This window comes from Rhizobium sp. Root483D2, from assembly GCF_001426685.1.
Taxonomy (GTDB): Bacteria; Pseudomonadota; Alphaproteobacteria; order Rhizobiales; family Rhizobiaceae; genus Pararhizobium; species Pararhizobium qamdonense.
Genome location: NZ_LMFB01000016.1, coordinates 97117 through 154787 on the forward strand (window position 1 = coordinate 97117; position 57671 = coordinate 154787).

Annotated in this window: 49 protein-coding genes and 1 riboswitch (2 of these 50 only partly in view); of the genes, 22 read left to right on the plus strand and 27 right to left on the minus strand. The window is 61.2% G+C overall.

Features of this window, described 5'->3' with window-relative positions; genetic code table 11:
• Positions 1-47 carry the end of a PAAR domain-containing protein gene (locus ASD32_RS14520; RefSeq protein ID WP_060638749.1) on the plus strand. It extends 295 nt beyond the left edge of the window, so only the last 47 of its 342 coding nucleotides appear in the window; its start codon lies off the left edge, out of view; the stop codon is at positions 45-47.
• A gap of 60 nt (positions 48-107) precedes the next feature.
• Here the strand turns inward: ASD32_RS14520 and ASD32_RS14525 are convergent, their stop codons facing one another.
• The 9 genes from ASD32_RS14525 to ASD32_RS14565 form a co-directional block, all read right to left on the minus strand.
• Complete coding sequence (locus tag ASD32_RS14525) at positions 108-1757, minus strand: ABC transporter ATP-binding protein (RefSeq protein WP_060638750.1); 1650 nt, start codon at positions 1755-1757, stop codon at positions 108-110.
• Complete coding sequence (locus tag ASD32_RS14530; protein WP_060638751.1) at positions 1750-2577, minus strand: ABC transporter permease; 828 nt, start codon at positions 2575-2577, stop codon at positions 1750-1752. The genes ASD32_RS14525 and ASD32_RS14530 overlap by 8 nt, the downstream gene beginning before the upstream one ends.
• Positions 2574-3587, minus strand: a complete 1014-nt coding sequence (locus ASD32_RS14535; RefSeq protein WP_244490175.1) for an ABC transporter permease — start codon at positions 3585-3587, stop codon at positions 2574-2576. Before ASD32_RS14535 ends, ASD32_RS14530 begins: the two co-directional genes overlap by 4 nt.
• 92 nt (positions 3588-3679) lie before the next feature.
• Positions 3680-5269: an ABC transporter substrate-binding protein gene (locus tag ASD32_RS14540; protein ID WP_060638753.1), complete on the minus strand. Its 1590-nt coding sequence runs from the start codon at positions 5267-5269 to the stop codon at positions 3680-3682.
• A 312-nt stretch (positions 5270-5581) separates the two neighbouring features.
• Complete coding sequence (locus ASD32_RS14545) at positions 5582-6364, minus strand: carnitinyl-CoA dehydratase (RefSeq protein WP_060638754.1); 783 nt, start codon at positions 6362-6364, stop codon at positions 5582-5584.
• A 5-nt stretch (positions 6365-6369) separates the two neighbouring features.
• Positions 6370-8424 carry an acetate--CoA ligase family protein gene (locus ASD32_RS14550; RefSeq protein ID WP_060638755.1) on the minus strand — a complete coding sequence of 685 codons (2055 nt, stop codon included), beginning with the start codon at positions 8422-8424 and terminating at the stop codon, positions 6370-6372.
• Positions 8425-8665: 241 nt separating this feature from the next.
• On the minus strand, positions 8666-9826 hold the full coding sequence (locus tag ASD32_RS14555) for an acyl-CoA dehydrogenase family protein (protein WP_060638756.1): 1161 nt from the start codon (positions 9824-9826) through the stop codon (positions 8666-8668).
• A 170-nt stretch (positions 9827-9996) separates the two neighbouring features.
• The gene (locus ASD32_RS14560; RefSeq protein ID WP_060638757.1) at positions 9997-11487 is read right to left on the minus strand and encodes a carnitine 3-dehydrogenase; all 1491 of its coding nucleotides are present in this window, start codon (positions 11485-11487) and stop codon (positions 9997-9999) included.
• A gap of 282 nt (positions 11488-11769) precedes the next feature.
• Entirely contained in the window at positions 11770-12672 is a 903-nt protein-coding gene (locus tag ASD32_RS14565; protein WP_060638758.1) for a 3-keto-5-aminohexanoate cleavage protein, read from the minus strand.
• A 111-nt stretch (positions 12673-12783) separates the two neighbouring features.
• Here ASD32_RS14565 and ASD32_RS14570 point away from each other — a divergent pair, with 111 nt between their 5' ends.
• Complete coding sequence (locus ASD32_RS14570) at positions 12784-13755, plus strand: GlxA family transcriptional regulator (RefSeq protein WP_060638759.1); 972 nt, start codon at positions 12784-12786, stop codon at positions 13753-13755.
• A gap of 84 nt (positions 13756-13839) precedes the next feature.
• Here the strand turns inward: ASD32_RS14570 and ASD32_RS14575 are convergent, their stop codons facing one another.
• Positions 13840-15210, minus strand: a complete 1371-nt coding sequence (locus ASD32_RS14575) for a LysR family transcriptional regulator (protein ID WP_060638760.1) — start codon at positions 15208-15210, stop codon at positions 13840-13842.
• 138 nt (positions 15211-15348) lie between these two features.
• Between ASD32_RS14575 and ASD32_RS14580 the strand changes: the two genes are divergently transcribed.
• The 6 genes from ASD32_RS14580 (at position 15349) to ASD32_RS14605 (ending at position 23016) form a co-directional block, all read left to right on the plus strand.
• Positions 15349-16887: an aromatic amino acid lyase gene (locus ASD32_RS14580; protein WP_060638761.1), complete on the plus strand. Its 1539-nt coding sequence runs from the start codon at positions 15349-15351 to the stop codon at positions 16885-16887.
• Between the two features lie 10 nt (positions 16888-16897).
• Positions 16898-18277 carry a dihydroorotase family protein gene (locus tag ASD32_RS14585; RefSeq protein ID WP_060638762.1) on the plus strand — a complete coding sequence of 460 codons (1380 nt, stop codon included), beginning with the start codon at positions 16898-16900 and terminating at the stop codon, positions 18275-18277.
• Complete coding sequence (locus tag ASD32_RS14590) at positions 18277-19545, plus strand: Zn-dependent hydrolase (protein WP_060638763.1); 1269 nt, start codon at positions 18277-18279, stop codon at positions 19543-19545. The genes ASD32_RS14585 and ASD32_RS14590 overlap by 1 nt, the downstream gene beginning before the upstream one ends.
• Positions 19545-20642 (plus strand): DUF917 domain-containing protein, encoded by a 1098-nt coding sequence (locus ASD32_RS14595; RefSeq protein ID WP_060638764.1) that lies wholly within the window; start codon positions 19545-19547, stop codon positions 20640-20642. Before ASD32_RS14590 ends, ASD32_RS14595 begins: the two co-directional genes overlap by 1 nt.
• Positions 20643-20841: 199 nt before the next feature.
• The gene (locus tag ASD32_RS14600) at positions 20842-22503 is read left to right on the plus strand and encodes a urocanate hydratase (RefSeq protein WP_060638765.1); all 1662 of its coding nucleotides are present in this window, start codon (positions 20842-20844) and stop codon (positions 22501-22503) included.
• 135 nt (positions 22504-22638) lie between these two features.
• Positions 22639-23016 (plus strand): hypothetical protein, encoded by a 378-nt coding sequence (locus tag ASD32_RS14605; RefSeq protein ID WP_156383184.1) that lies wholly within the window; start codon positions 22639-22641, stop codon positions 23014-23016.
• A 46-nt stretch (positions 23017-23062) separates the two neighbouring features.
• On the opposite strand, the gene ASD32_RS14610 is transcribed toward ASD32_RS14605, so the two are convergent.
• The 6 genes from ASD32_RS14610 to ASD32_RS14635 form a co-directional block, all read right to left on the minus strand.
• The gene (locus ASD32_RS14610) at positions 23063-23536 is read right to left on the minus strand and encodes a 6,7-dimethyl-8-ribityllumazine synthase (RefSeq protein WP_060638893.1); all 474 of its coding nucleotides are present in this window, start codon (positions 23534-23536) and stop codon (positions 23063-23065) included.
• Between the two features lie 95 nt (positions 23537-23631).
• Positions 23632-23796: riboswitch (FMN riboswitch) on the minus strand.
• A 122-nt stretch (positions 23797-23918) separates the two neighbouring features.
• Positions 23919-24983, minus strand: coding sequence for an ABC transporter ATP-binding protein (locus ASD32_RS14615; RefSeq protein WP_060638767.1), 1065 nt, complete (start codon positions 24981-24983; stop codon positions 23919-23921).
• A 14-nt stretch (positions 24984-24997) separates the two neighbouring features.
• The gene (locus ASD32_RS14620) at positions 24998-25783 is read right to left on the minus strand and encodes an ABC transporter permease (RefSeq protein ID WP_060638768.1); all 786 of its coding nucleotides are present in this window, start codon (positions 25781-25783) and stop codon (positions 24998-25000) included.
• Complete coding sequence (locus ASD32_RS14625) at positions 25780-26652, minus strand: ABC transporter permease subunit (protein WP_060638769.1); 873 nt, start codon at positions 26650-26652, stop codon at positions 25780-25782. The genes ASD32_RS14620 and ASD32_RS14625 overlap by 4 nt, the downstream gene beginning before the upstream one ends.
• Before the next feature lie 75 nt (positions 26653-26727).
• Positions 26728-27834 carry an ABC transporter substrate-binding protein gene (locus ASD32_RS14630; RefSeq protein WP_060638770.1) on the minus strand — a complete coding sequence of 369 codons (1107 nt, stop codon included), beginning with the start codon at positions 27832-27834 and terminating at the stop codon, positions 26728-26730.
• A gap of 240 nt (positions 27835-28074) precedes the next feature.
• Positions 28075-28932, minus strand: a complete 858-nt coding sequence (locus tag ASD32_RS14635; RefSeq protein ID WP_060638771.1) for a MurR/RpiR family transcriptional regulator — start codon at positions 28930-28932, stop codon at positions 28075-28077.
• Between the two features lie 291 nt (positions 28933-29223).
• Here ASD32_RS14635 and ASD32_RS14640 point away from each other — a divergent pair, with 291 nt between their 5' ends.
• From ASD32_RS14640 to ASD32_RS14670, 7 genes are all read left to right on the plus strand, one after another.
• On the plus strand, positions 29224-29991 hold the full coding sequence (locus tag ASD32_RS14640) for an N-formylglutamate amidohydrolase (RefSeq protein ID WP_156383185.1): 768 nt from the start codon (positions 29224-29226) through the stop codon (positions 29989-29991).
• A gap of 113 nt (positions 29992-30104) precedes the next feature.
• Positions 30105-31652, plus strand: a complete 1548-nt coding sequence (locus ASD32_RS14645) for an amino acid permease (RefSeq protein WP_060638773.1) — start codon at positions 30105-30107, stop codon at positions 31650-31652.
• Between the two features lie 102 nt (positions 31653-31754).
• Positions 31755-33125 (plus strand): glutamine synthetase family protein, encoded by a 1371-nt coding sequence (locus ASD32_RS14650; protein ID WP_060638774.1) that lies wholly within the window; start codon positions 31755-31757, stop codon positions 33123-33125.
• A 77-nt stretch (positions 33126-33202) separates the two neighbouring features.
• Positions 33203-33670: a helix-turn-helix transcriptional regulator gene (locus ASD32_RS14655; protein ID WP_060638775.1), complete on the plus strand. Its 468-nt coding sequence runs from the start codon at positions 33203-33205 to the stop codon at positions 33668-33670.
• A complete protein-coding gene (locus ASD32_RS14660) occupies positions 33657-34079 on the plus strand; it encodes a type II toxin-antitoxin system VapC family toxin (protein WP_060638776.1) in 423 nt (140 codons plus the stop codon). Before ASD32_RS14655 ends, ASD32_RS14660 begins: the two co-directional genes overlap by 14 nt.
• Positions 34080-34099: 20 nt before the next feature.
• Positions 34100-35479, plus strand: coding sequence for an aldehyde dehydrogenase family protein (locus ASD32_RS14665; protein ID WP_060638777.1), 1380 nt, complete (start codon positions 34100-34102; stop codon positions 35477-35479).
• 4 nt (positions 35480-35483) lie between these two features.
• Positions 35484-36629 carry an iron-containing alcohol dehydrogenase gene (locus ASD32_RS14670; RefSeq protein ID WP_060638778.1) on the plus strand — a complete coding sequence of 382 codons (1146 nt, stop codon included), beginning with the start codon at positions 35484-35486 and terminating at the stop codon, positions 36627-36629.
• Positions 36630-36894: 265 nt separating this feature from the next.
• Here ASD32_RS14670 and ASD32_RS14675 read toward each other — a convergent pair whose 3' ends face one another.
• Positions 36895-38184 (minus strand): FAD-binding oxidoreductase, encoded by a 1290-nt coding sequence (locus tag ASD32_RS14675; protein ID WP_060638779.1) that lies wholly within the window; start codon positions 38182-38184, stop codon positions 36895-36897.
• 390 nt (positions 38185-38574) lie between these two features.
• The gene (locus ASD32_RS14680; RefSeq protein WP_060638780.1) at positions 38575-39951 is read right to left on the minus strand and encodes a L,D-transpeptidase; all 1377 of its coding nucleotides are present in this window, start codon (positions 39949-39951) and stop codon (positions 38575-38577) included.
• A 209-nt stretch (positions 39952-40160) separates the two neighbouring features.
• Here ASD32_RS14680 and ASD32_RS14685 point away from each other — a divergent pair, with 209 nt between their 5' ends.
• Together ASD32_RS14685 and ASD32_RS14690 are read left to right on the plus strand one after the other, a co-directional pair.
• Positions 40161-41009 (plus strand): DUF4432 family protein, encoded by an 849-nt coding sequence (locus ASD32_RS14685; RefSeq protein ID WP_156383186.1) that lies wholly within the window; start codon positions 40161-40163, stop codon positions 41007-41009.
• A 73-nt stretch (positions 41010-41082) separates the two neighbouring features.
• Positions 41083-41421, plus strand: coding sequence for a TIGR01244 family sulfur transferase (locus tag ASD32_RS14690; protein ID WP_060638781.1), 339 nt, complete (start codon positions 41083-41085; stop codon positions 41419-41421).
• A gap of 54 nt (positions 41422-41475) precedes the next feature.
• On the opposite strand, the gene ASD32_RS14695 is transcribed toward ASD32_RS14690, so the two are convergent.
• From ASD32_RS14695 to ASD32_RS14725, 7 genes are all read right to left on the minus strand, one after another.
• Positions 41476-42522: a sn-glycerol-3-phosphate import ATP-binding protein UgpC gene (locus ASD32_RS14695; RefSeq protein WP_060638782.1), complete on the minus strand. Its 1047-nt coding sequence runs from the start codon at positions 42520-42522 to the stop codon at positions 41476-41478.
• Positions 42522-43370 (minus strand): sn-glycerol-3-phosphate ABC transporter permease UgpE, encoded by an 849-nt coding sequence (ugpE, locus tag ASD32_RS14700; protein WP_060638783.1) that lies wholly within the window; start codon positions 43368-43370, stop codon positions 42522-42524. Before ugpE ends, ASD32_RS14695 begins: the two co-directional genes overlap by 1 nt.
• A gap of 9 nt (positions 43371-43379) precedes the next feature.
• Positions 43380-44261 (minus strand): sn-glycerol-3-phosphate ABC transporter permease UgpA, encoded by an 882-nt coding sequence (gene ugpA, locus ASD32_RS14705; protein ID WP_060638784.1) that lies wholly within the window; start codon positions 44259-44261, stop codon positions 43380-43382.
• Positions 44262-44346: 85 nt separating this feature from the next.
• Positions 44347-45651, minus strand: a complete 1305-nt coding sequence (gene ugpB, locus ASD32_RS14710) for a sn-glycerol-3-phosphate ABC transporter substrate-binding protein UgpB (protein WP_060638785.1) — start codon at positions 45649-45651, stop codon at positions 44347-44349.
• A 227-nt stretch (positions 45652-45878) separates the two neighbouring features.
• Positions 45879-47528: a thiamine pyrophosphate-binding protein gene (locus ASD32_RS14715; RefSeq protein ID WP_060638786.1), complete on the minus strand. Its 1650-nt coding sequence runs from the start codon at positions 47526-47528 to the stop codon at positions 45879-45881.
• A 35-nt stretch (positions 47529-47563) separates the two neighbouring features.
• Positions 47564-48514: a DMT family transporter gene (locus ASD32_RS14720; RefSeq protein WP_060638787.1), complete on the minus strand. Its 951-nt coding sequence runs from the start codon at positions 48512-48514 to the stop codon at positions 47564-47566.
• Between the two features lie 13 nt (positions 48515-48527).
• On the minus strand, positions 48528-49463 hold the full coding sequence (locus ASD32_RS14725; protein ID WP_060638788.1) for an alpha/beta hydrolase: 936 nt from the start codon (positions 49461-49463) through the stop codon (positions 48528-48530).
• A 194-nt stretch (positions 49464-49657) separates the two neighbouring features.
• Between ASD32_RS14725 and ASD32_RS14730 the strand changes: the two genes are divergently transcribed.
• The 4 genes from ASD32_RS14730 to metF all read left to right on the plus strand — a co-directional run bounded on the left by ASD32_RS14730 (position 49658) and on the right by metF (position 54315).
• A complete protein-coding gene (locus tag ASD32_RS14730) occupies positions 49658-50425 on the plus strand; it encodes a ribonuclease (RefSeq protein ID WP_156383187.1) in 768 nt (255 codons plus the stop codon).
• 93 nt (positions 50426-50518) lie between these two features.
• A complete protein-coding gene (gene ettA, locus ASD32_RS14735) occupies positions 50519-52168 on the plus strand; it encodes an energy-dependent translational throttle protein EttA (RefSeq protein WP_060638789.1) in 1650 nt (549 codons plus the stop codon).
• Positions 52169-52358: 190 nt separating this feature from the next.
• Complete coding sequence (locus ASD32_RS14740; protein ID WP_060638896.1) at positions 52359-53387, plus strand: metalloregulator ArsR/SmtB family transcription factor; 1029 nt, start codon at positions 52359-52361, stop codon at positions 53385-53387.
• 1 nt (position 53388) lies between these two features.
• Positions 53389-54315 carry a methylenetetrahydrofolate reductase [NAD(P)H] gene (gene metF, locus ASD32_RS14745; RefSeq protein WP_060638790.1) on the plus strand — a complete coding sequence of 309 codons (927 nt, stop codon included), beginning with the start codon at positions 53389-53391 and terminating at the stop codon, positions 54313-54315.
• Between the two features lie 527 nt (positions 54316-54842).
• On the opposite strand, the gene ASD32_RS14750 is transcribed toward metF, so the two are convergent.
• Positions 54843-55778, minus strand: coding sequence for a DMT family transporter (locus ASD32_RS14750; protein WP_060638791.1), 936 nt, complete (start codon positions 55776-55778; stop codon positions 54843-54845).
• A gap of 97 nt (positions 55779-55875) precedes the next feature.
• On the opposite strand from ASD32_RS14750, the gene ASD32_RS14755 reads away from it, so the two are divergent.
• Entirely contained in the window at positions 55876-57297 is a 1422-nt protein-coding gene (locus ASD32_RS14755; RefSeq protein WP_348270739.1) for a cation:proton antiporter, read from the plus strand.
• On the opposite strand, the gene ASD32_RS14760 is transcribed toward ASD32_RS14755, so the two are convergent.
• Positions 57284-57671: the 3' end of a lytic murein transglycosylase gene (locus ASD32_RS14760; RefSeq protein ID WP_060638792.1), read on the minus strand. The gene runs 830 nt beyond the window's last position; 388 of the gene's 1218 nt are visible here — the last part of the coding sequence; the start codon falls outside the window, past its right edge; its stop codon occupies positions 57284-57286. The two genes, ASD32_RS14755 and ASD32_RS14760, sit on opposite strands and share 14 nt — an antisense overlap.

Genomic DNA, 57671 nt, shown 5'->3' on the forward strand with positions numbered 1-57671 from the left:
GCCAGCCGATGCAGCGGCTCGGCGATGTCAGTTGCACCACGAAATGACCGGCTGATCGCCGTTTCTTCCCTTCGCGGATGCGCGAAGGGAAGGGGGTTTTCGTTTCGTCAGTTGCCGGCGCTTGCCATCCGGCGGGTGGTCAGGACTTTTTCCAGCCAGCCGATTTCCATCTCCGGAACCGATTTCAACAACAGGTCGGTATAGTCGTCGAACGGTGGCGAGAGCACTTTCGACTTCGGCCCGAAGCGCACGAGTTTGCCGCGATGCATGACGGCGACGGAGTCTGCAATCGCCCGGACGATGGCGATGTCATGGGTGATAAAGACATAGGAAACAGCGGTTTCCTCCTGCAGCCTCAGAAGAAGATTCAAGATGCCTTCAGCCACCAGCGGGTCGAGCGCCGAGGTCGGCTCGTCGCAGAGGATCAGTTCCGGTTTTGCCGCCAGCGCCCTTGCGATCGCCACGCGCTGCTTCTGGCCACCCGAAAGTTCGGCCGGATAGCGGTCGAGGAAACGGTCGCCCATTTCGATCTGGTCGAGCAGCTGTTTCACCCGCTCCGTCTTCTTCGCCCCATGTAGGCCATAGTAGAAGGAGATCGGACGGCCGATGATGTCGCGCACCGTCTGGCGCGGGTTCATCGCGGTGTCGGCCATCTGGTAGATCATCTGCACCCGGCGAAGCTCTTCCTTGGTGCGGCTTCTCAGCGCCTTTGGAAGCTCCTTGCCATCGAAGGTGATCGTGCCCTCTGAAGGCGGCAGGAGGCCGGTGATGACGCGCGCCAGCGTCGACTTGCCGGAGCCGCTTTCCCCGACGATCGCCAGCGTCTGGCCCTTGGGCAGATGCATGGAGACGTCGTGCAGCACCTTGAAGCCATTGGCGTAACCGGCGCTTATATGCTCGATCTTCAAAAGCGTGTTGGTCTGGTCACGGGCCTCCTCGCGCTTGGTCTGGCGGACACTGACGAGCGCGCGGGTATAGTCCTCGTTGGGGGCCTCGATGATCTGCTTGGTCGTGCCGTATTCGATGGTCTTGCCGTGGCGCAGCACCATGATGTCGTCGGAAATCTGGGCGACGACGGCAAGGTCATGGGTGATGTAAAGAGCCGCCGTATGCGTCTCCTCGATCGCGTGCTTGATGGCGGCCAGCACATCGATCTGTGTGGTGACGTCAAGTGCCGTGGTCGGCTCGTCGAAGACAATCAGTTCCGGGTTGGGGCAGAGCGCCATGGCGGTCATGGCGCGTTGCAGCTGGCCGCCGGAGACCTGATGCGGATAGCGGTCGCCGAAGGTTTCGGGATTGGGCAGGCCGAGCACCTGGAACAGATAAAGCGCCCGCTTTTCCGCTTCCGGCCGGGTCATGATCTTGTGGCGCAGGGCCGCCTCGATCACCTGTTCGCCAAGCTTGTGGGCCGGATTGAAGGCGGCTGCCGCCGATTGCGCGACATAGCAGACCTTGCAGCCGCGGATGGTGCGCACGCCGTCGCGGCCAAGCGTCAGGATGTCCTTGCCGTTGAGCAGCACCTGACCGCCGGTAATGGCGGCACCGCCGCGGCCATAGGCGAGCGCAGACAGGCCGATGGTGGACTTGCCGGCACCGCTTTCGCCGATCAGTCCGAGCACCTTGCCCTTCTCGACATCGAAGGAGACGTTTTCGACCAGGGTCACGGTTTTGGGCGGCTCGCCCGGCGGATAGCTGGTTGCTTCTATCTTGAGATTCTTGACAGACAGCAGACCATGATTGGGCAAAGATTCAGGCATCGCCGCGCCCTCCCTTGAGGCTCGAGGTACGCTTCATCAGCCAGTCGACGACAAGATTGACGCAGATGGCAAGACCGGCGATGGCGCCGCCCGGCACAAGGGCTGCCGAGATGCCGAAGATGATGCCGTCCTTGTTGTCCTTGACCATGCCGCCCCAGTCGGCGGCCGGCGGCTGGATGCCGAGGCCGAGGAAGGAGAGGGTGGAGAGAAACAGGATGGAAAAGGCAAAGCGCAGGCCGAATTCCGCCAGAAGCGGTGAGAGCGTGTTGGGCAGGATTTCCCGGAAGATGATCCAGCGCGTGCCTTCGCCGCGAAGCCGCGCCGCCTCGACGAATTCCATGACCGCCACATCCAGCGCCACGGCCCGGCCGATGCGGAAGACGCGGGTACTGTCGAGGATGGCCATGACGAGGATCAGGATCCACAGCTGCTGCGGCAGCACGGCGAGCACGACCAGCGCAAAGATCAGCGTCGGGATTGCCATCATCAGATCGTTGAAGCGCGAGAATATCTGATCGACGAGGCCGCCGGTGACGGCTGCCGTGAACGACAGGAGCATGCCGAGCGAAAACGAGATGACGGTGGCCGCAAGGGCGACAAAGATCGTGGTTCGCGCGCCAAAAATCAGGCGGGACAAAAGGTCCCGGCCGAGATTGTCGGTGCCGAGCAGGAAGTCGCCGCCCATTGGAAGCCAGATATCGCCGACGACATCGCGTTCGCCGAACGGCGCGATCCAGGGCGCGAAGATGGCGCAGAACAGGGCCACGGCAATGCCGATCAGCCCGACCCAGGCGCTGAGGGGAATGGAGCTCAATCTCATCGTGGATGCCTCAATCTCGGATTGGCGAGGATGGCGAGAATATCCGCAGCCATGTTGAGGAAAATGTAGAAGGCGGCAAAGATCAGGCCGCAGGCCTGCACCACCGGCATATCGCGCACCGTGACCGCATCGACCATGTACTGGCCCATGCCCGGATAGACGAACACCACTTCCACCACGACGACACCGACCACGAGATAGGCGAGGTTGAGTGCAATGACATTGATGACGGGGGCGACGGCGTTGGGCGCGGCGTGCCTGGCAATGATGCGGAAGGCGCTGAGCCCCTTCAGTTCCGCCGTCTCGACATAGGCGGATGCCATGACGTTGAGGATGGCGGCGCGGGTCATGCGCATCATATGGGCGAGAACGACCAGCACCAGCGTTGCCACCGGCAGGGCGATGGCCGAGAGCCGCTCTCCGAAGGTCATGCCGTCATAGACGGTGGCAGGGAAGGTTGCGACCCCCATCTGCACCGCAAAGAACAGAATGAGCAGATAGCCGACAAAGAATTCTGGCAACGAGATCGCCGCGAGCGAGATCACGTTGATGATCTTGTCAGGCAGCCGGTTTCGATATTGCACGGCGAGCATGCCAAGCCCGACCGCCAGCGGAACCGAGATGATCGCGGCGAAGAAGGCGAGAAACAGCGAGTTGCCAAGCCGGTTGCCGATCTGCTCGCTGACGGAATTGCGGCTTGCCCAGGATTTCCCGAAATCGCCCTGCAATGCGTTGCCAAGCCAACTGACATAGCGTTCCGTCACCGGACGGTCGAGGCCGAGATCCTTGCGGATGTTTTCCACGGCCTGCGGCGTTGCCGACTGACCGAGATAGGTCGTGGCAAAGTCACCGGGCAGCGCTTCGACGCCGCCGAAGATCATCAGCGACACGGCAAAAAGGAGACCAACGCTGAGACCCAGCCGCTGGAGGATGAGCGCCGCCAAAGGGCGGCGAAAGGTGAAACGGCGCCAGAACGTGCCGGTGACGGCCCCGGTTGGGGGCGTCACCATGGTTCCGGAAACGGATGCCTGCTGCGAGAGGCCTTCGCCTCCCGCAGCAGTTCCCGTTGTGTGCGCCGGACCCGTGACCGGTCCGCCCGCCATCAGGCGTCGAGCCAGACGCGAGTTGCAACGTAGCCGTTCGACATGTCGTTGCCGATATCGTGGACGTAGCCCTTCACCTTCTTGGAGGAGGCATTCACGAAATCGTTGAACATCGGCAGGATCAGGCCGCCTTCGTCGCGAACCATCATGGCCATGGAGCGGTACATTTCCTTGCGCTTGGCCTCATCCAGTTCCGAGCGGGCTTCGAGCAGAACCTTGTCGAAGTCGGGACGCAGGAAGCGTGTGTCGTTCCAGTCGGCGCTTGAAAGGTAAGCCGTCGAGTACATCTGGTCCTGGGTCGGGCGGCCGCCCCAATAAGAGGTCGAGAACGGCTGGACATTCCAGACATTCGACCAATAGCCGTCGCCGGGTTCACGCTTCACCTCGATGCCGATACCGGCCTTCTTGGCGCTTTCCTGATACAGCACTGCCGCATCGACGGCGCCCGGGAAGGCGACATCCGACGTGCGCAGCAGGACCTGACCGCTATGGCCGGACTTCTTGTAATGGAAGGCGGCCTTGTCGGGGTCATAGGCGCGCTGCTCGATGCCTTCGGGGAAGAGCGCATAGGTCGAGTTGATCGGGAAGTCGTTGCCGACCTTGCCGAAGCCGCCCAGCACCTTTTCCAGCATCGCTTCGCGGTCCATCGCATATTTCAAGGCGAGCCGCAGGTCGTTATTGTCGAACGGTGCGGTGTTGCAATGCATGATGAAGACGTAGTGACCGCGTCCCGACGTCGAGAGAATATCGACGGTCGGCGCCCGCTTCAGGAGATCGACCGTCTTCGGGCTGACGCGGTTGATATAATGCACCTGGCCGGAGGAGAGGGCGGCGATACGCGCTGTCGCGTCGTTCATCGCAATCATCTCGACGGAATCGACGTAGCCACGATCCTGGCGCCAGTCGTCCTTGTTGCGCTCGAAGGTGGCGCGCACGCCGGCCTCGAAGCTCGCGACCTTGAAGGGGCCGGTGCCGATCATTGCGTTTGGATCGTCGAGGCCGCCATTCGGCTGGATGACGAGATGGTAATCGGTGAGGAGCAGCGGCAGGTCGGCATTGCCTTCCGTCAGCACCAGCACCAGCTTGTCGCCGTCAGCCTTGATTTCCTTGATCGATTTCATGACGCCGAGAGCGCCCGATTCCGATTTCTCGTCGGTATGACGCTGCAGGGTCTTGATGACGTCCTCGACGGTCAGTTCCTTGCCGTCGTGGAATTTCACGCCCTTGCGGATCGTGAACGTCCAGGTGGACGCATCTGCCGACGGCTCCCAGGATTCGGCGAGTGCTGCAACGGGCTGGCCGGTCAGCGGATCGGATTCGACGAGCATGTCGCCCCAGTTGCGGCCGACGACGAACATGAACTGCGAGAGCGCCTTGGCCGGATCCTTCGAATCGGTGGCGGCTGCGCCTTCGAGACCAAGCTTGAGATGGCCGCCGCGCTTGGGCTCCTGCGCCGCAGCGCTTGAGGCAAACAAGGTGCTGGCGCTGGAGAGCGCGACACCGGCGGCCACAGTGCGGCCGATGAATTCACGCCGGTTCATCTTGCCCATCATGACCTGATTGGCGAGGTAGTTCTTGTAATCACTCATTCCCCTGTTCCTTTTTGTTGAATGGCTTTGCGCCGTTTTCTTTATTGTTTTCAATCGTTGCCGATCGTGTGTTCCTAGAATGCATGCCCGAAGGCAGGTAGGCCATCACTTATGCGGCGTGGTTTGCCGCGATCGCGCCTTTCGTAAAATGGGTGTTTCTGATGCCGAAAACCCTGTTAAAATTAATGGTATCTCGTGAGAGAGGGTCTGTATTCATCTAAAAAATGCTCAGTTTTCATAAGTCTGGCTTATGATGGGAGCCGAATGACGTTGTCTCCCGGCTTTCCCTTGCCTTTGCGTGGTGCCCAGCCGTTATTTCCCCTTCCAGACCGGGTCGCGCTTTTCCGAAAAGGCCCTTGCGCCCTCCAGCTGGTCGTCGCTCGAATAGAGGATGTCGACCGTCTTGAACTGGCGCTTGGTGATCTTGTTCATCGTCGTCTGGAAATCCTCGCCCTCGGCCGCGCGCACCACTTCCTTGATGGCAGCATAGACCAGCGGCGGGCCGCTTTCGAGCAGGCGGGCGAGCTCCCAGGCGCGCTCCATCAATGTATCAGCGGCGATGATCTCGTTGACGAAGCCCCAGCGATGGGCTTCCGCCGCATCCAGCCAGCGGCCGGTAAAGAGCATGTCCATGGCGATATGATAGGGGATACGCTTGGGCAATTTGATCGAGGCGGCATCGGCGACGGTGCCAGAGCGGATTTCCGGCAGCGCAAAACTCGCGTGTTCTGCAGCCAGGATCATGTCGGCCGATAGCGCGATTTCCAGCCCGCCGCCGCAGCAGATGCCGTTGATCGCCGCAATCACCGGCTTGTTGAGATCGCGCAGTTCCTGCAGGCCACCAAAGCCGCCAATGCCATAGTCGCCATCGACAGCGTCGCCGCCGGCCGCAGCCTTCAGATCCCATCCCGGACAGAAGAATTTTTCACCCGCGCCGGTAATGATGGCGACGCGCAACGTGTCGTCGTCGCGAAAACCGGCAAAGATTTCGCCCATGATGCGGCTGGTCACAAGATCGATCGCGTTGGCCTTCGGCCGGTCGATGGTGACTTCGAGAATGCCGCCTTCGCGGCGCGTTCTGATAGGTCCGGTCATAGGCGTCATTTCCTCCGACGGATCAGGGCATCGGCCGCAACGGTTCCAGACCCTTGCGGCAAGACCATGATAGGATTGATATCGAGTTCTTCGAGTATTGTAGCGTTTGCTGCGACATAGGATGCGACGGCAGCGACAGAGGCCGTCAACGCGTCAATGTCGCCCTTCGGGCCGCCGCGATAGCCATCAAGCAGTTTCTTGATTTTCAGGCCGGAAATCGCCCCGGTAATGGCTTCCGGCGTCGTCGGAAGGGTCAAAATCGCCGAATCCTCGAGCAATTCCACCAGAATACCGCCAGCGCCGATGGTCAGCACCAGACCGGCTACGGGATCGCGCAGTGCCCCGACGATGATTTCCGCAACGGGTTTTGCAATCATTTTTTCGACGAGATAGCCCGATGCGACGTCTTTCATGGCGTCTGCCGCATCGAGAACCGCCTGCCGGTCGCCCAGATTGAGCCTGACGGCACCGGCCTCGGTCTTGTGAGCGACGCCGAGGCCCTTGAGAACCACCGGAAAACCGAGCGTCTCGGCGGCATCGGCGGCGTCCTGCGCAGTCTGCGCTGTCTTGCCCATGGGCACCACGAGGCCGAATTTCGCCAATTCGGCCTTCGCCTCATTCTCCGTGATGGTCAGGATTTCGCCGTCTTTCACCTGTGCGGACAACAAAGGCGCCGGAATGGGTTTTGCCCAGATGGCGCCGATGCCGGCCGAAATCTCGGCCGCCGCCAGCGCCTCGTCGATGCCGGAAAAGGCAACGACACCGGCTGACATCAGCGACAGTGCCGTTTCCTCCGGCATGTTTTCACCGAGGCTTGCGACGATGCCGGCAACGGCGCCGGTCGCGTTGGCGGATGCGATAACGGCCTCGCAGGTGCTGTTCCAGTCAGTGGCATCGCACCGGTCCTGGCGGGGGAAGTCGAGAACGATGAGGTTGAGCGCATAATCGCCCTTCATCATCGCGGTAAAGGCCGTCGTCTGCTTTTCCAGATTGCCCCAGACGAAGGTGTGGTAGTCGAGCGGATTGGCGATGGTGACCATGTCGCCGAGGCTTTCGCGCAAGGGCTGGCGCTGTTCGTCCTTCAGCGCCCGGAACACCGTCTTCCGCTTCACCCCGGCATCGGCCATCAACGAGGCCTCGCCGCCGGAGCAGCTCATCGAGGAGATGTCATAGTTTTTCAGCGGCGGATGCAGGTGGAGTAGTTTCAGGGTTTCCAAGAGTTCCGGCAGCGTATCGACCCGGCCGATGCCGAGGCGCTCGAGCAGGGCACCGGACACGGCGTCGTTACCGGCCAGCGATGCCGTATGCGACACGGTCGCCAGCTGAGCGGCTTCGGATTTGCCGACCTTGAGGGTGACAACCGGTTTTTTCAGTTCGCGTGCCCGCATTGCCAGGCGTTGCAGGGCTTCGATACTGTCGAAGCCTTCGATATGCAGGCCGACGGCGGTGACGCGCGGGTCTTCGAGCGCGGCGATGGCCAGTTCGGACAGGCCCGTCTGCGCCTGATTTCCCGCCGTCATGATATAGGCGAGCGGCAGGCCGCGCATCTGCATGGAGATATTGCAGGCAATGTTGGAGGACTGGGTGAGAACGGCGACGCCGCGTTCGACACGCTGCATGCCATGCTGGTCGGGCCAGAGCAGGGCGCCGTCGAGCGCGTTGATGAAGCCGTAGCAATTGGGGCCGACGATCGGCATGTCACCGGCGGCTGCGACCAGCGCATCCTGCAGGTCGTTGCCATCGGCCAGTTCGCTGACGGCCTCGCGGAACCCGGAGGCATAGCAGATGGCGCCGCCTGCACCTCGGGCGGACAGATCGCGGATGATCTCGACGGTGAGCTGGCGGTTGACGCCGACGAAGGACGCATCGGGTGCTTGCGGCAGTTCGGCCACCGAGCGGTAGCAGCGGCGGCCGAGGATGTCGTCTTGCTTGGGATGCACCGGCCAGATATCACCGGTGAAGCCCATCTTGTCGCATTGTTCGATCACCCGGCGCGCTTCCTTGCCGCCGAAGACGGCGATGGATTGGGGCCGGATCAGGCGGTCAAGGCTGCGGGTCATGATCTTGCTCCGAACATGCCGTTCCTCTTCTCCCCAGCGGGGAGAAGGTGGCCCGAGAGGGCCGGATGAGGGGGGCGCATAGCGCAGAAATCGGGGGATTGAGCCTTGGAGTTATAATTCCCGGCCAAGGGCGATGGCTTCGCCCCCCTCATCCGGCGCGTTGCGCCACCTTCTCCCCGCTGGGGAGAAGAGGGAGGTTGCCGCGTGGTCTGAAACGGAGACATGGAAAATATGATCATCCTCATGCCCCCAGCGGCCGCAGGAGGTCGCGGCTGATGATGTGCCGCTGGATTTCCGAGGTGCCGTCCCAGATGCGCTCGACACGGGCATCGCGCCAGAAGCGGGCCAGCGGCAGGTCGTCCATCAATCCCATGCCGCCATAGATCTGGATTGCCTGGTCGGTGACACGGGCGAGCATTTCGGAGGCGTAGAGCTTGGCGGAGGCAATCTCGCGGTTGGCCGGAAGCTTCTGGTCGAGCCGCCAGGCGGCTGCGAGCGTCAGATAATCGGCGGCGTCGATCTCGGTGATCATGTCGGCGAGCTTGAAGGAAACGCCCTGGTTGGCGCCGATCGGCTTGCCGAACTGTTTGCGCTCGGCGGCATAGGGCAGGGCATAGTCGAACACCCGGCGGGCGCGGCCGACACAGGTTGCAGCAACGGTGATGCGGGTGGCGTAGAGCCAGTCATTGGCGATGTCGAACCCCTTGTGTACCTCGCCGAGAATGGCGGACGAGGGCAGGCGGCAATCGTCGAACGAGAGGATGCAGTTCTTGTAGCCGCGATGGGAGACCGAATCGTAGCCGTTGCGGATTTCAAAGCCCGGCGTGCCGCGATCGACGAGGAAGCAGGTGATCTTCTTCTTCGGGCCGCGCGGCGTTTCCTCCTCGCCGGTGGCGATGAAGACGATGACGAAATCGGCGATATTGGCATGCGAAATGAAATGCTTGGTGCCGTTGACGATCCAGTCGTCGCCATCGGGCTTGGCAAAACATTTCATGCCGCGCACGTCGGAACCGGCATCCGGCTCGGTCATGGCAAGCGCATCAAACTTCTCGCCCTTGACCGCCGGGATCAGGTATTTCTCGCGCTGCTCGTCGTTGCAGGCCATGAGAATGCCGGAGGGACGGCCGAAAAACACGGTCAGGCCCATCGAGCCACGCCCAAGCTCGCGCTCGACCAGCGTAAAGGTCTGATGATCGAGCCCGGCGCCACCCACTTCTTCCGGCATGTTGCAGGCGAAGAAGCCGAGATCCTTGCACTTTTGCGCAATCTCCTGGCCGAGTTCCTGCGGCACGATGCCGGTGCGCTCCACCTCGTTCTCATGCGGATAGATCTCGGTCTCGACGAAGCCGCGAACGGTATCGACGATCATTTGCTGTTCTTCGGTCAGTGCGAAATTCATGATGTGTTCCCTCTTATTCTTGTTCTGGGGTATCCGCCTCTTCTCCCCAGCGGGGAGAAGGTGGCCCGGAGGGCCGGATGAGGGGGAGCCACGCCCTGAGAGTTTGTGGCACCACCCCCTCATCGCCTCGCTTTGCTCGGCACTTCTCCCCGCTGGGGAGAAGAGTAAGGTTACCGCTTCTGCCCCACGGCGCGCCCGGTACCGTCCGGCTTCGCCAGTCCCGCATGCGCCTGTGCAATCGCCTTCACCCGGTCGAGCACGGCAGCCGGGGCGGGCACGGCCTTGCTCTCCTTGGAGGAGACATGCAGCATCATCTGTTCGGCTGTCGCCACTGCCTCGTTGGTGGCGGCGTTGTAGATGGTCGAGAAGATGTGCAGGCGCTTCTCGTCATAGGAGAGGATCTGGCAGGTCGAGTACAAGGCATCGCCCAGCTTGGCTTCGCCGAGATTGCGGATGTGGGTCTCGACCGTGTAGTAGCTGTGGCCGTTCTTGACATAGTCCAGATCGACGCCGATCAGGCGCAGGATGCCGTCGGACGTGTCGCCGAACACCTGCAGGTAGCGGTGCTCGGTCATGTGGCCGTTGTAATCGACCCAGGCTGCATTGACCTTGGTATCGAGGATGCGGATCGGATTGGCTTCGCCCAGGTCGGTCTGCGGCTTTTCGGCGTTGGCCCAGAGGCTGTCTTCGAAATCGGCAAGCAGCTTGCCCGCACCCCAGCCCTTGCCGCCATCGCCGCTTTTCAGCGCATGCATGATGCCGACGAGGTTTTCGTCGCGGATGCGTTCGAGATCGCGGATGCCGCGGGCGCCGGATTGCGCGTCCGACTGGCCGGCGATCTTGTTGACCAGTTCGTCGTCGAGATCGACAACGTCCATCAGTTTGGTCCAGGGCCAGGAGAGGCAGGGGCCGAACTGGGCGAGGAAATGGCGCATACCGGCTTCGCCACCGGCAATGCGGTAGGTTTCGAACATGCCCATCTGCGCCCAGCGCATTCCGAAGGAATAACGGATGACGTCGTCGAGCGTTTCAGTATCGCAGATATCGTCCTTGATCAGCCACAGGCCTTCGCGCCAGACGGCTTCGAGAAGACGGTCGCCGACGAAGGCCTCGATCTCCTTGTTGATGATGACGCCCTTCATGCCGATCGGCGCAAGCTTGGCTTTTGCGTCCTGCAGCGTCGCCTTGCTGGTCTTTTCGCCGCCAACCAGTTCGGCGAGCGGCAACAGGTAGACCGGGTTATAGGGATGGGCGACGAACATGCGCTCGGGATGCTTCATGTCGCGCTGCAGGTCCGTCGGCATGATGCCCGACGTGGACGAGCCGATCAGGGCTGTTGGCGAGGCAGCGGCATCGATCTGGGTGATGACGTTGCGCTTCAGATCGACCCGCTCGGGCACGCTTTCCTGAATCCAGTCAGCACCTTCCACCGCTTCCTCAACGCTCTTGACGAAGGTGAGTTTTCCCTTTGCAGGCAGCGGCGCCATGGTCAGCATGGCATAGGCGCGCTCGGCATTGGCGAGCACCTCACCGACGATGCGTTCGGCTTCCGGGTGCGGATCGAACATGTTGACGTCGATACCGGCCAGAAGAAAGCGCGCCGCCCAGGCCCCGCCGATAACGCCGCCGCCGATGCACGCTGCCTTGATGATTTTGGTCATTGGTGTTCTACCCTCTTTCAAAATTCGGTCTGTCATCGGGCGGTCCGGTTACCCCTCACCAAGCGCGCCCAGGCACTCAGCTTCGCTTCGAGCGGGCTTGCTATCCTCTCCCGCAAGGGGAGAGGTCAGACCCGCAGCAACATCCGGCCCCATGGTTGAGTGCGGTACATGCGGCACGTTTCCTCTCCCCTTGCGGGAGAGGATAGTTCGTCCCCGAGAGGCATAGCCGATCGGTTGGACGAACTTGGTGAGGGGTAAAACCCCACCCCCAAAACGCAATTCCTACCGCTTCGTCAGCTTCAGCTTCTCGCGCACTTCGGCCGGGCCGATGATCTTTGCGCCCATGCCTTCGATGACGCCGACGGCTTTTTCGACGAGCTGGGCGTTGGTGGCGAGCTGGCCCTTGCCGACGTAGAGATTGTCTTCCAGGCCGACGCGGACATTGCCGCCGGCGAGAACGGCTGCGGCGGGATAGGCGAGGGCGTTGCGGCCGATCGAGAAGGCCGAGAAGGTCCAGTTTGACGGCACATTGTTGACCATCGCCATGAAGGTGTTGAGGTCATCGGGCGCGCCCCACGGAATGCCCATGCAGAGCTGGATCAGGACCGGATCCTCGATCAGGCCCTCTTCGACAAGCTGCTTGGCAAACCACAGATGGCCGGTATCGAAGGCTTCGATTTCCGGGCGCACGCCAAGATCGGTCATCATCTTGGCCATGGCGCGCAGCATCGAGGGCGTGTTGGTCATGACGTAGTCGCCGAGCGAGAAGTTCATCGTGCCGCAATCGAGCGTGCAGATTTCCGGCAGGCATTCGGCGACGTGGGAAACGCGCTCCGTCGCGCCCGCCATGTCGGTGCCATTGGGGTTCAGCGGCAGCGGGCTTTCCACATTGCCGAAAATCATGTCGCCGCCCATGCCGGCCGTGAGGTTCAGCACCACATCGACATCGGCGGAGCGGATGAGGTCGGTCACTTCCTTGTAGAGATCGTTGCGGCGGCTTGGTGCGCCGGTCTCGGGATCGCGCACGTGACAATGCACGATGGCGGCACCGGCCTTGGCCGCATCGATGGCCGAGGCCGCGATCTGTTTTGGCGATCTTGGCACATGCGGCGACTTGCCGGCGGTATCGCCGGAGCCGGTGACTGCACAGGTGATGAAAACGTCGCGGTTCATGCTCAGTGGCATAAAAGCCTCCCCTTGTTATTGGTGGCCATTACGAGCCAAGAAAGACGGCTCTGCTTTTCTTTTGCGGATGTTTATTATACATTTTCGGAACATTAGGCCGGAGATCAACGAATGCTCGCGCCAAGCGAAGGGACCCAGCATATTGATCTGCTGGTGTTGCCGGAGACCAATCTGATCCTCGTCGCATCGGTGATCGAGCCGCTTCGCGCCGCAAACCGCATTGCCGGAAAAGCGCTCTACGACTGGGCGATCTTCAGCCCGGACGGCCAGGCGATCGAGACCAAGAGCGGCATCCCGATCCCGGTTTCCGGGCCGTTCCGGCCGCAAAACGAGACGGCGCCGCTGTTTGTGCTGTCGAGCTATAACTGGCGGGCTTACGCGACGACGCAGCTGAAAATGCTTTTGTCTCGAACCGCCCGGCATCGCGAGGTCATGGCGGGCATCGAGGCCGGCAGCTGGTTTCTGGCGGAAACCAGCCTGCTCGACAATTTTTCAGCCACCAATCACTGGGAGGATTTCGAGGATTTTGCCGCCGCCTATCCGCAGATCAACATGGTGCGCGAGCGTTTCGTCATCGATGGCAAGCGGATGACCACCGGCGGTTCGCTGCCGACGCTCGACCTGATGCTGGAGCTGATCCGCCGCCAGCACAGCTATTCGCTGGCGCTCGAAGTGTCCCGCCTGTTCATTTACGAGCAGGAGCGCACGCGCGGCGACCTTTTGCAGATGCCGGCCATCGGCAATATGCGGATCGTCGATGCCCGTGTCGGGGCGGCGGTGAAGCTGATGGAGGAGACCGTCGATGCGCCCCTGACGCTCAGCCGTCTTGCGCGCCGGGCGGGGGTCAGCGCCCGCCATCTGCAAGACCTGTTTCAGGAGACGATGGGCGTGGCGCCGCATGCCCATTACCTGGCGCTCAGGCTGAATGCGGCGCGGCGCAACGTGATCGAGACCCGGGCCGATTTTGCCGATATTGCTGCGGCCACCGGCTTCAATTCGTCTTCCGCCTTTTCGCGCAGCTATCGCGCCCATTACCGCGAAAGCCCAAGCGAGACACGCAGGCGGGTCAAGCTGAAAGGGTGAGGCGGAAAGTTGATGTGCCGATTCAACGGGTGGTGGATTTGCGAGTCCGGTCAAGGGTTTGGCGTTCGCCGTGCACAAAGTGATTCAATCGCGCGGATCGGTGCTGCCGGATATCTCATCTGCAAGCATCATGCCGAGCATCGCCTCCGCCACCTGCCGGGAAAGCGCGTTCTTCTGCCATGCCAGCGACAGGCTCTGCATATATCCGTCCCCCAGCCGGCGCATGGCAGGGGGATTTCGCACGCGGGCGGCGGAGCTTTCCGGCAGGACCGAAAGATAACCGTGGTCCATCACCAGATTGAGGATGACGGGGATCGAATCGACTTCCGTCAATGTCAGCCGGTTGCGCTCCTGTTCTGTGAGAGTCGCCTCGATGAAATGCGCTGCCTGCTGGCGCAGGCCGCTTTTCAGGCTGGGCACGGCAATCGGATGCGATTGCAGCAATGCGGCGATGTCGTTGCCGTGTTTGGCAAAGAGTGCGGGATGACCGGCCAGCGCCAGCGGCGTGCGCGAGATCAGGCTGCCTTCGAACTCCGACGGGAAGGTTTCAAGATCGAGCAGCACCACGTCGAAGCGGCGGTTCTTCAGCCCGGCGATCAGTTCGTCGGCGGTGGTGCTGGACACGAACAGCGGCTGGCGCGGGCGGGCGCGATGCCACTTGGCGGTCAGCGCCGCCAGCATGCGGGCGATCTCGCTTTCGGGCCCGAGCGGCATGACCGAGCCGAACCGCCAGGTGGCGGCTGCGCGGCGGAACCGGTCGCCGGAGGCGCGCGACAGCCTGCGCCAGATCTCCAGCAGGTTTTCGACTGTGGGGATCGCCGCCAGTCCTTCGGCCGTGCAGGTGATGCCGGATGGCGAACGGGAAAGCAGCGTGTAGCCGAGGTCGCGTTCCAGGTCGTTCATCTGCCGCGTCAGTTGGGGTTGGCCGGTCGCCGATGCCTTGGCGGCGGCGCGAATGCTGCCGCTGCGGGCAACGGTGATGAAGCGTTCGAGCGCGATGAGGCTGATCGAGGGACAGGGAGTGTGAGCGTTGGCGATGGTTTCCGTCTTCTCCGAGTCAGGGAGAAGTGCAGAGCGAATGCGCGGCGATGAGGGGGGTGTTCCGGCGCGTTCGGAATTTGCGGTCTCCCTCATCCGGCGCTGCGGGCCACCTTCTCCCCGCTGGGGAGAAGAGGGAGCCTGCGGATGGGCCTCGGGCGACAATGGGGTTCTGGGCTGTAAGAGGGATTGGATCGCCTCGGTCGCCGCCGCAAGGTCGGCCATCCGGCTTTGCGCTTCCAGCGTCGGCACGAGATTGCCGCGTTCGCGCCGCACGAGCGGGACGGCGATGGCGGCTTCGAAGCGTTTCAGTGCCGCGCTGACGCTGGCGGGCGGCCTGCCGCTTGCCTTTGCGGCGCGCCGGATTCCGCGCGCTGCAAGGATCGCGTGGACAAGGGCAAGGGTGGCAATGTCCATGGGCGGTTTTGATCCCTGCAGGGGAAATGACGGCTTAGGCCGCAGTGTACGGCTACCGGCATCTCGTGTTTCATTTTTGGGATATAACACAAAGCTCGATATTGGGCATAGCATGGCGCCAACAAGGTGAGTCAAAGCATGCATGCATCGGTGAAAGCCATCGTCCTCAACGGCAATCCGCTGGATTTCTCCACATTGGAGAGAATCGGCTCCGGACTGTTCGTGCCCGCCGTTGCCGAGCAGTCGTTCGAACGGGTGGAGGTGGCGCATAAGGTGATTGCCGATCGCATCGCCATGGGCCTGCCGGTCTACGGCGCCAATACCGGCGTCGGCTCGATGAAGGACCGGCTGTGGACGGTGGATGATCTCGCAGAATTCAACACGGCGCTGGTCAAGGCCCATCATTTCGGCACCGGCCCGCTGTTTTCCAAGTCCATCGTGCGCAAGGCCATCGCCATCCGCATCAATACGGCGCTCGGCGGCCATACCGGCTGCAGCGTCGATCTTATCAAGGCGTTCCTGGCGCTTTTGGAGCGCGGCGTCGTGCCCGCCGTGCATCGGCATGGCTCGATCGGCTGCGCCGATATCGGGTTGATGGGGCAGGTTGCCTCGGTTTTGACCGGCACCGGCGAAGCCTTTTTCGAGGGCGAGCTGCTGAATGCCGGCGAAGCGTTGCAACGCGCCAGGCTTCAGCCCTTCGTCATGCTGCCGCGCGACGCGCTGGCGGCGCTGAGCGTCAACGCCACGGCCTTTGCGGCGGCTGCCGACGTGCTGCGCGAAGCAGCCTCGGCCGTGCGCGTGCTGATGACCACCGGGCTGATGTCGTCGCTGGCGCTCGGGGCCTCGGCCGATCCGTGGCGGGTGGCGGCGACTTTAGGGACGCGCGGCGAGGCGCTGGTCGGGTCCTGGCTTTACGGCCAGTCCGATTGCGTCGACTGGCCGCTGCCAACGGCGATCCATGATCCGCTCAGCCTGCGCATGACCGCGCAGGTCTTCGGCGCCGCCGTCGATACGCTGCTGGTGGCCGCCGAACGGCTGGTCGATGCGACCTATCTGTCGGATGACAATCCGGTGGTGCTCGGCGGACAGGTGCATGCGTCCGGCGCCTCGCTGCCCTTGACCACGACGCTCTATATCGAGACGGCGCAGATCGCCTTTTCGCATGTGGCGCGCAATGTCTTGAATCGCTGCATCCTGCTTTCCAATGGCGTGCGGCGAAACCTGCCGGTCAATCTGGTCGCGCCGGGCGAGATTGCCAGCGGGCTTGGGCCGCTGATGAAGCTGGTGGTGGAACTCTACATGCGGGTGCAGTCGCTGGCGGTGCCGCTTTCGGCGCAGTCGATCGTGGTTGCTGGCGGGCTGGAGGAGGAGGCGACCTTCCTGCCGCTGATCGTCGAGCGCATGGAAACGCAGGTGCGCGATCTCCGGCAGATGGCGGCGATCGAGGCGATGCTGTCGGCCCAGGCCGTCGATCTCTTGGGCGATACGCCGCAGGGCGTCACGCAGATTGCCTATGAGCGGGTGCGGGCCGTCAGCCCGATCTACCTGAAGGACCGGCCGCTTTCCAAGGAGATCGAGCATCTCCATCATGAATTTGCCTGCGGCCGCCTGCTGGAGGCGATCGTGGCGGCAGCACCCATGCCCGAATTCGACGATTTCTTCGCGCTCGCAAAGTAAGGAGACACGGATGTCCGACTTTGATCTGGTTTTGAAAGGCACGGTGGTTTTGGCCGACCGCATCGTCGAAGGCGGATTTGTTGCCGTGCGCGATGGCAAGGTGGCGTTCGTCGGGCAGGGCGCAATGCCTGAGGCACGCGAGCGCCATGATCTCGCCAGCGCTCTGATCCTGCCGGGCGCTATCGATGCGCAGGTGCATTCGCTGTCGCAAAAGGACCAGGAGGATTTCATCTGGTCGACGCGTTCGGCTGCTGCAGGCGGTATCACCACCATCGTCGATATGCCCTATGATGAAGGCGATCTGGTTTGCTCGGCCGATGCCGTCCGTCGCAAAATCGACCATGCCGGGAAACAGGCGCGCGTCGATTTCGCGCTCTACGGCACGATCGACCCGGAAGAAGGCCCGTCGCGGATCGGCGAAATGGTCGAGGCCGGCGTTGCCGCCTTCAAGTTTTCCACATTCGGAACGGACCCGAAACGGTTTCCGCGTATTCCGGCCGGCCTGTTGGAGGATTGTTTTGCAGCGATTGCGCCGACCGGGCTGGCGGCCGGTGTGCACAATGAGGATGACGAGGCGGTACGGGCTGCGATCGGCAAGGTGAAGGCTGCGGGTATCACCGACTACCGCGCCCATGGCCTGTCGCGTCCGCCGCTGACGGAGCTGCTGGCCACCAACCAGATCTATGAGACGGGGGCGGCGACCGGATGCCCGGCCCATGTCGTGCATTGCTCGGTCGGGCGCGGCTACGATATCGCCAGCGCCTACCGAGCCCAGGGTTTTCGCGCCACCATCGAATGCTGCATCCACTATCTCGTTCTCGACGAGGAAAACGACGTGAAGCGGCTGGGTGGCAAGGCCAAGATCAATCCGCCGATCCGGCCGCGCGCCGAGGTGGAAAAACTCTGGCGCCATGTGGCCGATGGCAAGGTGACCATGGTTTCCACCGATCACGTCAGCTGGTCGGAAAACCGCAAGACCAATCCCGATATGCTCGCCAATGCGTCCGGTGTTCCGGGGCTGGAGGTGATGATCCCGCTGTTCGTGAAGGGGCTCCTCGAGCGCGGCATTTCCTTGACGCGTGCCGCCGAACTGATGTCGCTCAATCCCGCCCGCCATTTCCGCCTTGATCACCGAAAGGGCGCGCTGGAGGAAGGCAAGGATGCGGATATCACCGTGCTGACGGCCGAACCCTATGACTACAACGCAGCTGATAGTGGCAACAATGTCGTCGGCTGGTCGCCCTATAACGGCATCCGTCTGCCCTTCCGGGTGGCGGCGACCTATAACCGGGGCGTGCAGGTTTTCGACGGCAGGACGGTTCTTGCCGCGCCGGGCACCGGTCAATTCATCCGGCCGCTTGCCAGCCTGCCGCTGCGCGAGGCCGTATGATGGCTGTTGCCGATACCAATCTTCCGGTCGATCCCGTGCGCATCGCCGATATCGTCAAGGGCCTTGCCCGCATCACCGAGCCGGACAAGCCCTATACGCGGCGGGCGTTTACGCCGCTGTTTCTGAACGGCCGCGCGTTTCTGGAGCAGCGCTTCAGGGCCGCAGGGCTGGAAACCCGGATTGATGCTTCGGGAAACCTCATCGGCCGCCGCAAGGGGCGCAAGTCGGCGCTCGGGACGATCATGCTGGGGTCGCATTCCGATACGGTGCCGGAAGGCGGCCGTTTCGACGGCATTGCCGGCGTTGCTGCAGCGCTTGAAGTTGCCCAGGCTTTGAACGATGCCGGTATCCGGCTCGATCACGATCTGGAGATTGTCGATTTCCTGGCCGAGGAAGTGTCGATTTTCGGCGTCTCCTGCGTCGGCAGCCGTGGCCTTGCGGGATTGCTCCCGGATGGGTGGCTGAGCCGGACGCAAGGGGAGCTGACGCTGCGGCAAGGGATTATCGATGCCGGTGGCGACCCGTCGCGGCTGGCGCTGCAAAAACGCTCGGATATCCGGGCGTTTCTGGAGCTGCATATCGAACAGGGGCCGGTCCTTGAAACGGAGCGCTGCGATATCGGCATCGTCACGGCGATTGCCGGGATTACCCGCATCGAAATCCTCTTCGACGGCCAGGCCGATCATGCCGGAACCACGCCGATGGGCCACAGGCGCGATGCGCTGGTGGCGGCAGCGCGTTTGGTTGGCGAAGTCGAGCGGCTCGCCATGGACTATGCGAAGGGCGAGGGGCATTTTACGGCGACGGTCGGGGAATTTTCCATCGAGCCGAATGCCGCCAATGTCGTGCCGTCACGCGCCCGCATTCTGATCGATGCGCGTGCCGAGCTGCGGCCGGACATGGAACGGTTCATCGCCGGGATCGATCAGCTCGCCGTCGATATCCAGCGCGAGACCGGTGTGTCGATCGCATCGCCGAAACTGATTTCGGATAATTTTCCAACGCCCGCCGATCCGCTGGTCATGGCCAATCTGGAACAGGCATCTGACCGCGTTGGAGCCAAGCGCCGCCGCATGGCGTCGGGTGCCGGGCATGATACCGCCTGGATGGCGCGGATTTCCAAGGCCGCGATGATCTTCATCGCCTGCCGCGACGGGCGCTCGCACACGCCGGACGAATGGGCCGAAAATGACGACATCGCGCTCGGTGCTGCGGTTCTGTTCGAGGCTGTGCGCCAACTCGATAGTGATCTACAGGGAGAGCAGTGATGGGCCGGATACTCACGGAAAAGGACGTCGAAGCGGCCGTCAAGGGCGGCTCGGTCTATGCGGCCGGCGGCGGCGGCTGGGCCGATCATGGCCGCATGCTGGGTTATGCTGCGGTCTCGATAGGCAAGCCGGAATTGGTCTCGATCGATGAGCTTTCCGATAACGACTGGGTGGCGACGGCGGCCGCCATCGGTGCGCCGGCCTCGACGACGCCCTGGGAAATGCGCGGGGTCGATTATGTCAAGGCGGTGCAATTGCTGCAGGAGGCCTTGGGCGAAAAGGTTTCCGCGCTGATGGTTGGGCAGAACGGCAAGTCCTCGACGCTGAACGGCTGGCTGCCTTCGGCGATCCTCGGCACCAAGGTTCTCGATGCCGTCGGTGACATGCGGGCGCATCCGACCGGCGACATGGGATCGATCGGCATGGCGGGGTCGCCCGAGCAGATGATCCAGACGGCGGCTGGCGGCAATCGCGACGAGAACCGCTATATCGAGCTGGTGGTGCGCGGCGCAACCGCCAAGGTGTCGCCGATCCTGCGCACCGCGTCCGATATGTCCGGTGGCTTCATCGCGTCGTGCCGCAATCCGCTGCGCGCGTCCTATGTCCGCAAGAATGCAGCGCTGGGCGGCATTTCGCTGGCGCTTTCTCTCGGCGAGGCGATCATCGCTGCGGAAGGCAAGGGCGGCAGCGCCATCATCGACACGATCGCCAAAACCACCAACGGCACGATCCTTTCTGAAGGCGTCATCACTGACAAATCCGTCGTCTACACCAGGGAAGCCTTCGACATCGGTACGGTGACGCTCGGCACGGGTTATGACGCCACGGTCCTTCACGTCATGAACGAGTACATGGCTGTCGAGGATGCCGCAGGCACACGGCTTGCGACCTTCCCGGATGTCATCACGACGCTGTCTGAAGACGGCGAGCCGCTGAGCGTGGGGCAGTTGCAGGTGGGGATGCGGATCTTCGTTCTGCATGTGCCGAAGTCGGTCATTCCACTGGCATCGAGCGTGCTTGATCCGAGCGTCTATCCTTCGGTGGAGAAGGCGATGGGGATTGAATTGGCGCGGTATGCGCTTTCACCCTCCCCTTGAGGGGGAGGGTCGGCGCGCGCGCCGGGGTGGGGTGATTTCATTTCCTTGGCTGCCCCTCATCCGGCCTGTCGGCCACCTTCTCCCCGTGAACGGGGAGAAGGGAGATGCGGCAAACTCCGTCGTCCCTCTCCCCGTCCGCGGGGAGAGGGTTAGGGTGAGGGGCCTTCTGGCCTCATTCCAAGCTATAGAGGACAACACCATGCCCAAACCAAACCCCCGTCACCCCAATTTCCCCATCCCCGGTGGCCCGGAGCTGCGCGCCAAGGGGTGGCGGCAGGAGGCGTTGCTGAGGCTTTTGGAAAACGTGCTGTCGGTCGGCGAGGATCCGGACAATCTGATCGTCTATGCGGCGCTCGGAAAGGCGGCGCGCAACTGGGCTTCCCACAGGGCAATCGTCAAGACATTGCTTGAGATGGACGAGGACCAGACGCTGGTGATCCAGTCCGGAAAGCCGGTCGGGCTGCTCAAGACCCATGCCAAGGCGCCGCTGGTGATCATGGCCAATTGCAATATCGTCGGCCAATGGGCAAAGGCCGAAGTGTTCTACGAGCTGGAAAAGCAGGGGCTGATCTGCTGGGGCGGGCTGACGGCGGGCGCGTGGCAATATATCGGCAGCCAGGGCGTCATCCAGGGCACCTATGAAATCTTCATGCGGATCGCCGAAAACCGGTTCGGCGGCGATCTTGCCGGACGGTTCATCCTGACGGCCGGGCTTGGCGGCATGGGCGGGGCGCAGCCGCTGGCCGGGCGTATGGCGGGGGCGGCGATCCTCTGCATCGATATCGACCCGGTACGGGCTGAAAAGCGCAGGGACATCGGCTATCTCGAACATGTGGCACCGGATCTCGATACCGCGCTGGCGATGATCGACCAGGCCGTCAGGGAAAAGCGCGCCACCTCCATCGGCCTTGTCGGCAATGCGGCGGCCCTGTATCCGGAAATCGCCAGGCGCGGCATCGTGCCGGATATCGTCACCGACCAGACGTCTGCCCATGACCTCGTCTATGGCTATGTGCCGAAGGGCATGAGCATCGAGGAGGTCAAGAGGCTGCGTGTCGACGGGCAGGGGCAACTGATGGCCGCCAGCCGCGCCTCTATCGTCGATCATGTCAAGGCGATGCTCGAATTCCAGGCCAAGGGCTCGGAAGTGTTCGACAATGGCAACCTCATCCGCACCCAGGCGCGCGAGGGCGGTGTCACCAACGCGTTCGACATCCGCATCTTTACCGAGGCCTATCTGCGGCCATTGTTCGCCCGGGCCATCGGGCCGTTCCGCTGGATGGCGCTGTCGGGCGAGGAGAGCGATATCGCCCGCATCGACGATCTCTTGCTGGAGATGTTTCCCGATAACAGGATCGTCACCAACTGGATCAAGCTGGCGCGCGAAAACGTGCCGTTCGAAGGCCTGCCCGCCCGTATTGCCTGGCTTGGCCATGGCGAGCGCACGCAGCTTGCGGTCGCCGTCAATGCGCTGGTTGCGTCCGGAGACCTCAAGGGGCCGATCGCGTTTTCCCGCGACCATCTCGATGCGGGCGCCATGGCGCATCCGAATATCATGACCGAGCGGATGAAGGACGGTTCCGACGCCATTGCCGACTGGCCGCTGCTCGACGCCATGCTGCTCTGCTCGTCCATGGCCGATCTCGTCGTCGTCCATTCCGGCGGCGGCGGCTATGCCGGTTACATGACCAGCTGCGGCGTCACCGTGATTGCCGACGGCACGGAAGGTGGGGCGGAACGGCTCAGCCATGCGCTGACCAATGACACATCGCTCGGTGTCATCCGCTATGCCGATGCCGGTTATGAGGAATCGGCCGATGAGATCGAGACAAAGGGGATCGGGTATATCGCGCTCGACTAGCGACCGAGCCTTTTTGAGATTTGTATATTTTGTTTTTCTAAAATAAAGACCTATACTCCGGCTACGGTTGACCGTTCTGTTCTTGGTTTGACAGGCTCATGATCCGGCCGACTTGAGACTGCGAGGGAGGGTACGGTGAAGGCGACATTGGGCGGATGTATCGCACTTGCTCTGCTTTTGTCGCATGTTCCGGGGAGTTTGCCGGGTGACGCGGTCGCTCCTCACAAAGTGATCTTTGAGGACGATGCGCGGATGATCAGTGCGCGGCTTTACTCGGCCATTCTGATCAACGCCTGCAGGGGCGGATGGCGATATCCGTTGAGCCGGGTGAAACGTGGATTCAAGCGTCATTTCGACGAATTTAAGCTGCAGCTTGCAAGCAGTGGCTACACCATCGTTCCAGGCCGCGCATCCACCGGCGCCCGCAAGCAACAGCGGGCGTCTGCGGCTATCCGTAACGATCGCGTTGCGCGCCGATTCGGGTGTTCCCGGAAATATTGGCTGGATGAGTGACGGTCGCGGGAAGGGCAGGATAGCCTGCCCTTCCGAACAAGCCGGGTCAGGCGTTGATCAGCGCCAATTGCGCACGAGCGGCCAGGATCTGCGAGCAGGCATTGGCGGCTTCCACGCCCTTGACGACGAAATGGTCGGTGAAGAAGCGGATATGCTGTTCGGATTCCTGGAAATTGTGCGGCGTGAGCACCGTCGACAGAACGGACACACCGGTGTCGAGCTGGACGCGCATCATGCCGTCAAGCACGGTTCCCGCGACGAAATCATGACGGTAGATGCCGCCATCGACGACGAAGGCCGAGCCGATAATCGCCGAGAAGCGGCCGGTCTTGGCGAGCGTCTGGGCATGCAGCGGGATTTCGAGTGCGCCGGGAACGTCGAAGATCTCGACGTCGGATGCGTTGCCGCCGAGCTTTTGCCAGTGGGCGACGAAGGAGTTGACGCATTGATCGACGATATCGGCGTGCCAGCGCGCGCGGATGATGGCGATTTTCTGGGTCGGGTGGGAAGCGATTGTCATGTCAGTCTGGCCTTTCAAGGTTGCCATTTTTCAATGATCCCCTTGGGCGAACACGCAGGCGCGGAGGCTCCCCATAACGGGGTGCCACTTGGTCTGCTTGCTCTCTTTCATCCGGACTTTAACCGTCGGCTCCGGAATTCAACCGGATCTGCTGACCTTCCCATCCAGATACATGGATCCGGCTGGGAAGCGCTCGCGGGCTCCAGGAATTGCTTCCCGTTACCGCCGGTGGGGAGTTTCACCCCGCCCTGAGAACGTGCGAGGCCAACTATAAGGATTGGTGCGGCGCCGTCAAATGCGCTGTGCGACGCGTGCAACGCAAAAGGCGACAGATTTTTTCTCAAAATCTGTCGCCTGAAACATATTTTTCCAGGTAACGCCGTTATTCGCGGATGATCAAAAGGTCGCTGGCGGTGAACCGCAATGTGGCGATTTCGCCGACGGCCGGTGGCGTCAGGCCCGGCGCGTTGAACATGTCGAACGAGATCAGGGCATCGCCGACCTTCATGCGGGTGCGGATGACCGAACCCAGGAAGTTCGAGGAGGCGACGGTGCCGGTCAGCGCCGTGTCGCCCTTGGCGCCTTCGGCGATCGAGCCTGCTTCCGGGCGCAGCGCCAGCGAAACCTTGTCGCCGGCCTTGGCCACTGTACCCAGCGGTTCGCGCAAGGTGATCTGCTGATCACCGATGATGATCCGGTTGGTTGCGGGATCGACGACCTTGGCTTCGATCAGGTTGAGCGTGCCGACGAAGGAGGCCACGAAGCGGGTGGCCGGCTTGTTGTAGATGTCGAACGGCGTGCCGATCTGGTCGGCGCGGCCGGCATTCATGACGACGATACGGTCGGAGATGGACAGGGCCTCTTCCTGATCGTGGGTGACGAAGACCGTGGTGATGCCGAGCTGCTGCTGGATCATGCGGATTTCCTCGCGCAGCGACACGCGGATCTTGGCGTCGAGCGCCGACAGCGGCTCGTCGAGCAACAGGACCTGCGGCTTGGGCGCCAGCGCACGGGCGAGCGCCACGCGCTGCTGCTGGCCGCCGGACATCTGGTAGGGATAGCGGTCGGCCAGATGGTCGAGATGGATGAGGCCGAGCATCTCCTTGACGCGGGCATCGACGGCGGTTTTCTCCATGCCGGCGATCTTCAGGCCGAAGGCGACATTCTCGTGCACGGTCATGTTGGGAAACAGCGCATAGGCCTGGAAGACCATGCCGATATTGCGCTGGTTGGGCTTCAGCTCATTCTGGTTGCGGCCGTTGATGACGACCGTTCCGGCAGACGGTGTCTCGAAGCCGGCGATCATGCGCAGGATCGTCGTCTTGCCGCAGCCTGACGGTCCGAGAAAGGAGACGAATTCTCCCTTTTCGATGGCCATGTCGAAATCCTTGACCACCTGCACGGGGCCAAAGCTTTTTTGAATGCCTGAGAGTTCGAGAAAAGACATGGACGATCAATACCTCAGGGCTTGGAAGCCGATTTGCTGAAACGGGAGACGAGCTGCAGAAGAACCATGCATCCCCAGGTGATGGCGAACGCAATGACCGCGAGCGCCGGCGGCTCATAGGCGCGGTTGGCGCCGATCAGCTGCAGGTAGGGACCGAACGCCGGGCGGTTGAGCAGCGACGGCATGGTGAACTCGCCGATGACGATGGCAAAGGTGATGAAGGCGCCGGACAGGACGCCGCTCATGACATTGGGAAAGATGCACTTGAACATGATGGTCGGCCAGGACGCACCAAGGCTCTGGGCGGCCTCGGTCAACGTGCCGACGTCGATGGTGCGCATGGCTGTATCGACCGAACGGTACATATAGGGCAGCGACAGCGTCATGAAGGAGAACATCAAAAGCGCATCGGTGCCGCGCGTCGAGCCGGTGAACGGGATGTAGGACGAGGAATTGTAGAGCCTGAGATAACCGAAGACGATGACGATGGCGGGAATGACCAGCGGCATCAGCGTGATGAATTCGACCACGGGGCGCATCTGCGGCAGGCGCAGGCGAACCCAATAGGCGGTCGGCACGACGAGCAGCACCCCGAAGACGATCGTCAGGATCGCCATGACGATGGAATAGCTGAAGGATTCGCGGAACTGGATGTCGGAAAAGACCGAGCGATAGGCATCGAAGGAATATTCGCCGCGGCGCATGCGCAGCGAGAATTCGAACGTGGCGATCAGCGGTACGATGAAATAGGAGGCACCGAAGAAAATCGCGAGCCAGGCACCGATTTTTTGTGTTTTCATTTTTGCCACCGTTCGGCGCGCATGCGGAGCAAGATGTAGATGAGGTTGGAAATGCCGGTGATGACGATCATCCCGAGCGCCAGGGCATAACCGAGATTGGGATTGTGCAGAACGTCGCCGCGGATCTGGGCGTAGAGCTGGATCGGGACGATGTTGAAGGTCGAGCCGGTCAGCGAATAGGCGGTGGCGATGGCGCCGAATGCGTTGGCAAACAGAAGCAGCGTCGTGCCGAGGATGCTCGGAAACAGGATCGGCAGGGCGACCTTGGTCCAGTATTGCCGGTTGGTGGCACCGAGGATTTCGGCAGCTTCGCGCCATTCCTTCTTCAGGCCGTCCAGCGCCGGGGTGATGATCAGCACCATCAGCGGGATCTGGAAATACATATAGGTCAGCGTCAGGCCGAGAAAGCTCAAGAGATTGAAGCCGGACGCATAGAGATTGATGCCGAACCAGTCGCGCAGGATCATGGTGACAAGGCCGGTGCGGCCAAGCGTCGCCAGAAAGGCGAAGGCAAGCGGCACGCCGGCAAAATTGGAGGCGACGCCGGAGAATGTCAGGAGCGACGAGCGGATCCACGAGGGCAGGCCGCCGAGCACCACCGCCCAGGCGAGCCAGAAGCCGATCAGGGCACCGCCGATCGAGGACGCCAGGCTGATCTTGATGGAAATCCAGTAGGAGGCGAGAATCTTGTCGGTAAAGAGCCCGGCAATGTTCTCAAACGTGAATTCGCCTGCCGGATTGAGGAATGCACCGGTGACGAGATAGAGCGTCGGGGCAATCAGGAACATCACGGCAAACAACAGAAACGGCGTTATGCCGAGCCAGTCGATGGCCGTCCTTTTCAAATCAATGGCCCTGTTGGCGCTCATCGCGAAACCGTCTTGTGTGAAAAATTGAGAAATAGCCTTCCCGCGCGGTCGCGGGAAGGCCTTGATACGACAGTCTCACTGGACGTTGGCGCCAACGACTGTATCCCAGCCCTTGGTGATGACTTCCTTGTAGGCATCCTGTTCGGCGAGCGTCGGGAACACGGCCTTTTCATAGGCAGCGGCCGGCGGCAGGGCGTCGAGCAGTTCCTTCGGGATCTTGTTGTTCTTGGCGAGATCGTTGAAGCGGATCGGGTGGCAGAAGCCCTTCAGCCAGCCGAGCTGACCTTCGTCGGAATACAGATATTCCATCCACAGCTTTGCAGCGTTCGGATGCGGGGCGAAGGCCGAAATCGCCTGGACGTAGACGCCGGCGACAACGCCGGTTGCCGGTACGACGACTTCGTATGGCGGGTTGCCGTTCAGGCTGTTGCCCCAGCTCAGCGCATTATAGTCCCAGGAAACGATGATCGGGGTCGTGCCCTGTGCCAGCGAAGCGGACTTGCCGATGACCGGAACGAAATTGCCCTTGGCATTGAGGTCCTTGAAGAAGTTGAGACCAGCGTCTCCAGCCTTGGAGGCATCGCCGCCCGACGCAGCAAGACCGGCTGCATAAACGCCGGAGATGGCCTGGTTGGACGTGCGCGGATCGCCTGCGAGCGAAACGGCGTTGGCAAATTCTGGCTTCAGCAGATCGGCCCAATCCTTCGGTGCTTCCTTGACGATGTCCTTGTTCACGAGGAAGGACAGAACGCCGTAGTAATCGCCGTACCAGTAGCCTTCGGCATCCTTGGCGCTATCGGGGATCGAGTCCCAGGTGGAAACCTTGTAAGGCTGGATCAGGCCTTCAGCCTTGGCGGACGGGCCAAAGGACAGGCCGACGTCGATCACGTCAGGTGCCTGGGCGCCGGTATTGCCCTTGTTGGCCTTGATGGCTTCGATTTCGTCGCCCGAGCCGGCATCCGGGTTGAGTTCGTTGATGGTAATTTCGGGATACTTGGCCTTGAAGCCGGCGATGACATCGCCGTAACCGCACCACGAATGGGGCAGGGCGATCGTCGTCAGGGTGCCTTCTGCCTTGGCAGCAGCGATCAGTTCGGCGCTCGGTTCGGCAGCAGCGATGGCAGTCGATGCCATGACCATGGCGGTCGAAAGCGAGAGCAGGCGGCGCATATGTGAAATCACTGGTCTTCTCCTTGTGGTTATATCAGTCAACTTCGAGGAAGCTGATACTGGGGTCCGATGAAGCTTATGTGACAGGTGTTGTCTCCTTTGCGACCGAAGGTTCGCAGGCGGAACACCTTCATTTCATTTTCGAAATTTCCTTCCGCCCGGATGCCGGCGTGTTCTTCTGTCGATTGAATTGAAATACGTTGCATCCCCGCGCCGGTTGCCCGGCGCCACGTTTCCTCCCACTTGCTCCTCCTAAAGCGGCTTTCGAAAAAGCCTCGTTGAATCGAACAGTCCCTCCAGCGTTTTCATGCGGTCATGCGTCTCGTCCCAGATGGAACTCTGCACGGCCTCGATCAGCGCTTCGACGGCAAACAGGGTGACGACCGAACTGTCCCAGGCCGAGGGCGCCTCGATCTGAATGCGAAAGACGCGCCGCGCCGATTTGGCGATGGGCGAGCTCCACTGGTCGGTGAACAGGATGATCTCGACGCCGCGTTCGCGGGCGATGCGCGACAGCGTTTCCATCTCCTGCTCGTAACGGCGGATGTCGAACATGATCAGGACGTCGCCCTTCTTCATGTCGAGCACATAATGCGGCCAGGAGGAGGAATTGGAGGCGATCTGGGTGACGCCGGAGCGGATGACCTGCAGATGGGTGAAGAAATAATCGGCAAGGGCGCGGGTGATGCGGCCGCCGACAAGGTAGATATTGCGCTTGCGGTCGGCAATCATCGCGGCAGCGCCGTCGAATTCGGCGGTTTCGAGCTGCGCCAGCGTTGCGCGCATATTGTTCATCGTCGCATCGGCGAAGCGGTTGAGAATATGCGTGCCCGGCGCATTGGCGGCCCAGCGGTCGTGCTTGCTGATCGGATTGGAAATCGTCGCTTCGAGTTCCTGGTGCAGACGCGATTGAAAATCCGGGAAGCCGCGAAAGCCGATCTTCTGCACCATGCGGGCGACCGTCGGCGTCGATACGCCGGCATTCTCGGCCACAGTCGTGATGCTGCCGAGTCCGGAAACCGGATAGTTGTCGAGAAGCATCGCTGCCAACTGCTTTTCCGCGCGGGTGAGCACGGCAAAGTGGGCGTTGATCACATCCGACACCGTCATGGTGCCTGCGGTACTGGTCAAATTTTCATCCCCTAAACCGGTCTCTGCCAGCTTTGTGACAGAGTAAACATCGCTGTCACAATTCGAGTCAATTGATTTTTTGAAGAGATCGTTTCAGATTCCGATTGACATGGGTCAAAACGTGAAGAATTCTTTTCAGTATCGGCAGTTACGCCTGTGTCGAGACAATGTACCGGCTGACCGATTCTTGCTTCCACACATGATTTCAGGGGCTTCCAGCCCGATCTGGACATGCGTGGTGCCGATCAGGCAACCGGAAGGGGACCGGAGTTGACGGGACTTTTGACAGAGGCGGATGGATCGCCGGTCGCAGTGGAAAACCTGGAGGCGCTGAGCCCGGTGCTGCTGGTCTGCGAACACGCCTCGCGCCGTCTTCCGGAAAAAATGGGTTCGCTGGGGCTCTCAGACGACGCTCTCGAAAGCCACATCGCCTGGGATCCGGGTGCGCTCGCCGTGTCGCAACGGCTGGTGCGCAGCCTCGATGCCGCGTTGATCTATCAGCGTTTTTCGCGTCTGGTCTATGATTGCAACCGGCCGCCGGAAGCCGAAGCCGCCATGCCGCCGGTCAGCGAAATCTTTGAGATTCCCGGCAACGCGGCGATCTCTGCGGCCGAACGGCTGTCCCGCACGCAGGCACTCTACGTGCCTTTCACCACCGCGCTTTCGGATTTCATCGCTACGCGAAAGGCTGATGGGCAGCCGCCGGTCCTGGTGACGATGCACACGTTCACGCCGGTTTATCACGGCAAGCAGCGCGACGTCGAAATCGGTATCCTGCATGACAATGACAGCCGGCTGGCGGATGCGATGCTGGCGGCTGCCGGAAAAACCGCTGGCTACGTGGTGCGCCGTAACGAGCCCTATGGACCGGCCGACGGCGTCACGCATACTCTGATCGAGCATGGCTTGAAGAATGGCCTGCTCAACGTAATGATCGAGATCCGCAATGATCTCGTTACAAATGAAATCGGCCAAAAGGTCATGGCCGATTATCTGACAGGCATCCTGGGCGAAAGCCTTGATGCACTGTCGCAATAAAAAGACCTGGGGAGCGGCATGTCCGCGGAGACTGGTCCATGGGCTTCCATGGACGAACTGGCATTTCGGCATCCGGCAATACCGCTGGAGGCTGGCTGATACAGGGGAAAAACATGTCAGACTATTCAGATACCGATAAACACGAGGACATGAAGGTCCTCCATTCGATGGGCTATGCGCAGGAACTCGAACGGCGCATGAGCTCCTTCTCGAACTTTGCCGTTTCCTTCTCGATCATCTGCATTCTGTCGGGCGGCATCAATTCGCTCGCGCAGGCGACATCGGGGGCGGGCGGTGCCGCCATCGGCATCGGCTGGCCGCTCGGCTGCTTCGTTTCTCTCGTCTTTGCCGTCGGCATGGCGCAGATCAGCTCCGCCTATCCGACCGCCGGCGGCCTCTATCACTGGGGCTCGATCCTCGGCAACCGCTTCACCGGCTGGGTCACCGCCTGGTTCAACCTGCTCGGTCTCGTTACGGTTCTCGGCGCCATCAATGTCGGCACCTATTACTTCTTCATGGGGTCGTTCGGCACGCCCTATTTCGGCCTGGAAGACACGACGACCATCCGTATCCTGTTCCTGGTGGTAATTACCGGCGCGCAGGCGATCGTCAACCATATGGGCATCGGCCTGACGGCCAAGCTTACGGACTTTTCCGGCTATCTGATCTTTGCAACCGCGATCGCGCTGTCGGTTGTGTGCCTGGCTGCCGCTGACACCTACGAGTTCGGCCGTCTGTTCACCTTCTCCAACTATTCGGGCGAGGCCGGCGGCAATGTCTGGCCGGCAACATCCGGCACGTGGGTGTTCCTGCTCGGCCTGCTCCTGCCGATCTACACGATCACCGGCTACGATGCTTCCGCCCATACGTCGGAAGAAACCGTCAAGGCGGCAACCTCGGTTCCGCGCGGCATGATCTCGTCGGTTCTGTGGTCGGCTCTGTTCGGCTACATCATGCTGTGCAGCTTCGTTCTGCTGCTCCCCAGCATGGACGAGGCCGCCAAGCAGGGCTGGAACGTGTTCTTCTGGGCGATGGACACGCAGGCCAATTCGACCGTGAAGGACATCCTCTACCTCGCCATCCTCATCAGCCAATGGCTGTGCGGCCTGGCCACGGTCACGTCCGTATCGCGCATGATCTTCGCCTTCTCGCGGGATGGCGGTCTTCCGGCATCCAAGGCTCTGGCCAAGGTCAGCCCGACCTACCGAACCCCGGTTGCCGCAATCTGGACCGGCTCGATCCTTGCCGTTCTGTTCGTCTGGGGCTCGTCGCTGGTCACGATCGGCGAGACGCCGGTCTATACGATCGTCGTGTCCTGCACGGTCATCTTCCTGTTCTTCTCCTTCGCGATCCCGATTACGCTTGGCCTCTTTGCCTGGGGAACCTCGAAATGGGACAAGATGGGTCCGTGGAACCTCGGCGAGGGCGTCTTCAAGCTGTTTGCCGTGCTGACGATCCTGGCAATGATCCTGATCTTCGTGCTCGGCGTCCAGCCTCCGAATACGCCGGCTCTTTACGTCACCGTCGGCTTCCTGATCCTGACCGGTATCGTCTGGTTCGGCTTTGAACGCCGCCGCTTCAAGGGCCCGCCGATCGGCGACGAAGTTGCACGCCGTTCCGCTGAAATTGCAGCGGCCGAAAAGGCCGTTGGGCAGAAGTGATCCAATAAGACAAGGTGGAAGCCGCGTGTCTGCGGCTTCCACCGGACGTCCACGAGACGCAGCCGCCAAGGCCGCGTTACGATCAAGCACGGGATTTTTGCAATGAGCGCGAGCTATTCGTTTGAAGAGTTGAAGAAGGATGTGGCCGAGGGCCGTATCGATACGGTTCTGGCCTGCCAGGTCGATATGCAGGGACGCCTGATGGGAAAGCGTTTTCACGCGCAGTTCTTCGTCGATAGCGCCTGGGAGGAGACCCATAGCTGCAACTATCTTCTCGCGACCGACCTGGAGATGGAAACGGTCAACGGCTACAAATCGACAAGCTGGGAGAGCGGTTACGGCGACTATACGATGAAGCCGGATCTGACGACGCTTCGCCGCATTCCATGGCTCGAAGGCACGGCGCTGGTTCTCTGCGACATGCTCGACCATCACACTCACAAGGAAGTGCCGCATTCGCCGCGCGCCATCCTGAAGCGCCAGATCGCCCGGCTGGAGGCCATGGGCCTCAAGGCCTATATGGCGACCGAACTCGAATTCTTCCTGTTCGACCAGAGCTATGACACTGCCCGCGAAAGCGGCTATCGCAACCTCAAGCTCGCCAGCGGCTATAACGAAGACTACCACATCTTCCAGACGACCAAGGAAGAAGACGTGATGCGGGCGATCCGCAACGGCCTGCAAGGGGCGGGCATTCCGGTTGAAAACTCCAAGGGCGAGGCCTCCGCCGGCCAGGAGGAAATCAACGTCCGCTATGCCGATGCGCTGACCATGGCCGATAGGCATGTGATCATCAAGAACGGCTGCAAGGAAATCGCCTGGAGCAAGGGCAAGGCGATCACCTTCCTGGCCAAGTGGAACTACAATGCCGCCGGTTCCTCCTCGCATATCCATCAGTCGCTCTGGAGCACGGATGGCAAGGTGCCGCAATTCTTCGACAAGCAAGCACAACACGGCATGTCGGAGACGATGCGCCACTACGTCGCCGGGCTTTTGACGCATGCCAGCGAAATCACCTATTTCCTCGCGCCCTACATCAATTCCTACAAGCGCTTCATGGCCGGCACGTTCGCACCCACCAAGGCCGTCTGGTCAAAGGATAACCGCACGGCCGGATACCGCCTTTGCGGCGAAGGCACCAAGGCGATCCGCATCGAATGCCGCGTCGGTGGCTCCGATATCAATCCGTATCTCGCCATGGCGGCACTGATTGCGGCCGGTATTGCCGGGATCGAGGGCAAGATGGAACTGGAACCGGCCTTCGTCGGCGATGCCTATGGCGGCAAGGATATTCGCGAAATCCCCGCAACGTTGCGCGACGCCACGGCTGTCATGCGCAACTCGACGATGCTCATCGACGCCTTCGGCGAGGATGTCATCGCGCACTATACGCGGGCTGCCGAATGGGAGCAGGAAGAGTACGACCGCCGCGTGACGGACTGGGAAGTTGCGAGGGGGTTCGAGCGGGCGTGAGATTATCGCAACATGTTGCGAATATGTGGTGACCTCTTTATAGTGTGCGGAAGATCTAATTGTTCGGAGGTCAAGGCATGGCGACGATCGATACCGCTTGGTTCTATCGGCAACTTGAGGCGCGCAACCAGTCGGTACGAGCCCTTGCGCGCTTTATGGAGATCGATGCGAGCGCAGTTTCCCGCATGCTGAAAGGCGAACGCAGAATGAGTGCGCAAGAGCAGGACCGTATCGCCGATTTTTTCGGCGTTGGGCTTGAAGAGGTCGCGGCCCATCGGCGGGGCGAAGTTTCGGGATTTTCCGAATCGAAACAGGAGCCATATTCGGCGGTGATGCATACCCGGCAGGAGCCGCCGGTGAAGATGTTTACCGAAGCGGATGTCGTCTACAAGGACGGCAAGCGCTGGATGGAAAGACCGGATGGAACGCTTGTGGAACTTCATCCGATTTTTGGATGCATGAAGGGAACGATGACGATTCCTGACGATCTGGATTTGACGGCTCCCGCTGATCCGGACTGGGGAAATGTGTATGAGGACGACTGACGCTTATCTGTTGGACACCTGTGCCATGATTTGGGCGACCCAGTTTTCTCCCATGAGCAACGAAGCGTCCCTCGTATTGAACAACAAATCTTCTGTGCAAAGGCAGCTGAATGTTTCAGCGATGTCGGCATGGGAGATTGGGATGCTGATTTCGAAAGGGCGTTTGCCGACGAAAAAGAATGCGCTGAGCTGGTTTGCGGATTTTGTGAACGATGCTGACGTGGCCGTATTGGACGTAACGCCGCAATTGCTGGTGGCGTCGTCGTTTCTGCCCAAGCCAGTTCACAACGATCCGACGGATCGCATTCTGATCGCGACGGCCCGCGAGTACGACCTGACCATTATAACCCGCGATCGTGCGATCCTCGCCTATGGCGCCGCCGGTCACGTCAAGACACTTGCCTGTTAGGCTTTTGGAGTGAAAAACGAATGACCATGATCCAATGCATTTCCCCGGTGAATGGGGAGGTTTATGCCGAGCGCCCGGCGGTGGATGCCGCTGTTGCTTCGGCGGCGGTTGCGCGTGCGCGTGCGGCGCAGAAGAGCTGGGCCAAGCGGCCCATCGAGGACCGCGTCAAGCTGGTGCTTGCGGGTGTTGCGCGCCTCAATGAAATGGTGGACGAGGTCGTGCCGGAGCTTGCCTGGCAGATGGGACGTCCGATCCGCTATGGCGGCGAGTTCCGTGGCTTCAACGAGCGCTCCAACTATGTGGCGGCGATTGCGGCCGACGCGCTGGCGCCGATCATTGTCGAGGACAGCGCCAGTTTCGAGCGCCGGATCGAGCGCGTCGCCCATGGCGTCGTCTTCGTCATCGCGCCCTGGAACTATCCCTACATGACCGCGATCAACACGGTCGCTCCGGCGTTGATGGCGGGGAATACCGTGATCATCAAGCATGCCAGCCAGACCATCCTGGTCGGCGAGCGCATGGTGCGTGCGTTTGTCGAGGCCGGCATTCCCGAAGACGTGTTCCAGAACATCTTCCTCGACCACGCGACGACATCGCAACTGATCGCGGCCAAGAGCTTCGATTTCGTCAATTTCACCGGTTCGGTCGAAGGTGGCCGGTCGATCGAGCGGGCGGCGGCCGGGACCTTCACCGGTCTTGGCCTCGAACTCGGGGGCAAGGATCCGGGCTACGTCATGGAAGATGCCGATCTGGATGCGGCCGTCGAGACGCTGATGGACGGCGCGATGTTCAACTCCGGGCAGTGCTGCTGCGGCATCGAGCGCATCTATGTCAACGAAAACCTCTATGACGATTTCGTCGAGAAAGCGGTCGCGTTCGCCTCGGCCTACAAGCTCGGCAATCCGCTGGAACAGGAAACCTCGCTGGGGCCGATGGCGCACAAGCGGTTTGCCGCCGAAGTGCGGGCACAAACCGCTGAAGCGGTCGCCAAGGGCGCCAAGGCGCTGGTCGATCCGAAGCTGTTTCCGCAGGATGACGGCGGCGCCTATCTTGCGCCGCAGGTTCTGGTCGATGTCGATCACTCGATGAAGGTGATGACGGAAGAGAGCTTTGGCCCGGTCGTCGGCATCATGAAGGTGAAGAACGATGCGGAAGCGCTGGCCTTGATGAATGATTGCAAATACGGCCTCACCACATCGCTCTGGACCAGGGACGCCGAGCGCGCCGCCCGTATCGGCAACGATCTCGAAACCGGCACCGTGTTCATGAACCGCGCCGACTATCTCGATCCGGCTTTGTGCTGGACCGGCGTCAAGGAAACCGGCCGTGGCGGATCGCTCTCGGTCATCGGTTTCCAGAACCTGACCCGCCCGAAATCCTACCATCTGAAGAAAGCCTGATACGATGACCATCACTGCCAACTGGAGCTACCCGACATCCATCAAGTTCGGCGCAGGCCGGATCAAGGAGCTTGCCGATCATTGCAAGGCGCTCGGCATCAAGAAGCCGCTTTTGATCACCGACCGTGGCCTGGCGCCGATGCCGATCACGCAGAATGCGCTCGATATTCTGGAGGCGGCCGGTCTTGGCCGCGCGCTGTTTGCCGATGTCGACAGCAATCCGACCGACGTCAATCTCAATGCCGGCGTCAAGGCTTTCAAGGCAGGCGGCCATGATGGCGTCATCGCTTTTGGCGGCGGCTCGGGCCTTGATCTGGGCAAGTGCGTCGCCTTCATGGCCGGGCAAAGCCGCCCGGTCTGGGATTTCGAGGATGTCGGTGACTGGTGGACCCGCGCCAGCGTCGAGGGCATTGCGCCGATCATAGCGGTTCCGACGACCGCCGGCACCGGTTCGGAAGTCGGCCGCGCCTCAGTCATCACCAATTCGCAGACCCATACCAAGAAGGTGATCTTCCATCCGAAATTCCTGCCTGCGGTGACCATCTGCGATCCGGAGCTGACGGTTGGCATGCCGAAGATCATCACGGCCGGAACCGGCATGGATGCCTTTGCCCATTGCCTGGAAGCCTATTCCTCGCCGTTCTACCATCCGATGTCGGCCGGTATCGCGCTCGAAGGCTTGCGTCTCGTCAAGGACTACCTGCCGCGCGCCTACAAGGACGGCGCGGATATCGAAGCGCGGGCAAACATGATGTCGGCTGCGGCCATGGGCGCGGTCGCCTTCCAGAAGGGGCTCGGCGCCATCCACTCGCTGTCGCATCCGGTCGGCGCCATCTACAACACCCATCACGGCATGACCAATGCCGTCGTCATGCCGCCGGTGCTGCGCTTCAACCGGCCGGCGATCGAGCAAAAGATCGGCCTGGCCGCCGCCTATCTCGGCATTTCCGGCGGCTTTGACGGTTTCTACGACTATGTGCTGCAGCTTCGCGAAGAACTCGGCGTTCCCGACAAACTTTCGGCGCTGGGCGTCGGCACGGACCGGATCGACGAAATGGCCGCAATGGCGATCGTCGATCCGACCGCCGGTGGCAATCCGGTGGAGCTGACGCTCGATGCCGCCAAGCAGCTGTTCCGCGACAGCATCTGAGGTTCAGCTTCGGCTGTGTTGATATCCGGCATTGCGCCGGTGATTTGACATTATGCGATTGCCAAACTCTCCGTCATTCCTGTGCCCGTCACAGGAATCCAGCCAGCTCAAGTCCTTGAGCTGAAAGAGTCTTTTGACCCGACGGACGTNNNGGGGCGAGGATGACGGAGAATGGGGTATCGCCCTCGCCAAACAATCTTGTTCACGGGTATCCGCAGCCTGAGTCCGGAAAACTATGGTTTTCCGGGCTTTTCATTATCCCAGATCAAAACCGGCGATCGATGAAATGCTTGGCTTGCGCGCCGGCGTGATAGAAGGCCGATTTGAGGCTGCGCAGGGGGTCTGGGGTGATGGGGCTTTCGGCGAGCGGAAGCGCGTTTGGGTGACCCATGACGTGGTTTGCGAGCGCGCGGCCGAAGACCGTGCCGGGGGCAATGCCGCGGCCGTTATAGCCGCTGACCGAGACGACATTTTCGGCCATCGCGTGCATCTGCGGCAGGTTGTTGGTGGTCATGCCGATGCGGCCGTCCCACCAGTATTCGAAGCGAAAATCGCCAAGTGCGGGAAACAGCTTGCGCAGCGAGCGTGCGGCAAAGGCGCGGTGCGTGCCTTCTGCGAGCGCATCCAGGCGGCCGACGCTGCCGAAGATCAGGCGGTTTTGCTGATCCATCCTGAACGAGGTCATGACCAGCCCCGTGTCCCAGCAGCCCTGGCGTTCCGGCAGGATGGTGCGGGCGATATTGTCGGAGAGCGGGTTCGTGGCGAACTGGAAATAGGGCAGGATCGTCAGTTCCTGCGTATAGGACGTCCACGGCGTCTGGCTCAGCATGTCGCCATAGGCGTTGGTCGCGACGATGACCGATTTGGCGGTGATGGTGCCGTTTCCGGTTGTCAGCTTCCACAGATCGCCCACGCGTTCGGCGGAGCGCAGCGGCGTTTCGGTGTAGATCTGCGCGCCGGCAGCAAGGGCAGCGCTCGCAAGGCCGCGGGCATAGGCCAATGGCTGGATCGTCCCCGCGCGCCGGTCGAGCAGAGCGCCGGCAAAGCCTTCCGCGCCAGTCAGCACCGTGGCACGATCGGCATTGACCACCTCGACGGGTGCACCAAAGGTCTGCCACTGGCGTTCACGGTCCTGAATATCCTTCAGGCCCTCGGGGCCGACGGCCAGATGCAGCGTGCCGTTGCGCACCGCCTCACAAGCGATCGCATGTTTTTCGACCAGCTCATAAACCAGCGACGGACCATCGCCCAGTTCGGTCAGCAACCGTGTCCCGGTCTCGATGCCGAGCGTTGCGATGAGGTCTTCGGGCTTTGTCCACATGCCGGCATTGACGAGGCCGACATTGCGGCCGGAGCCGCCGAAGCCGATCATCTTCGCCTCGGCGATGGCGACGCTGACGCCTTTTTCGGCAAGATGCAGGGCGGCTGAAAGACCGGTGAAGCCGCCGCCGATGACAGCGACATCAACGGTGATATCGTTTGTGAGCGGCCCGGTTTTGGGAGCTGCGGGTGCCGTGGCATGCCAGAGGTTGGGAAGAGTACGTTCGGCGGCCATTACGGCATTCCTTGTCTGTCGGAAGTGATGGTTCGGTTTTCCGACAGATAAAGCATCGCTGCAATCTGTTTTAATGACAATATCAGATGAGGTTATGACGGCTTTGACATCAGTCTTGGAATATCAAGCTTGGGGTATATCGGGCCTGAAGACATTCGTGGACGCGTTCGGGTGAGGTCGCGGCGTTACCAAGCTAAACGCCACGACCCCCGATCTCCGCCTGCGCGAAACTGTGCCCTATCATATCGCGTATGCGTACCGGCAAGCCGGCACGGTGACGGGTCATGCGCGTCAAGGCTGCATTTGATCAAATCCTTGACGCAACCATCTTGACCCATGTTGGCGAGCCGTCACCCCCCAAATAGGGGAGGTTCTGGCAAATACACGCCTTTAATCGAGGAATTCCACAGTCGTGCCAACGCTGACCATCTTGGCAAGCTCGGTGGCGTCCCAGTTGGTCAGGCGCACGCAGCCATGGCTTTGGGTCTTCCCAATCTTGGATGGTTCCGGGGTGCCGTGAATGCCATAGGTCGGCTTCGACAGAGCGATCCAGACGGTCCCGACCGGACCGTTCGGACCGGGCTGAAGCGTCAGCACCTTGTCGTTTTCACCCTGCTTGAAGTTGATCTTCGGATTGTAGGTATAGCCGGGGTTCAGCGCGATGCGATCGACCTGAACGGTTCCGGAGGGCGAGGGCGTGTCGGATGAGCCGATCGTGGCCGGATAGGCGGCAATCAGGGTGCCGGCCTCGTCATAGGCAAAGACCTGCTTGCGGTATTTGTCGGCGACGATGCGCGTCACCTTGCCCGATTTCGGCTCGCCCGGATTGATCACCTTGATGATGGTGCCGGGAATGGTGAAGTCGATGCCGGGGTTCAATTCGCGCAGGTAAGCCTCGTCCATGTGGAATTTCTCGCCCAGCATTTCGACCGTCGAGGTGAAGGACAGGTGCGGCAGGACCGCTTTATGGGCGTAGTCTTCCGGGATGGAAGCAACATAGGGACCGGCGGCGTCGGCCGCCGTGATCGTGTAGGTGGTGATCGGCAGGCCGCCGGTGAAGCGCAGGCGCTCCAGGATATCGTCGGTATTGTTCGGGTCCAGCGTTTCGCCGGTTGCCTGCTGCCAGGCTTCGATCGCCTTAGTGACATTGGAACCGGTCTTGCCGTCGATCACGCCGGGGGAGAAGCCCTCGCGATCGAGGAACACCTGCAGCGCGGTGATCTCGGCGCTCGACTTCTTGGTGATCCGGGCAGCCGAGGGCAGGGTCTGGCGGCTGGGAGCGTTGTCCTCCGGCGGCAGGGCCGCCATATCGTTTTCGTCCTGCATCGGCAGGCTTGTGGGCAATTCCTGGCGATCAACATTGCCGGGCGAGACATCGCGGTAGTCTGGAACCGAACCGGTGATTTCGCCCTGGCGCGTATAGCCCTGGTCGGTGAAGGCCGGATCGGAATAGCCGTAGTCAGGATTGGTATAGACGTCGTGGTTGCGTTCGCGGCGGCGCGTGTCGTTGCGCTCGCGGCCCGATCCCATCACGGTCGCGACGACATTGCCCCAGCTGTCAACCAGAACGGTACGGCCGCGGCGGTCGCGCATCATCTGCACGTCGCCGTTTTCGGGGATGTAATCGAGAATTTCGCCCTGTGGCGTCACCAGAACCGAATTGGGCGGCAGACGGCCAAAGCTGTCCTGCGCCTCGGCGGCAGTGGCAAACGCGAGCACGCTGACGGCGGAAATAAGGGCAAGGCGGGTTCTGGAAACGAACGTCACGGTGAAACCTGTTATCTGGCAGTTGAACTCGGGGCGTACAAATCAATTGGGACGGTAATATGAATAAACTGAATTCATTATGAACGGTTCCCTAAAATCCTTCGATTTCGGTGGGTTGCCGATTTATAGGCGTGATGATGCCGTTTCCTTGCGTTAGTTTTTCCGGGGTGAACGGATAGAGCCGGACGGACGCGAGGGGAAAATAATCGATGCCGATGCGAATCTCTACCGGTGGACCGGATTTCCAGATTCTTCTCGATCGCCAGTCCGCTCTCGATATCAGTGCCTTTGTCGTTGGTGGTGTCGATCTTTCGCCGGGCACGGCCATTCCATCCGATGGCGACCGGCGCATTGACCATGCGCTGCAGGGGTTCTTCTTCACCTGTGGTCCCGATCACATCCGCCATCCCGAGCCGATCGAAGGCCGCGAGGACGGACAGAAATATCCATTGCACGGATCGCTCTGCGGCACGCCTGCTGGCGAAACCTGGATGTCGCAGCCGGGCGAGCCGCCGGGCTGCAACGCGCACACCGAGGTCCTGCTTGCCAACGGAGGACAGGCCCGCATCTCTAGGCAATGGGCTGTCAGTCCGGATAATCGCGAGGTCACGCTTAACGACCGGGTCACCAATATCGGTGATCGCCCGTTTTCGCCGATGCTGATGTATCACATGAATATTGGCGGCCGGCTTGCCGGGACTGACACGCAGATCGGCGGGACGATGTTTGGAGAGGAACGGTTTGGCTGGCGATTCGGCGAAGGGGATCGCGGGCTGTTGTGCGTGCCGGCAACGGCCGGTGCGAAAGACGGCTGGGCCGAGGTCGTGCTGGGACCGTTCGAGGCGTTCAGCGGCCGGTCGCTTGCCGTGCGGTTTTCCACGCACACATTGCCGTTTCTGCAGATGTGGCGGTGCCAGAGCGGCGGCGCCGATGTCATTGGCATCGAACCGGTGTCGCACCGGCTCGCCAAGCGGGCCGAGCTTGCCGCCGCCGGCGAAATGCCGCTGCTGGCCTCAGGCGGGACGGTGGATTATGCGCTGGCGTTCCGGATCCGCTGACCCGCTTTGCAATTGACGCGTGACACTGCCGGTCTTACATCAGTCCGGGCATTATTTTGAGGAAGGCACAGCCATGGACATTCGCCAGATCAACGATGAATATTCGGTCACCGGACAGATTTCGGTCGAGGACCTCGATACGATCAAGGCGCTGGGTTTCAAGTCCATCGTTTGCCATCGCCCGGATTTCGAGCAGCCCGACCAGCCGCAGTTCGAAACCATCGCCGCCCGCGCCACGGAGCTGGGCCTCGATATTACCCATATTCCGGTCGGCCCGATGGGCGTGACCGCCGATGCCGTGCGCGAGATGGTCGATGCGCTCGATGCGTTCGAGCGTCCGATGCTCGGCTATTGCCGTTCCGGCGCGCGCTCGACCAATGTCTACCAGCAGACCCAGCACATTCGCGGCTGAAGCCTATCACCGGCGCGCATGTGAGCGATTGCGCGCCGGGCCATGATTACAAGATCATCGCAGCCGCTGACCGCTTTCATCGAAGAAGTGAAGGCTGTCCCAGGCCGCATGCACGGTGGCGAGATCATCCAGCACGATCTTTGAGCGGCCGGGCACGCGAAATACGATCGGCTGGCGGTCCGGCAATTCGCCGTGGACATAGCTTTCCGCGCCGACCAGTTCCACCGCCGCCACTTTCACGTCGATCGTCAAGCCGTTGTCCGTTTCGTTCGCGGATGACAGATGCAAGTCTTCGGGGCGCACACCCAGTGTCGCGGTGCCTGCCGGAAGAGCGGCGCCATTGCCGAGGCGCCAATCTTTCGAGGTGGTTTTTGGCAGGAGGTTCATCGAGGGCGAGCCGATAAAGGTTGCGACAAAGGTCGTCTGCGGTTTTTCGTAAAGCTCGATCGGGGTTCCGACTTGCTCGATCCGTCCGGCGTTGAGGACCACAAGCCTGTCGGCCAGCGTCATCGCTTCCATCTGGTCGTGTGTCACGTAGACGCTTGTTGTCGCGAGCGCGCGCTGCAGGCGCTTGATCTCGACGCGCATCTGGACACGCAGCTTGGCATCGAGATTGGAGAGGGGCTCGTCGAAGAGGAAGGCCGCCGGTTCGCGCACGATGGCGCGGCCCATGGCGACGCGCTGCCGCTGGCCGCCCGACAATTGCCTTGGCTTGCGATCGAGAAAGGGTTCGATTTCCAGCGCCTTGGCGGCACCGGCGATGCGCCGGTCGATCTCGTCCTGCGGCGTGTTGCGGTTCTTCAGGCCGTAGGCGAGATTTTGGCGTACCGTCATATGCGGATAGAGCGCATAGTTCTGGAAGACCATGGCGATGTCGCGCTCGGACGGCTCAAGTTCGTTCACAATGCGGCCGCCAATCGAGATCGTGCCGCCGGTAATGCTTTCAAGCCCGGCAATCATGCGCAACAGCGTGGATTTTCCGCAGCCGGACGGGCCGACCAGCACGACCAGTTCGCCATCGGCAATATCGAGGGAAACGCCCTGGATCGCATGGACCGGGCCATATTTCTTGCGGACGTCGTTTAGGATGATGTTGGCCATTATTTCTCCGTATCCACGAGACCTTTGACGAACCAGCGCTGCATCAGCACCACGACGAGAATGGGCGGTATGATGGCGAGGATCGCGGTCACCATGACGTAGTTCCAGGGTGTCGAAGCGTCGGTGAAATCGACCATGCGCCGCAGGCCGATGATGATCGTGTTCATCTTGGCATCGTTGGTGACGAGCAATGGCCAGAGATATTGTGTCCAGCCATAGATGAAGAGAATGACGAAGAGCGCGGCGATATTGGTGCTCGACAGCGGCAACAGGATATCGCGCATGAAGCGGAACGGTCCGGCATTGTCGATGCGGGCCGCCTCCACCAGTTCGCCGGGGATCGTCAGGAAGAACTGGCGAAACAGGAATGTCGCGGTGGCGGAAGCCATCAGGGGCAGCGTCAGTCCGGCATAGGTGTCGATCATGCCGAGATCGACGATAACCTTGTAAGTCGGCAGGATGCGCACCTCCACCGGCAGCATCAGCGTGACAAAGATCATCCAGAAGAATGCCATACGGAAGGGAAAGCGGAAGAAAACGATGGCAAAAGCGGACAGAAACGAAATGACGATCTTGCCGACGGCAATGGCGATGGCCACCACGAAGGAGTTGAACAGCAATCGTTCCAGGCTGACGCCGACGACCCGCTCGACACCGCCGGACATGGCTTCGGTATAGTTCTCCACCATATGCCCGCCGGGCAGCAGCGACATGGGCGGCCGGATGATTGCCTCCGATGTCGTCGTCGAGGCGATGAACGTATAGTAGATCGGGAAGGCGACGATGATGATCCCGAGGATCAATATCAGGTGGCCGACCAGATTGGCGACAGGACGTTTTTCAATCATTTCCAGCCCTCAGCCATAATGCACCCGTTTCTCGACGAAGCGGAATTGGAAGGCGGTGAGCCCGATGACGATCACCATCAAAATGACGGATTGGGCAGCGGACGAGCCGAGGTTCAAATTGACGAAGCCGTCATTGTAGACCTTGTAGACCAGCGTTTCCGTCGCCTTGGCCGGGCCGCCGCCGGTCACCGAGTGAATGATGCCGAACGTGTCGAAGAAGGCATAGACCGTGTTGACGACCAGGAGAAAGAAGGTGGTGGGCGCCAGAAGCGGAAAGACGATCGTCCAAAAGCGCCTGCTGCCGCGCGCGCCGTCGATGGCGGCAGCCTCGATCAGCGATTTCGGAATGGCCTGCAGGCCCGCCACGAAGAACAGGAAGTTGTAGCTGATCTGCTTCCAGGCGGCGGCGACCACCACCAGCGCCATCGCCTGATTGCCGTTCAACAGCGGATCCCAAGCAAAACCGTTGCGGCGCAGAAGGTAGGCCAGCGTGCCCATTGCCGGGTTGAACATGAACAGCCACAGCATGCCGGCCACCGCCGGTGCGACGGCGTAGGGCCAGATCATCAAGGTGCGATAGAAGGACTGACCGCGCACCACCTTGTCTGCGGCCGTCGCCAAAAGCAGAGCGACGCCCATGGAGACGATGGCGGTCAAAAGACTGAAGACGACCGTGACCTGCAGGGCGTGAATATAATTGGGATCGGACAGGACCGCCTTGAAATTGGCAAGGCCGACGAAACCACTTTTCAGGCCGAACGGGTCCTGCCTGACCATGGATTGATAGAGCGCCTGGCTGGCTGGCCAGAAAAAGAAAATGATCGTCAGGATGATCTGCGGCGCGACCAGCAGATAAGGCAGGATCTTGTTGGGAAACGCAACGTTGTGCACGGGTTCTCCTCGGGCATGGAAACAGGCGGCAACAGGGCGATCACGCCGCCCGCAAGATCGTGCGGGCGGCGTCTGGCCTTACGGGTTAGTTGCCGACAGCCTCGGTGATCGCTGCATTGCCGCGTTCGACGGCCTTGTCGAGGGCGGTCTTGGCATCCTGCTGGCCCGCCAGCATGGCCTCGAACTCCTCGTTCATGATGTCGCGAACCTGCGGCAGGTTGACGAGGCGCACACCCTTGGAATTTTCGGTCGGCGCCTTGCCCATCATCTGCAGGATTGGCGTTTCGCGGCCGGGATTCTTGTCATAGAAACCGGATTTCTTGGTTTCCTCGTAGGCCGCGTTGGTCACCGGCATATAGCCGGACACCTGATGCAGGCGGGCCTGGATTTCGGTCTGTGACAGGAAATTGAAGAACTGGGCGACGCCCTTGTATTCCTCGTCGCTCTTTCCGCCGAACACCCAGAGGCTTGCGCCGCCCGGAATGGTGTTTTGCGGCCCATGTCCCTCATAATAAGGGAGCTGGCCGATGCCGTATTTCACGCCCGACTTGATGATGTCGCCAAGGCCGCCGGAGGATTCAGTCAGGATCGCGCATTCGCCGGACATGAACAGCTGCTTGGCCTCGGAGGTGCGGCCGCCATAGCGGAAGGTGCCGTCCTTGGCGAGATCGGCGATCGACTGGAAATGCTGGACGAAAAGGGGAGAATTGAACTCGAGCTTGACATCATTGCCGCCGAGGCCGTTTTCCAGGGTGCCATAGGCGACATTGTTCCAGGCGGCGAGATTTTCGGTCTGGATCCAGGTGAGCCATGTCGAGGTAAAGCCGCAGGACGCCGCGCCACTCGTCTTGATCTTCTTGGCAGCGTCGAACACTTCCGGCCAGGTCTTCGGCGGATTTTCGGTGTCGAGACCGGCTTTTTCGAAAATATCCTTGTTGTAATAGAGGATCGGCGAGGATGAATTATAGGGGAAGGACAGCATCGTGCCATCCGGCTTCGAATAATAGGCTGCGATGCCTGCGAGATATTGCGACTTGTCGAATGTGTAGCCGCCCTTCTGCAGGACATCGGCTGCCGGAACGATAGCGCCCTCCGCGCCCATCATCACGCCGCTGCCGGCATCAAAAACCTGAATGATGGCGGGGGGCTGCTGCGAACGGAAGGCGGCGATACCGGCGTTCAGGGTCTCGGGATAGGTGCCCTTGAAGACCGGTGTTATCGTGTACTCTTTCTGGCTCTCGTTGAATTCCTTGGCCAGCTGGTTGACGACCTCGTTATTGGCGCCTGTCATGGCATGCCACCATTGCAGATCCGTTGCCGCATGCGCACTGACGGGCAGCGCCAGCGTCAGCGCAACGAGTGCGGTCGATGTGGAAAATGAGCGTGTCATGGTTATTCCTCCCTGGTGGTGACAAACGGAACAGATGGTCTTTCAAACCATTCCGGTAGCGATCCTCCCCGATCGCTACCGCAAGCCGGTATATCCACACCCGCACGGAAAACCATGCCGGCGACTGTGGATGTCACAGTGTTGTCACATAGACATAGAAGGCGGAAGCGGTTTGTCCACCCAAAGATGACAGCTTTGCTCCGGCGCAACCGTCTGGTTAGTATTGCTTAATTAGCATTTCTGATTTGGCTCAACGTTCGCATTGGCGTAATCGCCTCCGGATCGAGCCTGATCTCGATGATCGACGGCTTGCCGCTTTGCCGGGCGCGCTCGAAGGCTGCGGCAAAATCCTCGGTCTTTTCGACGCATTCGCCATGGCCGCCATAGGCACGGGCAAAGGCTGCAAAATCCGGATTGGTCAGGTCCGTGCCGCTGACCCGGCCGGGATATTCCCGCTCCTGGTGCATGCGGATCGTCCCGTAGATACCGTTGTTGATCACCAGCGTGATGATCGGCAGATCATAGCGGACGGCGGTGGCAAATTCCTGGCCGTGCATCATGAAGCAGCCATCGCCGGCAAAGCAGATCACTTCGCGGTCGGGATGAAGATGTTTGGCCGCAACGGCAGCCGGCAGGCCATAGCCCATGGAGCCGGATGTCGGCGCTGCCTGCGTGTTGAAGCGCTGGAACCGGTGAAAGCGATGCAGCCAGGTGGCATAGTTGCCGGCGCCATTGGTGAAAATGGTATCGGGCGCCGTATTGGCTTCGATATGGCGCATGACCGGCCCCATCTGCACATCGCCCGGCCCGGTTTCGGGGGGCGTCGACCAGGTGAGATAGGCCTCATGCATGCGTGCCGTCCGCCCGGACCGATGGCGCGGTTGGGCTGGCTTCAGCTCTGCCAGGGCATTGGCAAAATCGGCAGGCGAGGCGGCGATGGCAAGATCCGGGCGGTAGACGCGGCCGAGTTCGCCGGGATCGGGATAGACATGCACCAGCGTCTGCTGCGGGTAGGGCACGTTCAGCAGGGTATAGCCCGAGGACGGCATTTCGGAGAAGCGGCCGCCGATCAACAGCACCAGGTCTGCCTCGCGGATCTCCCTGGCAAGCGCCGGGTTGATGCCGATGCCGACATCACCGGCATAATTGGGATGAAGATGGTCAAACAGCATCTGGCGGCGGAAGGAGCAGCCGGTGGGCAGGTCGAAGCGTTCGGCGAAAGCCTGGAACTGCGCGACGGCCTCTTGGCTCCAGCGTGTGCCGCCGAGAATGGCGATCGGCCGCTCCGCCTTGGCAAGCAGGGCTTCCAGCTGTTTCAACTGACCGGGACCCGGATGGCTTTCCACCGGCTGATAGGGTCTTGCCGGAACCGCCTCTGTCTTTTGCGTCAGCATGTCTTCCGGCAGGGTTAGAACCACCGGGCCGGGGCGGCCCGATGTCGCGACCGCAAAGGCGCGGGTGACGAATTCCGGGATGCGGGCGGGATCGTCGATCTCGCCCACCCATTTGGCAATCTCGGTGAAGGCGCGGCGATATTCAATTTCCTGGAAGGCTTCGCGCTCACGCGCATCGCGCTGCACCTGGCCGATGAACAGGATCATCGGGATCGAATCCTGGCGGGCGATATGCAGGCCGGCGGATGCGTTCATCGCGCCCGGACCGCGCGTCACCATGCAGATGCCGGGTTCGCCGGTGAGCCGGCCCCAGGCATCGGCCATCATCGCGGCGCCGCCTTCCTGGCGGCAGACCACGACATCGATATCGGTATCGTAGAGCGCGTCGAGCACGGCGAGATAGCTTTCTCCCGGCACGCAGGACACCCGCCTGACGCCGTTTGCCTTCAGCGCCTCAACGATCAATTCTCCGCCTGTTTTCATGTCTGCTCCTCCCAAAGCACGTCACTTAAAGCTTATCAGATGGCCGGCGATACCGGCGCGATACTGGCTGTCTTGTTCACCCGGCGCTCGCGCCAGATGATGTAGAGGCCCGAGCTGATGATGATGGCGATGCCAAGCCATTTCAGCGCATCCGGCAGATGGCCGAACACCAGCCAGCCAAAGATCGTCGCCGAAACGATTTCCAGATATTGGAGCGGCGCCAGCACCGAGGCGGGTGCCGCACGATAGGCATAGACGCCAAGCACGCCGGAAATCGTGGCGGTGACGCCGACGCCGATGAGATAAAGACCAGCGGCCATATCCGGCACGACCGGATCGAAAATCTCCGACCCCGTGCCATTGCCGAAATACAGCAGGATACCGCAGAACAGCGCGCCCCAGACGCCCGCATGAAACTGCATCGACCAGGGATCCTCGTTCTGCGCGACCAAACGCGTCACCAGAAGGAAGACTGCAAGGCCGAAGGCGGAGACCACAGGCAAAAGCGCGATCCAGCCGACTTCCTGCATGCTTGGCTGGATGACCAGCAGCGCGCCTGAAAAGCCGACTGCGCAGGCCGTATAGCGCCGCCAGCCGATGGTTTCCTTGAGGAAAATGCTGCCGAGAATGGTGAGGATGATCGGCTCGACGAAGAAGATTGCGATGGCATCGGCCACTTCCATCGCCTTCAGCGTGGTGATGAAGGACAGCATGGTGACGACGAGCAGGCCGCCGCGCAGCATATGCAGCCCGGTCTTTTTCCAGGTCAGATCAAACAGCGTGCCACGGACGAGGACGACCGGCAGGATGAAGATCATCTGCAGCACGAAACGCATCGCGGTGATTTCAGCCGATGGAATGGTGGTGATGGCCAGTTTTGCAAAAATATCGATCAGCGGCGAGATCAGCACCGCAATCACCATCAGGCCGAGGCCGAAGGAAATGTCGTTGCTGCGGATTGCCGGTTTTATGGACATTTCAGTCATGCCAGGTCTTTGCTCACGTCCGCTGCGGGACTGCGGCACGGCACCACGCGGCAAAATCCTGCATGGCGCGGTCGCGCTCGATTTCGTTCAGGGTTTCGTGGCGCATGCTGGGATGGATCACCGCCGTCACCTGCTTCAGCCCGGCTTTTTGCATCTGCTGCGCCAACCACGAGATTTCGCGGCCGCCATTGGTGGCCGGGTCCTGCCCGCCGCCGGTGAGGTGGATCGGCAGGTTTTTAGGCAGATGGCTGAGGCGCTCCGGCCTGGCACCATCGAAGGTCAGCCGGAACAGGTCGATCCAGAGCGAAACGCTGGCATCAAAACCGCAAAGCGGGTCGTCGATATATTTTGCAACCTCCACCGGGTCATGCGACAGCCAGTCATAGTCCGTCTTGTGGTTGGGGATCGACTTCGCCCAAGCGCCGAAGGTGAGTTGCGACAGCAGTCCGCTCGGCACGTCGGAGCCTTTCAGTGCTTTCTCGATGGAAAGCACGATTTGTGCGGCACGCCCGGCCAGGCCCGGATTGAAATTCGAGTTCCAGACGGCCAGTACATCGTAAAGGCCGGGATCGGTTTCTGCCGCGTTGAGCGCGATCAGGCCGCCCATGGAATGGCCGAACAGGATGACGGGAAGGCCGGCATGGCGGCTGGCCGCCATGTCCCGCATCGCCCTGACGTCGGCAATGACCTTGGCTGCCCCTTGCGACTGGGCATACCGGCCAAGGGGGGCGTCGGCGGCTTTGGTGAGGCCGTGGCCGCGATGATCGTGCGCGTAAACGTTGAAGCCGTTATTGGCCATGACTTCGGCGAAGCGGGCGTAACGGGCGGAATGTTCGGCCAGTCCGTGGCAGATGATCAGCACACCCACGGGCTCTCCACCCGCTGGCCAATGGCGCCAGGCGAGGGCAGCTCCGCTTGGGGTTTGCAACGTTTCGACCTTGGCGAACACCCCTTAGATCCTCCCAGGCGCAGTTCCGGCACTCACCGCTATCAACTTGATTTAACAGCCAAAGGCAACCGGCGCTTGGTGCTTGTTTGGTATCAGGTCAGAAAAGATTCGCGTGTATGTCGATTCCAGGTTGCAATTTTCCCGTTTTAATCGCTAAATGATCTTGTTTTGTTCCTTTTTTGATGGAGATGGGCATGCAAGGGAATGTGAGGGCTATTGTTGTATTGCTAGTGTTTTGCCTGCACGTGTTTGCGCTGATCGTGATCTCTGCCTCAGGGGCGCTCGCGCAGGAGATGGACGTGCGGGAAACGGGCAGGACGGAGTATATTCTGGCCATAAGCTGGCAGCCGGGATTTTGCGAGACGCGGCCGGACCGCAAGGAATGTGCCGGGCAAGACGCCGGGCGGTATGACGCGACGAATTTCTCCCTGCATGGCCTCTGGCCGGTGAAGAAGAGCTATTGCGGCGTCGCTGACGATATCAAGGCGCGCGACCGGACCGGCAATTGGCTGGACCTGCCGCAGCTGGCAATCGTGCAGGAGACGGCAGCCAAGCTGATGGTGGCGATGCCTGGAACGCAATCGGGGCTTGAGCGGCACCAATGGCTGCGCAGCGGCACGTGCCATGGCGGCACGGCACAGGATTATTTTGCCACGCAGCTTCGTTTTCTTGATGAAATCAATGGCTCGGCGGTGCGGACCCTGTTTGCGGGGCGCATCGGGCAGGATGTCACCGAAGGCGAGGTCAAGCAGGCCTTTGCCGCCAGTTTCGGCAAGGGTGCCGGCGACCGCGTCCGGATGCGGTGCGAACAGGTACGTGCACGGAGTGTCGTCACGGGGCTGACGATCGGTCTGTCGGGCGATGTTTCCGCCAATGCCGGGCTTTCGGATCTGATCCTTGCGGCCGGCAGTACCGATTTCAAATGCGCGAAAGGGGCGGTCGATCCGGCCGGCATTCAGTGAATGAAGCGCTCTAAAACCGGTTTCTTCATTGCTCCGCCGGGATAATTCGCCTACATAGCGGGCAAAATCCCATTCCGTCGGAGCAGTTTCTCTATGGCACGTCAATTCATTTATCATATGTCCGGACTGAACAAGTCCTACGGCACCAAGAAGGTGCTGGAGAATGTCAATCTGTCGTTCTATCCGGACGCCAAGATCGGTATCCTCGGCCCGAACGGTGCGGGTAAATCGACCGTGCTGCGCATCATGGCCGGCCTCGACAAGGAATATACCGGCGAAGCCTGGGTCGCTCAGGGTGCGACCGTCGGCTATCTCGCGCAGGAACCACAGCTCGATCCGACCAAGACGGCGATGGAAAACGTCATGGAGGGCGTGGCCGACAAGACGGCGATCCTCGAGCGCTACAACGAACTGATGATGAACTATTCCGATGAGACGGCGGAAGAGGGCTCTAAGCTTCAGGACATTATCGACGGCCAGAACCTGTGGGATCTCGAAAGCCAGGTCGAAATGGCCATGGAGGCGCTGCGCTGCCCGCCCGGCGATGCGGATGTGACCAGCCTGTCGGGTGGTGAACGCCGCCGTCTGGCTTTGTGCAAGCTTTTGCTCTCCAAGCCCGACCTGCTGCTCCTCGACGAACCGACCAACCATCTCGATGCCGAAACCATCGGCTGGCTGGAAAACCATCTGCGCCAATATCCCGGCGCCGTGATGATGATCACCCACGATCGCTACTTCCTCGACAATGTCACCGGCTGGATCCTCGAACTCGACCGTGGCCGCAGCATTCCCTATGAGGGCAACTATTCGGCTTACCTGCTCGCCAAGGCCAAGCGCATGCAGCAGGAAAACCGCGAGGACGCGTCCCGCCAGAAGGCGATCAGCCGCGAACAGGAATGGATCGCCTCCAGCCCGAAGGCCCGCCAGTCGAAGTCGAAAGCCCGTATCAAGGCCTATGACGAACTGGTGGAAGCAGCCGACAAGATGCGTCTGGGCGATGCGCAGATCATCATTCCGATCGGCGAGCGTCTCGGCCAGGTTGTTATCGAAGCCGAGAACATCACCAAGGGTTACGGCGACCGCGTGCTGATCGAAGACCTGTCGATCAAGCTGCCGCCGGGCGGCATCGTCGGTGTCATCGGCCCGAACGGCGCCGGCAAGACCACGCTGTTTCGCATGATCACCGGCCAGGAAAAGCCCGATAGCGGCACGTTCCGCGTCGGCGATTCCGTCAAGCTCGGTTATGTCGACCAGAGCCGCGATGCGCTCGATGGTAACAAGACCGTCTGGGAAGAGATTTCCGGCGGTGCCGAAGTCATCAAGCTCGGCAAGCTGGAGATGAACTCGCGTGCCTATTGCGGCGCCTTCAACTTCAAGGGCACCGACCAGCAGCAGAAGGTCGGCAATCTCTCCGGCGGTCAGCGCAACCGCGTTCACTTGGCCAAGATGCTGAAGGCCGGCGGCAACGTGCTGCTGCTCGACGAACCGACCAACGACCTCGATACGGAAACGCTGGCGGCGCTGGAAATCGCGCTTGAAAACTTCGCCGGCTGCGCTGTCATCATCAGCCATGATCGCATGTTCCTCGACCGGTTGGCGACGCATATCCTCGCCTTCGAAGGCGATAGCCATGTGGAGTGGTTCGAAGGCAACTTCGAGGACTACGAGAAGGACAAGATCCGCCGCCTTGGCCCGGAATCGGTCAACCCAAGCCGCGTCAGCTACAAGCGCTTGACGCGCTAAGCGGCAGCAGGCGGTCTGCGCCTGCGTCCGTTGCGGTGCATTCGTGTCGCCGTGCCGTGTGAAATTGTCGAAGGCGGTCCTTTCGGGCCGCCTTTTGTCTGTCCGGATGTCCGTGGTGAAAGCCACATTTCAACTTGCGGAAAACTCGAAAATCACATAAACATATCTTTATGTGTTGATGGGGTTTATGATGGCGCGAGAACACGGGCTGGGACTGGACGAACTGGTCGATGTGCTGAAGGCAGCGGGCGAGCCGACGCGCATGCGTCTTCTGGCGCTTCTGGCCGCCGGCGACCTGACCGTGACCGATCTTACCGAAATTCTCGGACAATCGCAGCCCCGGATTTCGCGGCATCTGAAGTTGCTCGCCGAAGTCGCCCTGATTGATCGTTATCAGGAGGGCGCCTGGGCCTATTTTCGCCTGCGCGGCGAGGGCGCAGGCGTGGCGCTGGTGCGCGACTTGCTCTCGGCCTCCGATAGCGCAGACGCCGTGTTGACCCGCGATGGCGAGCGCCTAGTGGCGCTGAAACAGGCGCGCTCCGAAAAAGCCCAAGCCTATTTCAGCCGCAATGCGGCCGAATGGGACGAGCTTCGCCGCCTGCATGTCAGCGAAGCCGATGTCGAGGCGGCCTTGAAAAAGGTGATCGGGACGGATCCGGTCGATGGTCTGCTTGATCTGGGAACCGGAACCGGGCGCATCCTGCAGCTTCTCGAAGGCCTGTACCGCCGCGGTGTCGGCGTCGATGCCAGCCGCGACATGCTGGCGGTTGCCCGCGCCAATCTCGACCGCGCCGGGATCACCAAGGCTTCGATCCGGCACGGCGATATCTTCAACCTGCCGCTCGACGGCCGGCAGTTCGATCTCGTCACCATCCACCAAGTGCTGCACTTCCTGCCGCAGCCGCAGGCGGCGATTGCCGAGGCAGCCCGCATGCTGGTGCCCGGAGGCCGGCTGGCAATCATCGATCTGGCGCCGCATACGCTGGAATATCTGCGGGACGAGCATGCACATATGCGCCTTGGCTTTTCGCGCCAGACGATGGCCGACTGGCTGGAAAAGGCCGGGCTGAGCGTCGAGGAGACGGTGGATCTCAGCCCCGGCACCGACCGGGACCGGCTTCTGACGGTGACCATCTGGCTTGCGCGCGACAAACGGCAGGCCGCGACTATCGATACACCCGAGGGCAAGCGCGCTCTCGCCTATGCCGGGAGGACATGACATGCCGATACACACCCTTTACCCGGCCGAACGCGGCAATCTGCGCCTGTCTTTCGAATATTTTCCGCCGAAAAATGACGATATGGAAAGCCAGCTGTTCCAGACCGCTGGAGACCTGTCGGCGTTCGATCCGGCTTTCGTGACGATGACCTATGGTGCTGGCGGCTCCACCAAGGAGCGCTCGCTCACGGCCGTGCGGCGGATGATCGATGACGAGGGCTTTGCCAATACGGCAGCGCACCTGACCTGCGTCGGGGCGACGAAGGCGGAGGTCGATGCCGTCGTCGCCGAGTTCATCGGCAGCGGCGTTCGGCATTTCGTGGTTTTGCGCGGAGATCCGCAAGGGGGCGTCGGCGCGCGCTACGAGCCGTTTGCAGACGGATACGAGAATGCTGCGGCCCTGGTGGCGGCCATCCGGGCGAAGGGTGATTTCGAGATTTCCGTGTCCGCCTATCCGGAGAAACACCCGGAAAGCCCGGATGTGGCTGCCGATATCGACATGCTGAAGCGCAAGGTCGACAATGGCGCAACGCGTGCGCTCACCCAGTTCTTCTTTGATAACAATGATTTCGAGCGGTATCTTGAGCGTGTGCGGCGCGCCGGCATCCAGATTCCGGTCGTTCCCGGCATCATGCCGATCAATAATCTGGCTGGCATCACCAAATTTGCCGGGCTCTGTGGGGCAAAGGTGCCCGAGGCGATCGTCACGCGGCTGGTGCATCTGGATGAGAGCCCGGAGGAACGCTTCAAGGAAGCCACCCATATCGCCGCCGAGCAGATCGTCGATCTGGCGCGGCGCGGTCTTCGCGATTTCCATCTCTATACGATGAACCGTTCGCCGCTGGTGGCGGCCGTCTGCGATCTCGTTGGTTTTGAGCGGGTGCCATCGGCTGTGGTCCAGCCACGCTCGGCCGGTGCTGCCGCCTGAGGACAGGTTGCGACAGCGGCGAAACAGGCAAACCGGACATGGAAAAGCCCTTGAGACCGATGGTTTCAAGGGCTTTTGAGTGTTTCAGTCTCAGGTCCGGGGTCCTTGTCGGAGCGCGTTACCTGGCTGGATCCTGATGCAATGGATTGCGGTTCTTAAAGTCCTTGATGATCGACCGGACTATTTGCGGATGCTTTAGATAAAAAGCATGGTTGCAACGAATACGAACGCTGCACTTATCATGAGGACATTCAACGAATGTGTTATTCCCATAACCGGCCCTCCTTGCGTTGACAGCCGAAAGATAGGGGGAAAATGTCACGCGTGAAAGGAAAAGTTATGCTGCGTTGCGGCATCGGAGGTGCCGCAGAGGCTTATTCACAGGGCTAAGCACATGATTGAATGCACTTTTGCCGCCCGCCACAATTTTTTCACAATGTCTTTACTTTGGTTAATGTAACGGCGTGAAATGCGCTGTGAGTGGCCAATTGGACACATGCTTTCCTTGCTTGATTCCGCTTTGCCTGTCAGGTCCGGCGGCGGGGCAAAAGGCGGCCATCCAGCACCACGAGGCCTGCCGCAATCAGCAGCATGCCGGCAATATCTGTTGTCTCCAGCGTTTCGCCGAGGAAAAGGATGCCGAGCAGAATGGCGCTCGGCGGGACGAGCAGGGTGACCAGCGAGGTATTGGTCGCGCCGGCGAGGCCCATGATGCGGAAGAACAGGATGTAGCCATAGGCCGTCGATACCAGCGCCAAGGCAAGGATCGCCAGCACCGATGTCAGCGGCGGGAAGGCCAGCTGCCAGGGCTGGTCGATCATCAGCGATAGCGGCAGCATGATCAGCGTCGATGCGGTCAGCTGTCCCGCCGCCGTGACGGGGGCGGCGAGCCCGCGGAAGCGCTTGCCATAGGTTGCCGCAAACCCATAGCTGATCGCGGCTGCGACCGGAAAGAGCAGCGCCCAGAGCGGAATGTTGCTGTTTGCATGGGTGAGGCCGGGCAGGGCGCTTGGACCGATCAGGACCGCCGTGCCGGTCAGGCCCAGCAGGCAGCCGGCGATCTTGGCAAGGCTCAGCTTTTCGTCCTGCGTCAACGCATTGGCGATCAGCACCGTGAAGACTGGCGTGGTGGCATTGAGGATGGCAGCAAGGCCGGCGCCGATCTGCGTCTGGCCAAGAAAGATGAAGGTGTGCGGGATGGCATTGTTGATCAGGCCCAAAAGCAGGAATTGCGGCCAGCGGGCCGTCAGCTCGCGGTAGATGTCATAGCGTCCAAAGATGTAGATGTGCAGCGCGATGGCCGCCAGCGCCACGCGCAGCAGGACCAGCGTGAACGCCGGAACATGCTGGATGGCGATCCGCGCGAAAAAGAAAGAGCCGCCCCAGATCAGCCCGAGCAGGACCAGCAGCCCCCAGGTGGCCATCGTCATGCGGCTCTGCAGACTCGTCGTTGTTGCATCCATCTGACTGTCCCCTGCTTCGCTCGAAACATAGCCCGCGTTATAGTTTACTTATCCTACAAGCCTCTAAGGCGTAAGGTGGGATCTATCCACCCGATTCTTGACCGACGTCACAGATATGAAGGACGATCTGCTGGAGCCTTTGACGACACAATCCATCGCCGCCGCACATGACGGCCAGGGGCTTGTCTCCATTGCGATCGTCGTGGCGGTCGCAGCCATTCTCGGACTGGGGTTCCTGCGCCTGCGCCAGCCGCCGCTGGTCGGTTTCATCCTGGCAGGCGTGGCCTTGGGGCCGACCGGGTTCGGCCTTATCTCCAACAGTGCCAATGTCACGCTTTTGGCCGAAATGGGCGTCGTCGTCCTCCTGTTTTTCATCGGCATGGAATTGTCGATCAAGGCCTTCGTGCTTAGCCTGCGGCAAGCTTTGCTGGTGGCGGGCGGACAGGTGATCGCGGCAATCGCTGCCGCAGGGCTGATTGCGCTGATCACGGGCGCAAGCATGGCCGAGGGGCTCATCCTCGGTTTCGTCATCGCAATGTCGTCCACGGTCGTTGCCATGAAGATGCTGGAAGATATGGGGGAGTTGCGCAGCGAAACCGGGCGGATCGCCGTCGGCGTGCTGATTGCGCAGGATATCGCCGTGGTGCCGATGCTCATCCTGGTCTCGAGTCTCGGCGGCGAGGAACTGCATATCGGCATCATCGCGGTCAAAATGGTGATCGCAATTGCCATTCTCGCGGCCCTGCTCTGGTGGTTTGGCCGCCACGGCAAGTTGCGGGTTCCCTATAGCGAGGCGGTCGAGGACAAGGTGGAGATATTGGCGCTCGGCGCGCTCGCCGTCTGCTTCGGGGCCGCCGCGATTTCGGGCCTTGCCGGCATGTCGCCAGCCTATGGGGCGTTTCTGTCGGGCATCGTCATCGGCAATTCGACGCTGCGCAGCCGCGTCATTCCGGTGATCGAGCCGATCCAGAGCGTGTTGCTGGTGGTGTTCTTCCTGTCGATCGGCCTGTTGATCGACCTCACTTTCATCGGTGAGAATTTCTGGTCGGTGCTGAGTGCTGCGCTGATCGTGATTGCGGCAAAGACGCTTTTGAACATCTTTCTGTTGCGCAAGACCGGCTCATCGCCACAGATTGCGCTCGTGGCGGGCCTGTCGATGGCGCAGATCGGCGAGTTCTCGTTTGTGCTGGCCGCCGCCGGTCTGGGGGCCGGTGTTCTGCAGTTCGATACCTACAAGGTGGCGATCGCGGTGACTGCGGTTTCCCTGCTCGTCTCGCCGCTCTGGGTCAGCATGATGCACCGGCTGGAAAACATCGCGTCCGAACATCTGCTCACCTACCGCAAGGCCTTTGCCGTCGCCTATGCGCGCGAACTGAACGAAGTGTCGAAACGGGGAGCGGCGCTTGCGGGCGCCCGTTGGTCGTTGAAGCTGCGCTACCGCGCCTTGCGGCTTGCCCGTCACCACCGGCGGCGGGCAAGAGCGCTGAAACAGCGTGAAGCGGATATTACAGAGCGCTGAGGACAGCCGGTGTGGCCCAGCCGTCGGCCGGCATGCCGAGGCGCAGCTGCTCTTTCTGCAACGCTGCACGGGTGCCGGAGCCAAGGATCCCGTCGATCTTGCCGACATCATGGCCGAGCGCCTGCAGCTTCGTCTGCAGCGCCTTCATCTCTTCGTCGTTCAGACCCGGTTCCGGCGTGTGGTTGTCATAGGTGGGGGCGCCTGCAAGCCGCGTTGCGAAATAGGCGGCCGAGGTCGTGTAGATGAACGACTGGTTCCATTCGAGATAGACGTTGAAGTTCGGATAGGTCAGGAAGGCGACGCCGTGGCGGCCCTGCGGGATGACCAGCGAGGAGGCAAGCTGCGGGAACGCCGTATTGCCGTCGCGCGGCTTG

Excerpts from the sequence above, each read along its gene's own strand:
- ASD32_RS14595 (WP_060638764.1), top strand. The coding sequence starts at position 19,545 with ATGGGCCGGATACTCACGGAAAAGGACGTCGAAGCGGCCGTCAAGGGC.
- ASD32_RS14625 (WP_060638769.1), bottom strand. The coding sequence starts at position 26,652 with ATGAGCGCCAACAGGGCCATTGATTTGAAAAGGACGGCCATCGACTGG.
- metF (WP_060638790.1), top strand. The coding sequence starts at position 53,389 with ATGCCGATACACACCCTTTACCCGGCCGAACGCGGCAATCTGCGCCTG.
- ASD32_RS14690 (WP_060638781.1), top strand. The coding sequence starts at position 41,083 with ATGGACATTCGCCAGATCAACGATGAATATTCGGTCACCGGACAGATT.
- ASD32_RS14695 (WP_060638782.1), bottom strand. The coding sequence starts at position 42,522 with ATGGCCAACATCATCCTAAACGACGTCCGCAAGAAATATGGCCCGGTC.
- ASD32_RS14555 (WP_060638756.1), bottom strand. The coding sequence starts at position 9,826 with ATGAATTTCGCACTGACCGAAGAACAGCAAATGATCGTCGATACCGTT.
- ASD32_RS14545 (WP_060638754.1), bottom strand. The coding sequence starts at position 6,364 with ATGACCGGACCTATCAGAACGCGCCGCGAAGGCGGCATTCTCGAAGTC.
- ASD32_RS14620 (WP_060638768.1), bottom strand. The coding sequence starts at position 25,783 with ATGAAAACACAAAAAATCGGTGCCTGGCTCGCGATTTTCTTCGGTGCC.
- ASD32_RS14530 (WP_060638751.1), bottom strand. The coding sequence starts at position 2,577 with ATGAGATTGAGCTCCATTCCCCTCAGCGCCTGGGTCGGGCTGATCGGC.
- ASD32_RS14570 (WP_060638759.1), top strand. The coding sequence starts at position 12,784 with ATGCTCGCGCCAAGCGAAGGGACCCAGCATATTGATCTGCTGGTGTTG.
- ASD32_RS14585 (WP_060638762.1), top strand. The coding sequence starts at position 16,898 with ATGTCCGACTTTGATCTGGTTTTGAAAGGCACGGTGGTTTTGGCCGAC.
- ASD32_RS14730 (WP_156383187.1), top strand. The coding sequence starts at position 49,658 with ATGCAAGGGAATGTGAGGGCTATTGTTGTATTGCTAGTGTTTTGCCTG.
- ASD32_RS14540 (WP_060638753.1), bottom strand. The coding sequence starts at position 5,269 with ATGAGTGATTACAAGAACTACCTCGCCAATCAGGTCATGATGGGCAAG.
- ASD32_RS14535 (WP_244490175.1), bottom strand. The coding sequence starts at position 3,587 with ATGGTGACGCCCCCAACCGGGGCCGTCACCGGCACGTTCTGGCGCCGT.
- ugpB (WP_060638785.1), bottom strand. The coding sequence starts at position 45,651 with ATGACACGCTCATTTTCCACATCGACCGCACTCGTTGCGCTGACGCTG.
- ASD32_RS14635 (WP_060638771.1), bottom strand. The coding sequence starts at position 28,932 with ATGACGGTGTCGGATGTGATCAACGCCCACTTTGCCGTGCTCACCCGC.
- ASD32_RS14580 (WP_060638761.1), top strand. The coding sequence starts at position 15,349 with ATGCATGCATCGGTGAAAGCCATCGTCCTCAACGGCAATCCGCTGGAT.
- ugpE (WP_060638783.1), bottom strand. The coding sequence starts at position 43,370 with ATGATTGAAAAACGTCCTGTCGCCAATCTGGTCGGCCACCTGATATTG.
- ASD32_RS14600 (WP_060638765.1), top strand. The coding sequence starts at position 20,842 with ATGCCCAAACCAAACCCCCGTCACCCCAATTTCCCCATCCCCGGTGGC.
- ASD32_RS14615 (WP_060638767.1), bottom strand. The coding sequence starts at position 24,983 with ATGTCTTTTCTCGAACTCTCAGGCATTCAAAAAAGCTTTGGCCCCGTG.
- ASD32_RS14740 (WP_060638896.1), top strand. The coding sequence starts at position 52,359 with ATGGCGCGAGAACACGGGCTGGGACTGGACGAACTGGTCGATGTGCTG.
- ASD32_RS14645 (WP_060638773.1), top strand. The coding sequence starts at position 30,105 with ATGTCAGACTATTCAGATACCGATAAACACGAGGACATGAAGGTCCTC.
- ASD32_RS14670 (WP_060638778.1), top strand. The coding sequence starts at position 35,484 with ATGACCATCACTGCCAACTGGAGCTACCCGACATCCATCAAGTTCGGC.
- ASD32_RS14550 (WP_060638755.1), bottom strand. The coding sequence starts at position 8,424 with ATGACCCGCAGCCTTGACCGCCTGATCCGGCCCCAATCCATCGCCGTC.
- ASD32_RS14560 (WP_060638757.1), bottom strand. The coding sequence starts at position 11,487 with ATGACCAAAATCATCAAGGCAGCGTGCATCGGCGGCGGCGTTATCGGC.
- ASD32_RS14655 (WP_060638775.1), top strand. The coding sequence starts at position 33,203 with ATGGCGACGATCGATACCGCTTGGTTCTATCGGCAACTTGAGGCGCGC.
- ASD32_RS14590 (WP_060638763.1), top strand. The coding sequence starts at position 18,277 with ATGGCTGTTGCCGATACCAATCTTCCGGTCGATCCCGTGCGCATCGCC.
- ASD32_RS14715 (WP_060638786.1), bottom strand. The coding sequence starts at position 47,528 with ATGAAAACAGGCGGAGAATTGATCGTTGAGGCGCTGAAGGCAAACGGC.
- ASD32_RS14575 (WP_060638760.1), bottom strand. The coding sequence starts at position 15,210 with ATGGACATTGCCACCCTTGCCCTTGTCCACGCGATCCTTGCAGCGCGC.
- ASD32_RS14610 (WP_060638893.1), bottom strand. The coding sequence starts at position 23,536 with ATGACAATCGCTTCCCACCCGACCCAGAAAATCGCCATCATCCGCGCG.
- ASD32_RS14650 (WP_060638774.1), top strand. The coding sequence starts at position 31,755 with ATGAGCGCGAGCTATTCGTTTGAAGAGTTGAAGAAGGATGTGGCCGAG.
- ASD32_RS14720 (WP_060638787.1), bottom strand. The coding sequence starts at position 48,514 with ATGACTGAAATGTCCATAAAACCGGCAATCCGCAGCAACGACATTTCC.
- ASD32_RS14685 (WP_156383186.1), top strand. The coding sequence starts at position 40,161 with ATGCCGATGCGAATCTCTACCGGTGGACCGGATTTCCAGATTCTTCTC.
- ASD32_RS14660 (WP_060638776.1), top strand. The coding sequence starts at position 33,657 with ATGAGGACGACTGACGCTTATCTGTTGGACACCTGTGCCATGATTTGG.
- ASD32_RS14665 (WP_060638777.1), top strand. The coding sequence starts at position 34,100 with ATGACCATGATCCAATGCATTTCCCCGGTGAATGGGGAGGTTTATGCC.
- ASD32_RS14525 (WP_060638750.1), bottom strand. The coding sequence starts at position 1,757 with ATGCCTGAATCTTTGCCCAATCATGGTCTGCTGTCTGTCAAGAATCTC.
- ettA (WP_060638789.1), top strand. The coding sequence starts at position 50,519 with ATGGCACGTCAATTCATTTATCATATGTCCGGACTGAACAAGTCCTAC.
- ASD32_RS14675 (WP_060638779.1), bottom strand. The coding sequence starts at position 38,184 with ATGGCCGCCGAACGTACTCTTCCCAACCTCTGGCATGCCACGGCACCC.
- ASD32_RS14750 (WP_060638791.1), bottom strand. The coding sequence starts at position 55,778 with ATGGATGCAACAACGACGAGTCTGCAGAGCCGCATGACGATGGCCACC.
- ASD32_RS14565 (WP_060638758.1), bottom strand. The coding sequence starts at position 12,672 with ATGCCACTGAGCATGAACCGCGACGTTTTCATCACCTGTGCAGTCACC.